Source organism: Streptomyces caeni, from assembly GCF_042678285.1.
Classification (GTDB): Bacteria; Actinomycetota; Actinomycetes; order Streptomycetales; family Streptomycetaceae; genus Streptomyces; species Streptomyces caeni.
In genome coordinates this window covers 1-42,310 of record NZ_JBHUDX010000114.1, presented here as the reverse complement: position 1 = coordinate 42,310, position 42,310 = coordinate 1, and the positions used below count along the sequence as shown (strand labels likewise).

Genomic DNA, 42,310 nt, shown 5'->3' with positions numbered 1-42,310 from the left:
AAGCCCCCGCGCGCAGGCGATCTACCAAACTCCTGATCCGAACTCCAGACAGGACCTAGTGCCAGTCGATCCGTACCGTGGTGGGATCGAACGGACGCCTTCCTGCCTTGCCAGGTAGGAGCGTGATCTTCATGAGCGTGTCGACCACAGCCCGCCGCCGGTCCAAGGGAAGAGCGTCCCACGCCCTCGCAACGAAGTCCGCACGCTGCACGGCACCCGCGATATCGGACCCCGGGATCAAGTCCTTGAGCACGAAGGCTCGCTGCGGGTGCGTCATCTGCGCCTCGACCTCATCCAGCCTCGCCCGGAGCCGCTCATTGCTGTCGAGGTACTGCTTTCTGGTCTTGCGGTCGTTGTCGTAGTCGTCCTGGTTCTCGTCGAGCTTCGCCCGGAGCGTGGTCGCCTTCCGCTGGAACTCCCTCAGCTCCGGCACGTCCTCGCTCAGCAGCAGATCCGCAGCGTCCGGCCGCGCGAGACGCTGGATCACCACGCCGTACGGCTTTCGCCGGTTGGTGTCAGGGATCAAGGACCGGTCCGTGCCGGCGATCAGGGTGTCTATCGGGTCGGCCTTGCGCTGGAGATGCTTCACGCCTCCGGAGCACTTGTAGACGCGCTCCGACGGGCGGTCCCTGTAGCCGCGCTGCGCGCTGGTGACCTTCGTGCCGTCCATGCACACTCCGCAGAGCGCGAGGCCGGACAGGAGCCACTTGCGGGCGGGTCCTGGGCTTGTCTTGCGATCCCCGTCCGTCAGGATGGTCACGGCCGATCGCCATACGACTTCGTCGACGACCGCGGGCCACTTGCCGGGATACGGAGCGCCGCGGTAGTGCCGGATTCCGGCGTACCGCTCGTTCAGAAGCATGCCGCGCACGGCGTTGTGCGACCACGCCTTGCCGTTCCGGTTGAGGATGCCTCGCTTGTTGAGGTCGGCGGCGATGCCGGAGAGCGTGGCGCCGGCGAGCAGCGCGTGAAAGCACGCTTCGACCTCGGACGCCTCCGCGGGCACCAGCTCCATGCCGTCCGCCGTGTATCCGAAGCACCGTGGCCCGGTTGGGGGCTCGCCCCGCTCGACGCGCTGCCGCATCTCACGCTGTTCTCGCTCGGACATCTGTTCCACCTCGAAGGTGTCGACCTCGCCCAGCAGCCCGGCCAGGAGGCGACCCGAGGCGGTTGTGAGGTCCAACTCCGGGCCCTTCACGCACAGGATCGACACCTCGTGCTTGCGGAGGAGTTCCAAGCCTTCGGCGCGCTCTCGCCGGTTCCTCCACAAGCGGCCCAGCATGTAGACGATGATGACGTCCACCTCGCCGCGCTGCACGGCGGCCATGAGGCGCTCGTAGTCGGGGCGGTGCTTGCCGTGCGTCGCTGACCGGTCGTTGTCCCGGAAGCGTCGGTCCCCGATGGGGATCCCGCGCTGTCTTGCGAGTTCCGCAGTGTCCTCGCCCTGGCGGATCACACCGTCTTCGTCGCCGTCGTCGGCCTTGCTGATGCGCTCGTATGTAGCGCCCTTGCTAAATAGGGGCATGGGTTGCAGTATAGGCAGGCGTGCGTGCAGCCCCGGTAGGGGTTGACCGTCCACTCGAACGGCATGCGGGAGGCGCCCGGCACCCGGTTCACGATCGAGCGGGCCCGCACCTCGTGGAAGGTGATCCCCCGGAACTCCGGGGTGTCGAAGGTGCGGGTGGTCACCGCGTCCGCGTCGAACAGCGCGGCGTTGCGGACCGTGGCGGGGTTCTCGGTCAGATGGTCCCAGCGCATGGGCGCCTCCTCGGTAGCACTGGGCCATAGAAGAGAACACACGTTCCCTTGATCGCGATAGAGAATTCGATCAGTAGTTCGAGCGTCAGGGTGTCACGGCCGCCCCCGTCGGCGCGTCCCGCACCCGGGTGCCGCGGACTGTGACATGACGGACGCATGCAGAAGCCGAAACCGCCGCAGACCCTGTCCGCCGGTGTGCGCCGCCTCACTCTGGAGGCCGCGGGTGTCACGCTGTCCTGTCTGCTCGCCGAGCCGCCCGACGCGGAACCGCGCGCCACCGTGCTGGCCGTGCACGGCGGCGGTATGACGGCGGGTTACTTCGACGGGCAGGCCCACCCCGATCTGTCCCTGCTCACGCTCGGCGCACGCCTCGGCTTCACGGTGCTCGCGGTGGACCGGCCCGGTTATGGTCTGTCCGCCCGGCAACTCCCCGACGGACAGACCCTCGCCGAACAGGCCGTGGTGCTGGAGGCGGCCATGGAGGGGTTCGCCGCGCGGTACGCCACCGGTGCCGGCTATGTCCTGCTGGCGCACTCCTACGGCGGCAAACTTGCCCTCATGGCCGCCGCACGCGGTGCCGGGCCGCTCGCGGTGGACGTGTCGGGCTGCGGTCACCGCTACGACGCCGGGCCGGACGACCTGCGCCGGATCCGCAGCGGTGCGCACTGGGGGCGCAACTGGGGGCCGCTGCGGCTGTATCCGCCGGAGACGTTTCGCGAGATCGGTGCCGTGGTGGCCCCCATGCCGGCCCGCGAGGCGAGCGGGATCCCCCACTGGACGGGGGTCTTCGAGGAACTGGCGCCCCGCGTTTCCGCCCCCGTGCGGCTGACCTTCGCCGAGCACGAGGCGTGGTGGCTGCACGGGGAGCGGGACATCGCCGAGATCACCTCGCTGCTCGCCTCGGCCCCCGTCGTCCGTGTCGAGCAGCAGCCGGGCGCGGGCCACAACATCAGCCTGGGATGGGCGGCCCGCGCGTACCACCTGCGCGCCCTCGCCTTCTTCGAGGAGTGCCTCACCGGCCCGCGGTCACCGGCCGGTGCCCGGACGGCTCACCGGCCCGACGCCGGGCCGGCGCCCGGGGTGGACGTCCTCGCCCCGCCGGGCTGAGCCCCCGAGGGCTCAGCCGGTCCCCGGCTGCGGGGGCCGCACGGCGGTCCGGTCCGGGCGGCGGATCTGCATGCCGGGGCGGCGACGGTGGACGGTCAGGTAGGACAGGCCGCCCTCGCCCGCGCTCAGGCTGCGGGAGGACCCGTGGGGCAGCCAGAACAGGGCCCCTTCCGCGAGGCGCTGCCGCCCCTGGGCGGTGTCGAGGACGCCGTCGCCGGCCACGACCAGCAGAAGAACGTCCAGGTCCGGCTCGGCGTGGCTGCCCACGCGCTGCCCGGGTGGCAGATGGATGAGGTTCGCGTCGAGCTGGCGTCCGTCCTCGGCCAGCTTCCACAGGGCTCCGGCCGGGTTGCCGGCCGGCTCGGTCGGGGCCCGGACGTCGCACAGGGGCAGCGGGACCGGGGCCGCGGGCACGTTGTCCTCGGGCGGTTCGCCCGGGCCGGTCCCGGCGGCCCGCACGGGGATCTCGGACGGTGTCACGGCTCTTTCCTTCCCGCTCTTCCCGCACCGGCGACCCCTATTATTACATGTAGTATTCGTAAAAAACCCCGCCCTGAGAGCACCCGCCCGAGGGGCCGAGGGGAGGAGCGGACCATGACGTATGTGATCGCGCAGCCATGTGCCGACGTGAAGGACCGGGCGTGCGTCGAGGAATGCCCTGTGGACTGCATCTACGAGGGGCAGCGGTCCTTGTACATCCATCCGGACGAATGCGTCGACTGCGGCGCGTGCGAGCCGGTCTGCCCCGTGGAGGCGATCTTCTACGAGGACGACGTGCCGGACGAGTGGACGGACTACACCAAGGCGAACGCGGAGTTCTTCGACGGCCTCGGATCGCCCGGCGGAGCGGCCGAGCTGGGCGTGGTCGAGCGCGACCACCCCCTGATCGCCGCCCTGCCGCGGCAGGGCGAGGGCTGACACTCCTGGCGGCCCCGCTTTTGTCCCGGGCCGGTTCGCGGACGCCCCTCATCGCGCCCGCCGCATCCGGGCGCGATGAAGGGCGCGTCGACGCGGTTGTGCGCTTGCCGCTTGCCGCTTGCCGCCGCGGAGCCCGGAACCCGGGCGGATCCGCCGCGCCCCCGGCTGCGGCGGCGTGCCGTGTGATCGCGCGCTTCGCGCCCGTCGTCCGCGTAGGGTGGCCGTGACGGAGGGGCGTGCGGCAGCGGGCTCCCGACGTCCCGGGAGGTGCCCACATGCCGGATGATCCGCGGCGGCCGGAGGACGTGGCCGGGCGGGTGGTCGCCGCGCTCAAAGAGGCCGGACGGCTGCCCGGCGGTGTGTCGCTGGAGGAACTGAGCGCCCAGATAAGTCAGTTGGCCCTTGGACAGCACCGTATGCGACGGCTGCTGGACGCGGTGGTGGCGATCAGCGCCGACATGGACAGCCGGGCCGTGCTGGAGCGCATCGTGGACGCGGCCACCGACCTCGTCGCCGCGCGCTACGGCGCCCTGGGCGTCCTCGGGGAGAGCGGGGTGTTCGTCGACCTGCTCACCGTGGGCGTGGACGACGGCGAGCGGCTGAAGGCCGACCTGGGTCTTCCTCAGAGCCACGGTCTGCTGGGCAGCCTGATCGCCCGGCGCAAGTCCCTGCGGGTCGACGAGATCACCGCCGACCCCCGCTCGGTCGGCTTCCCGCCCGGCCACCCGGTCATGCGGACGCTCCTGGGCGTTCCGCTGATGGTCCGCGGCACCGTGTACGGCAATCTCTACCTGGCGGACAAACACGACGGGACACCGTTCACCGACGACGACGAGGCCTTGCTGACCGCGCTGGCCAGCGCCGCGAGCGTCAGCATCGAGAACGCCCGCCTGTACGAGCGCGTCAAGCGTGCCGCCGAGCAGTTCCAGCGCCGCATGCTGCCCGTCCTGCCCGATCTGCGGCCCATCGAGGTGGCGAGCCACTACCAGCCGGCCTCCGAACTGCCCCGGCTCGGTGGGGACTGGTACGACGCCCTGGTGCTGCCGGACGGTGCCGTCTGCGTGGTGATCGGAGACGTCACCGGTCACGACGTCGAGGTCGCGCCCGTCATGGGCCAGATCCGCAACATGCTGCGGGCTCTGGCCTACGACCGGGGTGGGCCGTCCGGTCTGATCGTGTCGAAACTCGACCGCGCCCTGACGATGTTCGACGACCCCCCCACGGCCACCCTGGTGCTGGGCCGCATCGAGCGCAGGCAGGGGGAGTACACCTTCCGCTGGAGCAACGCCGGGCACCCCCCGCCGCTGCTGATCGGCGCCGAGGGCACCGGCACCTACCTCGCCCCCACCCCCCATGGGATCCCCGTGGGGGTCGATCCCTCAGTGCCCAGGTCCGACCACGAGCACCCGCTCCCGCCGGGCAGCACCCTGCTGCTGTTCACCGACGGGCTGGTGGAGCGCCGAGGACAGGACATCGACACGGGCCTGGCCGCCCTGGCCGGCGAGGCCGCCCGTCTGTCCACGGCACCCCCGAGCCGGCTGTGCGCGGAACTGGTCGCGCGGCACGGCCAGGTGTTCGACGACGATGTGGCCGTACTCGCCCTGCGGATCCCGGCCGGTCAGCAGGGGTGAGAGGCCGCGGCGCGCGCCGTCGTGCGCGCCGTGGACCCCCGATGTCCCAGTCCCTCCATGACCGCGGTCCCGGGTGTGATGGGATGGCGCACACCCCCATCACACGCACAAGGAAGAGGGAGGCCATGGCGCAGGTCGAGGCCACGACGGAGCGGGTCATCGCGGCGGAGGCGGACGACGTGTTCGACGCTCTCGCGGATTACGGCGGCACCCGCGCGAAGCTGCTGTCCGAGCACTTCAGCGAGTACGAGGTGCGTGAGGGCGGCGACGGCGAGGGCACCGTCGTGCACTGGAAGCTCCAGGCCACCAGTAAGCGCGTGCGTGACTGCCTCATGGAGGTCAGCGAGCCGACCGAGGGCGACCTCGTCGAGAAGGACCGCAACTCCTCCATGGTCACCACCTGGCGGGTCACCCCGGCCGGCGAGGGCAGTTGCCGCGTCGTCGTCACCACCGTCTGGAACGGCGCGGGCGGCATCGGCGGCTTCTTCGAGCGGACGTTCGCCCCCAGGGGCCTTGCCCGGATCTACGACGAGGTCCTCGCCAAGCTGGCCGCCGAGATGAAGAAGTAGCCCCCGGGAGCACGGACCTGAGGCACCGTCACGGCTCCTCCCGCGCTCCGGGGGCGCGGAGCCCCTGCCCCGAGCCCCGGAGCGCACCTCGTCAGTCGTCCGGCCGATTCTCAAGCTCACCGTTTCGAGTGGTTTTCACGTACGACGCGGTTGTACGCCGTAGGGCTCCGACCGGCGCATACCTCCGCGCGGACCGGCCGCCGAGCAACTCGTCGCGCTTGCTCCCAGTTGTCGCGCAATGCGAGAAATGGGCGGCGCAGGCGCGACGAGGGGAGCGGTACGTGGGCGGGACGACTGTGGTGGACGTGGACAGCGAGCGGGTCGTGCCGCCCGTGGTCCCGGACGCGCCTCAGCAGCCGGCCGGTACCGAGGAGCAGCCGGCGCTCACCCCCCGCCGGGTGCGTCTGGTCTTCGTGGGCCTCATGCTCGCGCTGCTGCTCGCCGCCCTCGAGCAGATGATCGTCGCTACCGCGCTCCCGAAGATCGTCGGTGAACTGCACGGCCTGGACCGGATGTCCTGGGCGATCACCGCCTATCTGCTGACCTCCACCGTGGGACTGCCGGTCTACGGCAAGTGCGGTGACCTCTTCGGCCGCAAGGGCGTCTTCCAGTTCGCCATCGCCGTCTTCGTCGTCGGCTCGGCGCTCGCCGGACGGGCGCAGACCATGGACCAGTTGATCGCCTTCCGGGCCGTCCAGGGCGTCGGCGCAGGCGGTCTTCTGATCGGCGTGCAGGCGATCATCGCGGACGTCGTGCCGCCCCGCGAACGCGGCCGGTACATGGGTGTGATCGGCGCCGTCTTCGGCCTCGCCTCCGTCGCCGGGCCGCTGCTCGGCGGCTACTTCACCGACCACCTCTCCTGGCGCTGGTGCTTCTACGTCAACGTGCCCTTCGGCCTGCTCACCCTGGCCGTCGTCGCCGTCGTGCTGAAACTGCCGAAGCCTTCCACGAAGGCCCGACTCGACGTGCTCGGCACCCTGCTGCTGGCCGCCGCGTCGACCTGTCTTGTCCTGCTGACCAGTTGGGGCGGCTCCGAGTACGCCTGGGGCTCGCGGGTCATCCTGGGGCTGGTTGCCGGCGCGGCCCTCGCGAGCGTCCTCTTCCTCGTCGTCGAGCGGTTCGCGCCCGAACCCCTCATCCCCCTGCGCCTGTTCCGGGATCCGGTCTTCACCGTCACCGCCCTGCTGGGCCTGGTCATCGGCGTCGCGCTGTTCGGCGCCGCCAGCTACCTCCCCACCTTCCTGCAGATGGTCGACGGGGCCAGCGCCACCGGGTCCGGGCTGCTGATGCTGCCGATGATGGCCGGGATCGTCGGGGCCTCGGTCGTCTCCGGGCAACTGGTCAGCCGCACCGGCCGCTACAAGGTGTTCCCGGTCCTCGGCAGCGCCCTGGCCGCCGTCGGAATGTGGCTGCTGTCCCGGCTCGACATGGACACACCGCGGTTGCAGTACAGCGTGTGGATGGCCGTCCTCGGCGTCGGCATCGGTCTGGCGATGCCCGTCCTCATCCTCGCCGTGCAGAACTCCGTGCGCCCCGCCGACCTGGGCACCGCGACCAGCGCCAACACCTACTTCCGGCAGATCGGCGGCAGCGTGGGCGCCGCCGTCTTCGGCACCCTGTTCGCGGGCCGGCTCTCCGACGCGCTGGAGCGGCGGCTTTCCCGGCGAGCGGGTGCCGCCCTGCCCGACCCCGAGTCCATCACCCCGCAGCTCGTCCACACGCTGCCCCCGCCGCTGCGCGGCGCGTACATCGAGGCGTACGCCGACGCCATGCCGCGCATCTTCCTCTGGCTCGTACCGGTGCTCGTCGCCGGCCTGCTCATCGCCTTCTTCCTCAAGGAGAAACCGCTGGTGTCCCACAACGCCCCCGTCGAGTCCCCGCTCACGGCCCAGATCCCGCAGGCGCGTTCGCCGTACCCCGCGGGAGTGCCCGTGTGCGGCACGGTCCAGCACCCCGACGGCACCGTCGTGCCCCGCGCCGCGCTCACCCTCATCGACGTCGCGGGGCAGCAGATCGGGCGGGGCGCGAGCGGCGAGGACGGCCGGTACGCCCTGTCCACCCCCGGATCCGGGGCGTACGTCCTGATCGCCGCGGCCGGCGGCCACCAGCCGCAGGCGGTCTCGGTGACCGTCGGGGAGCGCCCGGTGGAGCTGGACGTCGTGCTCGGCGGCGCCGGGCGGCTCGCGGGGAGCGTGCTGACGGCGGACGGCACGCCCGTGCGCGACGCCACCGTCACGCTCACCAACGTGCACGGAGAGGTGGTCGCGGCCACGCGCAGCGGGCGCGAGGGAGGCTATGTCATCACCGAACTGGTGGCCGGGGAGTACACGCTGGCCGCCAGCGCGCCCGCCTTCCGCCCGGCCGCGCTGCCCGTGACCGTGCAGGCCGCCCGCGAGACCCGGCAGGACGTCGAACTCGCGGGCGGCGCCGTGCTGCGCGGCACCGTGCGCGCCGGGGGCGGCCGGCCCGTCGAGGACGCGCGCGTGACGCTGCTGGACGCCGCGGGAAACGTCGTCGACACGCTCACCACGGGTCCCGACGGAACGTTCCGGTTCGTCGACCTGTCCTCCGGCGAGTACACCGTCATCGCGGCGGGGTACCCCCCGGTGGCCACGGTGTTGCAGGTGGCGGGCGGCGGACGGACGGAACGGGACCTGCAACTCGGCCATGAGGACTGACCGCGGGCGCGCGCCCCGGCCTCTCGGCCTGCGACGGCGCGGCGGGCGGAGCGTGCGGCCGGTGTCCGGCGTCCCCGGCGCAACGCGGTCGGCCGGCCTTCCGTCCGTCCCGGGTGCCCGGTGCGAGGGGCGGGTGCGGATCCCGCGAGGGCGTGCGGCGGGAGGCGGGGTCACCCGTTTCCGGGTGCCGCCGTCGTCCCCCTGACCTCCAGCGCGGGCGTGGTGAGTACCAGCTCCGCGGGGCGGTCCGGGTCGTCGATCCGGTCGAGCAGGCACTGCGCGGCGCGGCGGCCGACGTCGTGGCCGCCGTTGTCCACCGTCGTGAGCCACAGGTGCCGCAGGCGCGAGAGCGAGGTGTTGTCGTAGCCGACGAGGGAGAGGTCGCGCGGCACCCGCAGCCCGAGACCGCCGGCCGCCGACAGGGCGCCGACGCACGCGATGTCGTTGAACGCGAAGACGGCGGTGGGGCGTTCGCGGGCGCTGAGGAGGCGGACCGCGGCCCGGTGGCCGCCCTCCTCGGTCGGGCCGCCCTGTTCCACGGTCGCGGTGGACTCCAGCCCGTGCTCGCGCATCACCGACTCGAAGCCGCGCCGGCGCAGGTCACCGACGACGCCCTGTCCGGCGAGGTGGGCGATGCGGCGGTGGCCGAGGGCGATGAGGTGCTCGGTGGCGAGGCGGGCGCCGTGCTCGTCGTCGCCCGCGACGATGTCGACCGCGGGCAGCACCGGTTCCCGGGCTCCCGCGACGACGGTGGGGACGGAGGCGGCAGCGGTGCGCAGGGCCTCGGAGGGCGGCAGCGTGCCGACGGCGACCAGGCCGTCGACCCCGAGGTCCGTGAAGGTGCGGGTGAGGTCCTCGCCCAGGCGGCGGTTGAGGCGGCCGTCCGGCCACGGCGAGTACGCCGCCTTCCAGCCCGGCTCGGCAGGCGGCATGAGCTATGACGACCTCAAGGTCATCGAGGCCCACCACTTCCTGCGCTCCGTCGCGGAAGGCACCGCCCACGGGGCCACCCTCGACGACGCCGTGCGCAGTGCCACCACGCTGGACGCGATGAGCCGCTCCGCCGAGGGACGTACCCGGGTGGACCTGGCCTGAGCCGGGGACGCACGAGAAACCGGAGGCCGGAAGCCAAAGACGTCGTGCGAGGCGCGGTGGACATGCGCTGTGCGGCGTGACGCCGGCGTCCCGCGTCATCCGGCGCAGCCCGTCGCACGCCGCCCCCGGCGACCCCGGGCGTGGCCGCGACCTCCGCGGACGCCTGCCGCTCCGCGCGAGGCCGACGGCGTCGCCCACCGGACCGTCCGGGCCCGGCACGCCGTGTCCGATCGCCGCCGGTGCGCGGTCAGAGGTGGCGCCGGCGCCCGGAGACGTGCCGGTCGTACTTCTCCCGGGCGGTCCGGGCCGCCTCGCGGGAGGCGACCTCGGCGACGGGCACGTCCCACCAGGCCTCGGCGGGCGGGGCGGTGGGCGCCGGGTCGGTCTCTACATGGACGCAGGTCGGCCGGTCCGAGACGCGCGCCGCGGTGAGGGCGTCGCGCAGTTCCCGTACGGTCTTGGCGCGCATGACGTCCATCCCGAGGCTGGCGGCGTTGGCGGCCAGGTCCACCGGGAGGGGGGCACCGGTGAAGGAGCCGTCGGCGGCCCGGTAGCGGTAGGCGGTGCCGAAGCGCTCGCCGCCGGTCTCCTCGGACAGGCCGCCGATGGAGGCGTAGCCGTGGTTCTGGATGAGGACCAGGTTGACGGGCAGGCGCTCCTGGACCGCGGTGACGATCTCGGTGGGCATCATCAGATAGGTGCCGTCACCGACGAGTGACCACACCACGGTGCCGGGCGCGGCCTGCTGGACGCCGATGCCCGCCGGGATCTCGTAGCCCATGCAGGAGTAGCCGTACTCCAGGTGGTACTGGTGCGCAGAGCGGGCCCGCCACAGCTTGTGCAGGTCACCGGGGAGCGACCCGGCCGCGTTGATCACCACGTCGTCGTCGCCCACGACCGCGTCCAGGGCGCCGAGGACCTGGGTCTGGGTGGGCGCCGCGTTCTCGTCGTCCGCGCGGAAGGCGGCCTCGACGACCCGCTCCCAGCGCTCCTTGCCCGCGCGGTACTCCGCCTCGTACGCCTCGCCGACGCGGTGGCCCGACAGGCCCGCGGTGAGCGCCTCCAGCCCCGCCCGGGCGTCGGCCACCAGGGTGCGGGCGGCGAGCTTGTGGGCGTCGAAGGCGGCGATGTTGAGGTTGAGGAACCGCACGCCGGGGGTCTGGAACAGGGTGCCGGAGGCGGTGGTGAAGTCGCTGTAACGGGTGCCGACGCCGATGACCAGGTCCGCGGTGCGGGCGATCTCGTCGCAGACCGCGGTGCCGGTGTGGCCGATGCCGCCGAGGTCCGCCGGGTGGTCGTGGCGCAGCGAGCCCTTGCCCGCCTGGGTGGCGGCGACCGGGATGCCGGTGGCGTCGGCCAGGGCCCTGAGCGCATCCTCGGCCTCGCTGTGGTGGACACCGCCGCCCGCCACGATCAGTGGCCGTCCGGCGGCGCGGACCGCGCGCACCGCCTCCGCCACCTCCACCGGGTCGGGGGACGGCCGACGCACGTGCCAGACCCGCTGGGCGAAGAACTCCTGCGGCCAGTCGTACGCCTCCGCCTGCACGTCCTGCGGGAGGGCGAGGGTGACCGCGCCGGTCTCGGCCGGGTCGCTGAGGACCCGCATGGCGCTCAGCGCGGACGGGATCAGCATCTCCGGGCGCGTGATCCGGTCGAAGCGGCGGGAGACCGGGCGCAGCGTGTCGTTGACGGAGACATCGGCCTCGACCGGGTGCTCCAGTTGCTGCAGCAGCGGGTCCGCGGGGCGTGTCGCGAAGTAGTCGCCGGGCAGCAGAAGCACCGGCAGGCGGTTGATCGTCGCGAGCGCGGCCCCGGTGACGAGGTTGGTGGCGCCGGGGCCGATGGATGTGGTGACCGCCTGCGCGGACAGCCGGCCGCGCCGGCGCGCGTACCCGACGGCCGCGTGCACCATGGCCTGCTCGTTGCGGCCCTGGTGGAAAGGCATGGCGTCCTCGCCGGCCTCCAGCAGCGCCTGGCCGATACCCGCGACGTTGCCGTGGCCGAAGATGCCCCAGGTGCCGGCGATCAGCCGGTGGCGTACGCCGTCGCGCTCCGTGTACTGCACGGACAGGAAGCGCACCAGTGCCTGGGCGACGGTCAGGCGGTGAGTGGACTGGCTCATCGGGACCTCACTGGGACGGGGTGGTGGTGGGGGAGCCGGGGACGTGGGTCGAGGGCCGCGCGGGCCGGGCGGGCTGCGGTGGTGTGCCCGGCCGGGCCCGTGGGGTGTCCTCGTCACCAACGGCCTCCGGGGCGGCTCCCGCTCGCGCGCCCCGCCGTGGAGCGGCGCACCGCCGCGCGGTGCCCCGGCGCCCGCCGGAGCGGGAGCCGCGGAGCGCGACGTGCGGAGCCCGGCAGCGCATGCGTGCCGTCGCCGTGGCCGGTCGCCGACGGCGCCGGTGGCGGGCCGGCCCTTCGGCGGCGGTCCGGGCGTCCTGGGGCGGGAGCGCCCCGCCGGACGAGTCGGGTGTGACGTCCACGGCGTAGGCTCCCGGGGTGGACCTGGCGGAGGGAAGGCGGTGCGTGATGGTCATGGTGCCCTTCCGGGACGCGCTGTCACAGCAGGCCGACCGCGGTGTCCACCGCCGCCTCCACGCCGCCCTCGGCGGGATACAGCAGGGACCGGCCCACGACCATGCCCTGAACGGTGGGCAGGCGCAGCGCCTTGCGCCACCGCTCGTACGCGCCCTCCTGGTCCCTGCCGACCTCGCCGCCGAGGAGCACGGCGGGCAGCGTGGACGCCTCCAGCGCCTCGGCCATCTCGTCGGGGTCCTCGGTGACGGGCAGCTTGAGCCAGGTGTAGGCGGAGGTGCCGCCGAGGCCCGAGGCGATGGCGATCGACCGGGTGACGGCCTCGGCGCTCAGGTCGTTGCGCACCCGGCCCTCGACGCGGCGCGATATGAACGGTTCGACGAACAGCGGCAGCCGGCGCGCGGCCATGTCGTCGACGGCCCGTGCCGTGGCCTCCAGGGTCCGCAGGGAGCCCGGGTCGTCGTAGTCGATGCGCAGCAGCAGTTTCCCGGCGTCGAAGCGGAGCCGTTCGATGTCCTCGGCGCGCTGGCCGGTGAAGCGGTCGTCCATCTCGAAGGACGCGCCCGCGAGGCCGCCGCGGTTCATGGACCCCATGACAACCTTGTCGTCCAGGACGCCGAGCAGCAGCAGGTCCTCCAGGATGTCGGCGGTGGCCAGCACCCCGTCCACGCCGGGCCGGGACAGCGCTGTGCACAGCCGCTCCAGCAGATCGGCGCGGTTGGCCATGGCCAGGCGGCGGTCGCCGACCCCGAGGGCGCCCCGCGCGGGGTGGTCGGCGGCCACGATCATGAGGCGGCCGCTGTCGCCGATCAGCGGGCGGCGGATCCGGCGGGCGGCGGCCTCGGCGATGGCCTCCGGATGCCGGGCGCGCACCGTGACGAGGTCCGGGATGCTGATGCTCACAACAGGCTCCGTTCAGGGGGTGGCGGCAGTCGGCCGCGGGCGGGGAGGGCCCCGGCGCGGCGGTCAGCCGCGGGCGAGGAGGCCGGCGACCTCGGGCTCGGTCGGCATCGCGGAGGAGCAGGCGAGCCGGGAGGCGACGAGCGCGCCCGCCGCGTTGGCGTACCGCACGGTCTTCTCCAGGGGCCAGCCGGACAGCAGCCCGTGGCAGAGCGAGCCGCCGAAGGCGTCCCCGGCGCCGAGCCCGTTCACCACCTCCACGGGCACGGGCGGCACCTCGGCCGCCGTACCGTCGCGGTGCACGGCGAGCACCCCCTCGGGGCCCTGCTTGACGACCGCCAGTTCCACCCCCGCGTCGAGCAGCGCCCGGGCGCAGGCCCACGGTTCGCGCACCCCGGTGGCGATCTCGCACTCGTCGAGGTTGCCGACGGCCACAGTGGCGTGGCGCAGCGCCTCGGCGTAGTGCGGCCGCGCCGCCCCGGGGTCCGCCCAGAACATCGGGCGCCAGTCGAGGTCGAAGACGGTGACGCCGGCCCTGTCCCGCGCCTTGAGGGCGGCGAGCGTGGCCGAGCGGCTGGGCTCCTCGCTCAGGCCGGTGCCGGTGATCCAGAAGATGCGCGCGGCGCGGATGGCGAAGAAGTCCAGCTCGTCGGTGTGGATCTCGAGATCGGGCGCCTTGGGCCGGCGGTAGAAGTAGAGGGGGAAGTCGTCCGGCGGGAAGATCTCGCAGAAGGTGACCGGGGTCGGGTAGGCGTCCACCGGTGTGACGAACCGGTCGTCCACGCCGAACTCCCGCAGCGCCTGGTGCAGATAGGTGCCGAAGGGGTCGTTCCCGGTCCGGGTGATCACCGCGGTGCTCCGCCCGAGGCGCGCCGCAGCGACCGCGACGTTGGCCGCCGAGCCGCCGAGGAACTTCCCGAAGGATTCGACGCGCGCCAGCGGCACGCCCGTCTGCAGGGGGTATAGGTCGACTCCGATGCGTCCCATGGTGATCAGGTCGAAACGTCCGACGTGCTCAGGCATGCGCGTCGCTCCTCAGGCGGGGGGATGCGGGCGGCGGGCCGCCCGCACGTCGGGCATCCGGGCCCGGATGACTCACAGGTGTAGGCCGCGGGACGACCCCCTGTCAAGACTTTGTACTTACATTCGGACCTGCTTCTGAAATGATGTCTTAACAAAGTATTGACAGCCGGGTGCAGCAGGGGTTTGTATCCGGTCCCAGCGAAACCGCCGGTTCACCGGCACACGGCCAGGACTCCCATGTCCGGGGCCCACGCGGGCCTTTGGCCCACGCAGCCCCATCCCGTTCCCTTCCCCGGTCGCACAGTGAGGTGCAGGACAGATGGACCGCACGTTTCAGCCCCGCCGTTTCCGCGGAGTCGCCCCACTCGTCGCGATAGCCGCGGCGTCCGCGCTGCTCGTCGCCGGCTGCTCCAGCAGCTCGGGTGGAAAGAAGGCGGAGGAGAGCGGCTCCGGCGCCGACGCCGGCAAGGCCGGCACTCCCCGTATGACGGTCGCGCTGGTCACCCACCAGGCGCCCGGCGACACCTTCTGGGACATCGTCCGCAAGGGAGCGGAGGCCGCCGCGGCGAAGGACAACGTCAAGCTCGTCTACTCCAGCGACCCGAACGCGGGCAACCAGGCCAACTTCGTCCAGAACGCCGTCGACCAGAAGGTCGACGGCATCGCGATCACCCTCGCCAAGCCGGACGCCATGAAGGACGTGGTGGGCAAGGCGACGAAGGCGGGCATTCCGGTGGTCGGCCTGAACTCGGGCGTGAGCGACTGGAAGAAGCTGGGACTGATGGAGTTCTTCGGGCAGGACGAGAGCGTGGCGGGGGAGGCGTTCGGAAAGCGGCTCAACGAACTCGGCGCCAAGAACACCGTCTGCGTGATCCAGGAGCAGGGCAACATCGGACTCACCCAGCGCTGTGACGGCCTGAGGAAGACGTTCGGCGGCAAGACCCAGATCCTGTACGTCAACGGCACCGACATGCCGTCCGTGAAGTCGACGATCAGCGCCAAGCTCAAGCAGGACAGCTCCATCGACTACGTGGCCACGCTCGGCGCGCCGTACGCCCTGACCGCGGTGCAGTCGGTGTCCGACGCGGGCAGCAAGGCGAAGGTCGCCACCTTCGACCTCAACAAGGACCTGACCGCCGCCATCAAGAAGGGCGACATCCAGTTCGCCGTCGACCAGCAGCCCTATCTGCAGGGCTACCTCGCGATCGACTCCCTGTGGCTCTACAAGAACAACGGCAACTACAGCGGCGGCGGCGAGCAGCCGGTGCTGACCGGCCCGGCCTTCGTCGACAAGTCCAACGTCGACGCCATCGCGGCCTTCGCCGCGAAGGGCACCAGGTGATCCCCATGACCCAGCAGGCTGCGCCGGCGGTGACCTCACCGCCGGCCTCCGGCCCCCGGGAGCGTGACGGGCGGACCGTGCGGCGCTCGCTCCCGCTGCGGCTGCTGGCCCGGCCCGAGGTCGGCGTCTTCCTCGGGGCCGTCGCGGTGTTCGTCTTCTTCTTCGTCATGGCGCCGACGTTCCGCTCGGGCAGCGCGATGGCCACCGTCCTCTACCAGTCGTCCACCATCGGGATCATGGCGCTGCCCGTGGCCCTCCTGATGATCGGCGGCGAGTTCGACCTGTCGGCGGGTGTCGCCGTGATCACCTCGGCGCTCACCGCCAGCATGGTCAGCTACCAGCTCACCATGAACGTCTGGGTGGGTGTCGCCGTCGCGCTCGTGCTCTCGCTCGCCATCGGCGCCTTCAACGGCTGGATGATGGTGCGCACCGGTCTGCCCAGCTTCCTGGTCACCCTCGGCACCTTCCTGGGCCTGCAGGGCATCAACCTCGCGGTCACCAAGCTGATCACCCGCAACGTCGCCACCGACGACATCAGCGACATGGACGGCTTCGGCCAGGCCAAGGCGGTCTTCTCGTCGTCGTTCACCGTCGGCGGCGTGCAGTTCAAGGTCACGGTGCTGTGGTGGCTCGCCTTCGCGGCGCTGGCCACCTGGGTGCTGCTGCGCACCAGGTACGGCAACTGGGTCTTCGCCGTCGGCGGCAACAAGGACAGCGCGCGGGCCGTCGGCGTACCCGTGAACTTCACCAAGATCTCGCTGTTCATGCTGGTCGGCTTCGGCGCCTGGTTCGTCGGCATGCACCAGCTGTTCGCCTTCAACACCGTGCAGTCCGGCGAGGGCGTCGGCCAGGAGCTCATCTACATCGCGGCGGCCGTCATCGGCGGCTGCCTGCTGACCGGCGGCTACGGCTCCGCGATCGGCCCGGTCTTCGGCGCCTTCATGTTCGGCATGGTGAGCCAGGGCATCGTCTACGCCGGCTGGAACCCCGACTGGTTCAAGGCGTTCCTCGGCGTGATGCTCCTCGGCGCCACCCTCATCAATCTGTGGGTCCGCCAGTCGGCGACCCGGAGGTGATCACCCATGACCACCGCTGACCTCAGTGAGAACAACGGCGCCGCCGCCCCGTCCGACCCGGCCCCCGTCGTGGAACTGCGCGGCGCGGGCAAGTCCTACGGAAACATCCGCGCCCTGCACGGCGTCGATCTCGCCGTCCACCCGGGCCGGGTCACCTGCGTCCTGGGCGACAACGGCGCCGGCAAGTCCACCCTGATCAAGATCATCTCCGGGCTGCACCAGCACACCGAGGGCGAGGTGCTCGTCGACGGCGAGCCGGTGCGCTTCACCACCCCGCGCGAGGCACTCGACCGCGGCATCGCCACCGTTTACCAGGACCTGGCCACCGTCCCCCTCATGCCGGTGTGGCGCAACTTCTTCCTCGGCTCCGAGATGACCAAGGGGCCCTGGCCCGTCCGGCGCCTCGACATCGCCCGCATGAAGAAGACCGCGGACGAGGAACTGCGCAACATGGGCATCGTCCTCGACGACCTGGAACAGCCCATCGGCACCCTCTCCGGCGGCCAGCGCCAGTGCGTCGCCATCGCCCGCGCCGTCTACTTCGGGGCCCGCGTGCTCATCCTGGACGAGCCCACCGCCGCGCTCGGCGTCAAGCAGTCCGGCGTCGTCCTCAAGTACATCGCCGCCGCCCGCGACCGCGGCCTCGGCGTCATCTTCATCACCCACAACCCCCACCACGCCTACATGGTCGGCGACCACTTCAGCGTCCTGCGCCTGGGCACCCTCGAACTGTCCGCCGCCCGCGACCGGATCGGCCTGGACGAGCTGACCAACCACATGGCCGGCGGTGCCGAACTCGCCGCCCTCAAGCACGAACTGGCACAGGTCCGCGGCGTCGACGTCGAGGGGTTCCCCGAGGCGAAGGACCTCCAGGCACCCGTGCCGGCATCTCCCGAAGGGAACTCTTGACATGACCCCTGCCCTGGACCGCATCCGGGTCGGCTCGGCCCCGGACTCCTGGGGCGTCTGGTTCCCCGACGACCCGCAGCAGGTGCCCTGGGAACGCTTCCTGGACGAGGTCGCCGAGGCCGGCTACTCCTGGATCGAGCTCGGTCCGTACGGCTATCTGCCGACCGATCCGGCGCGGCTGACCGACGAGGTGGGCAAGCGGAAGCTGAAGGTGTCCGCCGGCACCGTCTTCACCTCGCTGCACCGCGGACCGGCCGTGTGGGAGTCCACCTGGGAGCATGTGAGCCAGGTCGCCGCGCTCACCCGGGCCATGGACGCCGGGCACCTGGTGGTCATTCCCTCCTTCTGGCGCGACGACAAGACCGCCGAGATCATCGAGCCGCCCGAGCTGACCGCGGAGCAGTGGACCCACCTCACCGAGGGCATGGAGCGGCTCGGCCACGAGGTCAGGGAGACCTACGGGCTCGACATCGTCGTCCATCCGCACGCCGACACCCACATCGACACCGAGGAGCACGTCGAACGCTTCCTCGACGCCACCGACTCCGGCCTGGTCGGCCTCTGCCTGGACACCGGGCACTACGCCTACTGCGGCGGCGACAGCGTCAAGCTCATCGAGACCTACGGCGAGCGCATCGGCTACCTCCACCTCAAACAGGTCGACCCGGAGATCCTCGCCGACGTCGTCCGGGGCGGGGTGCCCTTCGGGCCGGCCGTGCAGCGCGGTGTGATGTGCGAGCCCCCGGCCGGCGTTCCCGCCCTGGAGCCGGTCCTCGCCGCCGCCCAGGGCCTCGGCGTCGACCTGTTCGCCATCGTCGAGCAGGACATGTACCCCTGCCCGCCGGACAAGCCGCTGCCCATCGCCGTACGTACCCGGGCGTTCCTCCGCTCCTGCGGCGCCTGATCCCGGAAGGGACGACCACACAGCATGACTCAGCGTGGAACGCTCGGAGTCGCCGTCATCGGGACGGGGCGGATGGGCGCCGACCATGTGCGCCGCATCAGCCAGGTGACCGGCGGGGCACGGGTGGCCGCCGTCGTGGACGTCGACGCGGAACGGGCCAAGCGCGTCGCGGCCGGGGTCGAGGGCTGCACCGCCTACACCGAACCGGCCGCCGCGATGGCCGCCGACGACGTCGACGCCGTACTGATCGCCTCCCCGGGCCCCGCCCACGAGGCCGCCCTGCTCACGGCCTTCGAGCACGATCTGCCTGTGCTGTGCGAGAAGCCCCTCACCCCCGACGCGGCCTCGGCGCTCAGGGTCCTTCAGGCCGAGCAGAAACTGGGCCACCGGCGCGTCCAGGTCGGCTTCATGCGCCGCTACGACCCCGAGTACGTCGAGCTCAAGGCGCTGCTGGCCGGCGGTCGGCTGGGCCGGCCGCTCATGGTGCACAACCGCCACCGCAACGTGGCCAGCCCGCCCGGCTTCACCGACGCCATGCTCATCAACGACTCGGTCGTGCACGAGACGGACGTCACCCGCTGGCTGCTCGACCAGGAGATCACGGCGGTCACCGTGCTGCGTCCGGCGCCGTCGCCGAACGCCCCCGAGGGCCTGGCCGATCCGCAGTTCGTCGTCCTGGAGACCGAGGGCGGCGCACTCGCCGACGTCGAGATCTTCGTCAACTGCGGCTTCGGCTACCAGGTGCAGGCCGAGGTGGTCTGCGAGTGCGGCACCGCCCGCATCGGCGACGGGCACGTCATGGTCACCACCATGGCCGGCCGCTGGGGCGGAACCGTCGCCCAGGACTTCGTGGAGCGCTTCGAGGAGGCGTACGACCGCGAGGTGCAGGCATGGGTCGACGCCACTCGGCGCGGCGAGGTCACCGGGCCGAGCGCCTGGGACGGCTACGCCGCGGCGGCCGTCTGCGAGGCGGGCGTCCGCGCCCAGTCGGAGGGCCGCCGTACGCGGGTCGACCTGATCGAACGTCCCCCGTTCTACGCCTGACCCGCCTGACCCGCCTGATCCTGCTGATTCGTCGGAGCACCGCAGGGGTCATGGTGACATGCGTCACAGGGTCGCTCCGGGAACTCGGCCCCCGTCCCGTCCGACTCCTGAAGCGGTACGGCTCGATCCGACCGGCGCCGTACGAGGCGACCTGGAGACCCGGTATGGACGAGCCCCGACGAACCCCCTCCGGCGTGCCGGTGACGCTCCGGAGGCTGGTGCCGCCGCCCGCGCTGGCCGGCTTCCTGCTGCTGCTGGCGCTCGTCTTCGCGGTGTCGTACGCCGTCGGGGCCGGCGCCGGCCCCGTGGCGCCCGGGATGCACGCCCCCGGTACCGGCGCAGACGGCGGCGACCATGGCGGCGACATGGGAGACATGGGGGACATGGGGCACGGGCACGGGGGAGTCGGCTGATGGGCGGGGAGCCGGAGGCCGTCCTCGTGACCACCGACCTGACCGTCGGCGGGATGACCTGCGCGGCCTGTGTGACGCGCGTGGAGAAGAAGCTGGGCAGGCTGGACGGGGTCAGCGCCACCGTCAACCTGGCCACCGGGCTGGCCCGGGTGAGCCATCCCGCGAACCTGCGGCCCGAGGAACTGGTCGCGACGGTCGAGAAGGCCGGCTACACGGCCGCGCTTCCCGCGCCTCCCCGGACCCGGGAGCGGCGGGACACCGACGGCGAGGCCCGCGAGGACGCCCGGCGGGAGCGCGACCGGCTCCTGATCACGGCGCTGCTCGCGGTGCCCGTGCTCGTGCTGTCGATGGTGCCGTCCCTGCAGTTCCGCAACTGGCAGTGGCTGTGCTTCGTGCTGGCCGCGCCGGTCGCCGTCTGGGGAGCCTGGCCCTTCCACGTGCGGGCGGTCCGGGGACTGCGGCACTCGGCGGCGAGCATGGAGACACTGGTGTCGCTGGGCGTGGTCGCGTCCTTCTCCTGGTCGGCGTACGCGTTGTTCCTCGGCGGCGCGGGCGGGCCCGGGATGCGGATGCCGCTCAGTCTGCTCCCCTCCGCCTCGGACGGCGCCGCCCACGTGTATCTGGAGGCGGCCGTCAGCGTTCCACTGTTCGTGCTGACCGGCCGCTTCCTGGAGGGACGGGCCCGGCGCGGCACCGGGGCGGCGCTGCGGTCGCTGGCCCGGCTCGCCGCCAAGGAGGTGGCCGTCCGCGACGCCGGCGGGGAACGCCTCGTCCCGATCGAGCGGCTGGGCGTCGGCGAGGTCTTCGTCGTACGGCCCGGGGAGCGGGTGGCGACCGACGGCGAGGTGGTGGAGGGCAGCTCCGCCGTGGACCTGTCCCTGGTCACCGGGGAGAGCGAGCCGGTCGAGGTCGGACCGGGCTCGGCCGTGATCGGCGGCGCCGTCAACGCGGGCGGCCTGCTGCTCGTACGGGCAACGGCCGTCGGCGCCGACACACAGCTCGCCCGGATCACCCGGCTGGTGACCGACGCGCAGGCCGGGAAGGCGAAGGCACAGCGGCTCGCCGACTCGGTGGCCGGGGTGTTCGTCCCGGCGGTCCTGGCCCTGGCCGTCACCGCCCTCGGGTTCTGGCTGGGGGCCGGCGCCGACCCTCAGGCCGCCGTCACCGCGGCCGTGGCCGTCCTGGTCGTGGCCTGTCCGTGCGCGCTCGGGCTGGCGACGCCGACCGCGCTGCTGGCCGCCACCGGCCGCGGTGCCCAGCTCGGCGTCCTGGTGCGCGGCCCGCAGGCACTGGAGGGGCTGCAGCACATCGACACCGTCGTCCTCGACAAGACCGGCACGCTGACCTCGGGGCACATGACCGTCGCGCGGGTCACGCCCGTGCCCGGCGGGATCGGACGGGACGCCGCCCTGCGGCTGGCCGGGGCGGTCGAGCAGGGCTCGGAGCATCCGCTGGGCCGGGCGATCGCCGCCCATGCGCGGCGGGCCCGCCCCGAGCTGCCGCTGCCGGACGTCAGCGGGTTCGGCGCGGTGCCGGCCCGGGGCGTCCTCGGTCGCGTCGAAGGCCGCCTCGTCGAGGTCGCCGCGCCGGACGGTGAGCTGCCCACGGCGCTGTCGGATGCGCTGCCGGCGGCGGAGGCCGCCGCGCACACCACGGTCCTGGTGCGGGTGGACGGCGTGCCCGAGGCCCTGATCGAGGTCGGGGACGCCCTGCGGCCCGGCAGCTACCGTGCCGTGGACAGGCTGCGGCGCCTCGGTGTCCGGCCGGTGCTGGCCACCGGCGACCGGGAGGCACCCGCCAGGGCCGTCGCCGCGGCGCTCGGCATCGAGGAGGTGCACGCCCGCCGCACACCCGAGGACAAGGCCGCCCTCGTGCGCAAGCTGCGGGAGGACGGCCGCCGGGTCGCGGTCGTCGGCGACGGCGTGAACGACGCCGCGGCCCTGGCCGGGGCCGACCTCGGCATCGCCATGGGCAGCGGCACCGACGTGGCCATCGGCGCGGCCGACGTGACGCTGGTGCGCGGCGACATCGAGGCACTGGCGGACGCGGTGCTGCTCGCCCGGCGCGCGCTCGCCACGATCCGGACCAACCTGGTGTGGGCCTTCGGGTACAACGTCGTCACCGTGCCGCTCGCCCTGGTGGGGCTGCTCAGCCCGATGCTTGCCGCCGCCGCGATGTCGGTCAGCTCGCTGCTGGTGGTCGGCAACAGCCTGCGGCTGCGCACCTGGCAGCCGTCACCCGTCAGGAGGCGCACGCGATGACCGGACAGCACCCCTGGCGCCCGTCCCGCCGCCGGCTCACCGACGCCCTGCTCGCCGCCCTCGCGCCCGTCGCCGTGTGCAGCGTCGCCCTGGGCGGCCTGACCACCTGGGTCGGCGCCGGTGAGGCGGGCAGCCCGGCCCGGATCGACGTCACGGCCGGCCGGGTCTTCCTGCCCTACGGGGACAGCACGGAGACCGCCGCGTTCTTCACCGTCTCCAACTCCGGCGGCGCGGACGACAGGCTGGTCGCCGTCACCTCGACGGCCGTCGGCGGGGACATCGCGCTCAGCGGCCACCGCATGACCCCGAGCGGGGCGGCCTACAAGGACCGGGTGGCCTCGGCCACCGTCCCGGCCGGCGGCGAGCTGTCCATGGCTCCGCACGGCGTGGACGTGACGCTGCGGGCGGGATCCGGATGGCATGCCGGCGAGCTGGTGCCGTTCACGCTGCACTTCGAGCGCAGCGGCCGGATCAGGACGGTCGCCGTCGTGGTCCGCCCCGGCGAGCCCGGCTCGTGACGGCCGGCGTGTGACGGCCGACTCGTGACCGGGCCCCCGACGGGGTGGTGACCGCGGGCGCCCTGACGGCCGCCGTGGGCGAATCCCGGCCGTTTCCGGACCCCGCGCACGACGTCCGGCGGGCGGGTGCGAGGATGAGAGCGCCATGAAAGCCGGGTGGTGTGCTCGCACGATTCGGGCCGCGATGTTCGCGGCCGTCTGCGTGCTGCTCGCCGCTCTGGGCCACGTCCTGATGTCGGGCAGCCATGTGCCCTGGTGGACGCTGGCGGCCGGCCTCGGGATGACCGGCACCGTGGGCTGGGCCCTGGCCGGCCGTGAGCGCGGGCTACCGCTCGTCGTCTCCGTCGCGGTCGCCGCCCAGGCGGTGCTGCACTCGGCGTTCTCCCTCGGGCAGTCCGCGGACACGGCCACGGGCTCCATGCGCCACGACATGGGCGCGATGGACATGGGCTCCATGGACATGGGCTCCCTGGGGTCCCTGGTCCACCTCGGGCACAGCATGGGCGGCTCCTCGTCGTCCGGCATGCTCGCCGCCCACCTGCTCGCCGCGCTGCTGTCGGGCCTGTGGCTGGCGTACGGGGAGCGGGCCGTGTTCCGCATCCTCAGGGCGGTCGCCGGATGGCTGGCCGCACCCCTGCGCCTGCTGCTCGCGCTGCCCGTGCCCGCTCACCGCCCGCGCCCGCGGGTACGGTGTCGCCGCGCCGCGAGGGCGCCGCGCCTTCTGCTCCTCGTCCACTCGATCATCTCCCGGGGTCCTCCCGCGGGGGCCGCTGTCGCCTGACGACAGCCGGCGTCCCGAGGCGGCCCCCTGCGCCCCTCGGGCCCGGCCGTACGCCCACACCCGCGGGACACCCGCGCGTGTCCCGTGCGGCCGGCTCCCCACTCACCGGGGTCGCGGACCGCCGCGCACTCGCGCCTGCCGGTCCGCACCCGGATGATCCGAGAAGGACACCAGGTGATCACCCCTGCCCTGCTCGCCCCGCGCGAGAACACCGAGAACACCGACAACGCGGAGAAGACCGGCGCATCAGAGAGAGCGGCGGCCGACGACTCGATCACCGCCTGGGCGCTCGCCGCCCGCGGCGGGGACCGGGACGCCGTGGAGCACTTCGTCCGCGCCCTGCACCGCGACGTCCAGCGCTATGTGGCCCACCTGTGCGGTGACCCCCAGGCCGTCGACGATCTGGCGCAGGACACGTTCCTGCGCGCGCTCGGCAGCCTGCACCGCTTCGAGGGCCGCTCCTCGGCCCGTGCCTGGCTGCTGTCCATCGCCCGCCGCGCGGTCATCGACAGCCACCGGCACGCGGCTGCCCGGCCGCGGCTGTCCGACGTACCGGACTGGCAACTGGCCGTGGAGCGAGCCCAGCCCCACGGCCTGCCCGGCTTCGACGACGGCATCGCGCTGCTCGACCTGCTGGCCGCGCTGCCCGACGAACGGCGGGAGGCGTTCGTCCTCACCCAGATGCTGGGCCTGCCGTACGCGGAGGCGGCCGAGCTGAGCGACTGCCCGGTGGGCACGGTGCGCTCCCGGGTGGCCCGCGCCCGGGCAAGCCTCATGGATCTGCTTGCGGAGGCGGAGGAACCGGATCCGGCGGTCGCCCTGGCGGCCGCCTGACGGCGCGGGCGCCGGCGACCGCTCTCCCCACGGCCCTCTCGGCGCCCGCCCTCCAGCGGGCGCCGGCGCCTTGGCCGCCGCGGGGAGAACCGGGCCTCGCGCCGGCCGGTTGACGTCCTGTCAGGTCAACCGCGCCCGGTGCCCCGCGCACGGGAACCCTCGGCACCCTCGCCCCGACTACTGGTCCGGGTGACGGACGGTCACCCGCGGACCGAGTGAATCCTGGAGAGTTCCGATGCGTTCTCGTATGTGGAGCGGTACGACCGGCGTAGCCCTGTTGGGCGTGCTCGCGGCGGGCTGCGGAGGCGGAGGGACCGGCACCGGGGACGACGGTGCGGGGAAGACCGGCACGTCCGCATCCGGCGGATATCCCGTGACCGTCACCGACTGCATGGGCGCAAAGACCACGTTCACCGCCGCCCCGCGCAAGATCGTCACCAGCAACGCCTCCAGTCTGGAACTCCTGCTGCGGCTGGGCACGGGCGACAAGGTCATCGGCACCGGCTTCCCGCCCGGCAAGGGCACGCTGCCCGGCGCGCTGGACGCGCAGGCGCGGAAGGTGGAGGTGCTCAGCCGGAGCGTGATTCCCAAGGAAAAGCTCCTCGGCTCGGGCGCGGACCTGTACATCGACACCTTCGCGTCCATGGGCGGCATGGGGGGCGGCGGCATGGGAGACGCGCCGACCGAGGCCGAGTTCAAGGCGGCCGGGATCAAGCACATCCACCTGAAGTCCACCGCCTGCGCGCCGACGGGCAAGAGCCCGGTCACCGACCTGTCCGGCGTCGAGGCCGACATCACCTCCCTCGGCGCGGTCACCGGAACCGGGGCCACAGCGAGGGAACTCGTCGCCGGGATGGAGAAGCAGGTCGCCGCCGTCCGCGAGGCGGTCGGTGACACGCCGCAAGGCGAGCGGCCGACGTACTTCTTCTTCGACTACGACGCCGGCACCAAGCAGCCCACCGTCGTCTGCAACCGGCAGATCGCCAACGCGGTGATCAGCCTGGCCGGCGCGCGCAACGTCTTCGCCGACTGCGACGGCGACCGCAAGCAGGTCGGCTGGGAGGACGTGATCGCCCGGAACCCGGACTGGATCCAGCTGGGCGTGCGCAACCGGGGCAGCGAGGCGGCGAACAAGAAGGCGTTCGACGAGGCACAGAGGTGGCTGGAGACCAACGCGGCCACCAAGGGGCTGACGGCGGTGAAGAAGGGGCACCTGGTGCGCATCGGCTCGGAGCAGACCACCATCGCCGGGGTCGAGAACGCCGACACGGTCCGGAAGATCGCCGCGATCCTCTACCCCGGCAAGGTCGACTGATCGTGGTCCTGGCTCCGTTGCGGCGCGGCAGGGCGAAGAGGCACTCCGGGACGCGTGGCCTGCCCGCGGGGCCGTCGGCCCTGGTCCTGGGTGTGGCCCTGCTGGTCGCCCTCACGGCCGCGGTGTCCTGGGGATCCACGTCGATCCCGCCGGGCGACGTGTGGGGCGTGGTGGGGCGGCGGCTGTCCGGCGAGGCCCCACGGCCGGGCACCGACGACCTGATCGTGTGGCAACTGCGCGTCCCCCGCGCCCTGCTGGCGGCACTCGTCGGTGCGGGGCTCGGCGTCGTCGGCACGGCCGTACAGGCTCTCGTCCGCAACCCGCTGGCCGACCCGTACCTGCTGGGCATCTCCAGCGGCGCATCACTCGCCGCCGTCGCCGCGATCGTGCTCGGCCTCGGCGCGGGCGGGGCGCTGGGTCTGGGCCTTTCCGGGGCGGCGTTCGCGGGAGCGTTGGGCACGTTCACGCTGGTGTGGGCCGTGGCCCGGCGCGGCGGGGGATTCGCGCCGCTGCGGCTGGTACTGGCCGGCGTGGCGATCGGGCAGTTTCTGTCCGGCTTCACCAGCTACCTCGTGCTCCAGGCCGGGGACGAGCAGCAGACCCACAGCGTGCTGTTCTGGCTCATGGGAAGCCTGAGCGGGGCGAGTTGGCCGCTGCTGGCGGTGCCGGCGGCCACCGTTCCCCTCGCCCTGCTGTGGCTGCAGGCGCGCGCCCGGGCGATGAACGCCCTGCTGATGGGTGACGAGACGGCGGCCGGGCTCGGCATCGACGTGACCCGGCTGCGCCGCGAACTGTTCACCGTGACCAGTGTGCTCACCGGCGTCCTGGTCGCGGTATCGGGTGCGATCGCCTTCGTCGCCCTGATGGTGCCGCACGTCTGCCGCCTGGTCGTCGGCGGGGACCACCGCCGGCTGCTGCCCCTTTCCGCGCTGTCGGGGGCGGTACTGCTGGTCGTGGTCGACATCGTCTGCCGTACCGCCCTGGACACACAGGAGTTGCCGGTCGGCGTCGTCACCTCGCTCGTGGGGGCGCCGGCCCTGCTGTATCTGCTGGACCGGCGTCTGGAGAGCGGCCGTTGAGGATCGACATCGAGGACCTGCACGTCGACTACGCCGGCCGCACGGTCGTGGCCGGTGCCCATCTGGTGGCGGCCGAGGGCGAGATCACGGGCCTTGTCGGCCCCAACGGCAGCGGCAAGTCCACCCTCCTGCGCACCGTCTACCGCCACCTCAGGCCCAGCGCGGGGCGGGTGCTGCTGGACGGCGCCGATCTGCGCGCTCTGAGCCCCACCGAGTCGGCCCGGCACGTGGCGGCCCTGCCGCAGGAGCGGGGCGGCGACTTCGAGTTGACCGTACGGGAGGTCGTCGCCATGGGACGTACGCCCTACAAACGGGCGTTCGCGGGCGAGGACGACGCCGACCGGGACATCGTCGCCCGTGCCCTGGCCGACGTCGGCATGGACCGGCACTCCGGGCGGCGGTTCACGGCCCTGTCCGGGGGAGAACGCCAACGAGTCCTGCTGGCCCGCGCGTTCGCTCAGGACCCGGACGTCCTGGTGCTGGACGAGCCGACCAACCATCTCGACATCCGTCACCAGGTGGAGCTGCTCGCCCTGTTGCGCGCCAGGCGCCGTACGACGCTGGTGTCGCTGCACGACCTCAACGCCGCCGCATCGGTGTGCGACCGGCTGCACGTCCTGCACGCCGGGACCGTGGTGGCCTCCGGCCCGCCGCGCGAGGTCCTCACGCCCGCGCTGGTGGCCGAGGTGTTCGGCGTACGGGCGACGGTGGTCGACCACCCCTTGACCGGTGACCCGCTGATCGCCTTCGACCACCAGGGCCCGGCCGGCACGGGGACGGCGGGGGACACGTAGCCGCACACCGGCGGATGACGAAGGGCCGGGCGGGACCCCGAGGAAGGGGCCTGCCCGGCCTGTCCCGCACCACGGGACCGCCGGCGCCACGACTTTGACGTGCAGTCGGAGGCGTCCGGGAACTCACCCCCGGCGCCTGACGACTTGTGGGACGAGGCTGCCGACCGGCAGCCCGGCCGCGATGATGAGGGGCAGAAGGGTGACACACCACGGTCCCGGTTCGGAACCGCCCGGCCACATATCCGTCGGCGAGGACAGACCGCTGCTGGTGGCCGTCGCGGGCCTGCTGTCGTTCGTGGCGATGCTCGACATGAACATCGTGAACGTGGCCCTGGCGGACATCGCCGATGGTCTGCACGTGTCCGCCGCCACCGCCCAGTGGGCGGTGCTGGCCTATCAACTACCGGTCGTGGCCCTGCTGCTGCCCGTCGGCCGGTGGCTGGACGGCGTGGGGATGCGCTCCGCCGTACTGGTCCCGACCGCCGGCTTCGCCCTGAGCAGCGCGCTGGCCGCCGCAGCTCCCTGGGCGGCCTGGCTGATCGCCGCCCGCCTGGTGCAGGGAGCGTTCGGGGCGGTGCTGTTCGTGCTGATGCCGGTCCTCGCGATCCGCTCGGTGCGGCCGGAGCGGCGCGCCCGGGCCTTGAGCGTGCCCGCGACCCTGGGGCCACTGGGCGCGGTGACCGGACCGGCCGTTGGCGGCCTGCTGCTCGACCACTGGGGCTGGCACTCCGTGTTCCTCGTCAAGATCCCGTTCTGTGTGCTCGCCCTGATCGTGGCCTGGCGGGCGATGCCACGGGACGGCGGGCTGAAACGGCCCGACCGGCGGGCTGCGGCGGACGCCCTGCTCGTGTCCTCGGGCACGGCGGTCGTGCTGCTGGCGCTGACCCTGGCGTCCGACGGCACACCGTGGCTGGTGCTCGCGCTCGCCGCGGTCCCGCCGCTGTGGTGGTGGCTGCGCGGACCGGGCGGTCGCCCGGTGACCGAGACCATGCGGGTCCCGGGACTGCTCCGGGCACACGGGTCGGTGCTCGCCCTCGCGGCCGGATTCGCCGCCATGCGGTACGTGGTCGCCCTGTACCTGCAGCGCGACGGCGGGTTCAGCGCCACCACGACCGGTCTGACCCTCCTGGCCTTCCCGCTCGCCATGGGCCTGGCCGGTCCCCTCGGCGGGCGCCTCGCCGACCGGTACGGCGCCCGGCCGGTCGCGGCCACCGGCGCCGCGCTCACCACGGTCGGCCTGCTGCTGCTCGTCCCCTCGGCAGACGGCTGGTCACCGGCGGACGTGGTCTGGCGGCTGGCTCTGGCGGGCGTCGGCATGGGCCTGAACGGCGGCCCGACCCAGGCCCTGGTCATGACCACCGTCCCGCGTAACCGGACCGCGACCGTCGGGTCGACCGTCCAGCTCGCCCGCAGCCTCGGTTTCACCCTCGGCCCCGCCCTGGCCACCGTCGCCCTGGGACCGACCGGTTCCGGCGCCGGCGTCCACGCAGGGCTCGCCCTGGCCGCCTGCGCGGCCTGTCTCGCCGTACCTCTGCTCGCCCTGCCCGGACACCGGCCCGGCCCGGCGTCGGAGAAGACCACCGACACGGCGCCCGCCGTAAACCCCTGACGCAACGTCACCCCCACGCCGTCCGCGACGAGCGGGCCGCCGCCCCGGCTTCCGAGGACTCGTCGGCCCCTTCCCGTGGCCAAAACCCCACCAGCCCGCCTCCCGCACTCTGAGGAGCCGTTCCGCATGACCCTCCACGAACCCGTGCCCGCCCCCGATCCGGACACCCTGCCGGACCCGGTCCCGCTCATCGGCTGCCCGTACAAGAGCAACCCCTACCCCCTCTACGAACGGATGCGCGAGGACGGTCCGGTGCACCGCGTCCTCTTCCCGAGCGGGGTGACCGCCTGGCTCGTCACGGGCTACGACGCGGCGCACGCCGCCCTCAACGACGAGCGGCTCGGCAAGGACCACGACCGCGGCAACGACCGCTGGCGCGCCCGCGCCTCGATCATGCCCGAACCCCAGCACTCCCAGCTCCAGGTCCACCTGCTGCACCAGGACCCGCCGCGCCACACCCGTATGCGGCGGTTCGTGACCGACGCCTTCACTCCCCGCCGGGTCGAGAATCTGCGGCCCCGCTTCCAGGAACTGGCCGACAGCCTCGTCGACGCCCTGCCCGCGACCGGTCCCGCCGACCTCGTCGCCGACTTCGCCGCCCTCTTCCCCTTCCAGGTGCTCGCCGAGGTCATCGGCCTGCCCCCCGAACTGGCCGCGCGCTTCGACCGGGACTGGGGCAAGGTCGTCCAGCCGGTCGGTCCCAGCGACCCGGGACGGCCGCGGTACGAGACGCGGCTGCACGGACTGCAGAGCTACATAACCGAGGTCGTGGCCCACAAACGCGCACACTGGGACGACGACCTGCTCAGCCGTCTCGTCGCGGCCCGTGACCGCCGCGAACTGTCCCAGGAGGAGCTGGACTCGATGATCTTCCAGCTCCTCGTCGCGGGCCAGGAACCGGTCACCAACCAGATCACCACCGCGCTGATCGCCCTGTTCCGCCACCCCGACCAGCTCGCCCGGCTGTGCGCCGAGCCCGGTCTGCTGCCGCGCGCGGTGGAGGAACTCCTGCGGTACGACGGCGCCTTCGAGCTCACCACCTGGCGCTTCTTCGACCAGGACAGTGACCTGTACGGCACCGAGGTCCCGGCGGGCGACTCGGTGATCGTCTCCCTGTCCGCCGCCAACCGAGACCCGCGCCGCTTCCCCGGCCCGGACACCCTCGACCTCGACCGCAGCCCCAACCCCCACCTGGCCTTCGGGCACGGCATCCACTTCTGCCCCGGCGCCGCCCTCGCCCGCGCCGAACTCGACATCGCCCTCGGCACGCTGCTGGCGCGGCTGCCCGGCCTCCGCCTCGCCATCGGGGACGAGGACATCGAGTGGATCCCGGCAGTCCTCGGCCGCGGCGCCGGCCGCCTCCCCGTCGGCTACGACCGGCGCCTCTGACCGGAGTCACCCGGCCGGCCGCCACGCCTGGCCGCCCCGCCCCGGCAGCGCCCCGCCCCTCGAAGGGCCCCACCCCGAACCGGCTGTCCGTGAACCGGCTGTCCGTGAACCGGCTGTCCGTGAACCGGCCGCCCCCGAACCGGCCGCCCGCGCCCGGCCCATCGCCGCGGCGTCATCCCGTCATGCCCTCAAGTCCCCACACACCCCTGGTTCCCGGAGGAACGACATGCCCACGACGACCGCCCCGCACGGCCTCCCCACGAGTGCCGGCGTCTCGATCCTGAACCTGCTGCTGCCCCACCACCGCACCACCGGACCCGCCCCCGCCTCCGCCGAGGCGTTCCCCCACCAACTGCGCCGGATCGACGACTTCGTGCGCGAGGGCCGGCCCGTCGTCTTCGCCCTGCCCGGTTTCCCCTGCAAGTCACCCAACCCGGCCAAGGTCCTCGGCACCCTCCCCGACCAGGGCGAACGTCTCTCCCTCGGCTTCCTGAACAGCCTGTGCGAGGAGATCGCCGGGATATACGCGCCCGGCGCCCGCGTCATCGTCTGCTCCGACGGCCATGTCTTCGGCGACATCATCAACGTCCCCGACGCCGACATCGACGCCTACTCCGACGGCCTGCGAAGAATGATCGCCGAGGAGGACCTGGAGCACCTGTCCGTCTTCGACCTGCGCGACGTCCTCGGTGACATCCCGCACGACGCGAAGCGCGCCCACATCCATGACCGTCATGCGCCCGCCCTGGACGCGCTGCGGGAAGAAGTCCGCGCCGGCGGCCAGCCCCTCGACCTCTACCGCGGTATCACCCGTTTCCTCGTCGAGGACACCGCCGGGTTCACCGGGACCCGCTCCGCCCTGCAACGCGAGTGCAGGCAGCGCGCCTACGGCGTCATCCAGCGCAGCCGCGCCTGGGGCGACGTGGTGGCCGAACACCATCCCCACGCAGTCCGCCTGTCGATCCACCCCCAGCCCCTCGGCTCGCCCAAGTTCGGCATCCGCCTCCTTCACGCGCCCGACGCCTGGACCACTCCGTGGCACTCGGCGGCCCTGCGCCGAACCGACGGCACCTGGACCCTCATGCCCCGCCACCAGGCCGCACGCCTCGGCCGCCCGGTCGAGCGGTACGGCAGGCCGAGCCATTTCGAGCAGGACTGACCATCCCGCGGGCACGGTTGCCGGCCGTGCCCCGGGCCGGGTCCCGCCCGCATCCGCCTCCGGTCGTCGGCTGATCGGACCGGACCGGGCGGCGGGGGCCGCGGTTGCCGACGGCGACGGCCCGCGGGATCAGCCGCCGGACGGAAGCACGCCGAGCCGGACCGCCGAGGGCCGCCGCGGATCGTGGTGGATCTCCTGCTCCGCAGCCAGCAGACGGACGGCGCTCGCCGTCGGCTCGCCGCTGCCGGGGTTGCGGGCGAACCGGGGGTGGGCCCCGCTGGAGACCTGGAGCCGGATGCGGTGGCCGGCCCGGAACCGGCAGGCGGTCGGTGCGAGTTCGAGGACGAGCGCGAGCACTCCGTCCGTATCGACCTCACCGGCGGCACCGGAGCCGGGCCGCACCCGGATCAGCCCGTCGGTGATGTCCACCGACCGGCCGTCCGGGTGCACGTCGCAGAGCCGGGCGAAGAAATCGGTGTGCGCGAGCGTGGAGCGTACGTACAGCTCGGCCGAGACCTCACCGACGACGTCCAGGTCGGCCTCCAACGGGTCGGTGGTGAAGGTGAGTACGTCCGCGCGGGCCTCCAGCGCGCGGTTGTCCCGCGGTCCGCAGCCGGCGCCCGTCCATGCGCCACCGACGGCCGGGGTGGGGTCCGCCGGGTCGTAGCGGTAGCGGTCGGGGACGCTCGGCGGCGGAGGGGAAGGGTCGAGCCGGCCACCCGGATGCAGGTACCAGCGCCGGGAGAGCGCCCGTGGCGGCCAGGCGTCGAAGCCGCGCCACTCCTCGGCGCCGAGCACGAACAGGCGCACCGGATCCGGCTCAGCGGTGCCGTCGGCGGCCCCGCGGCCGGATCCGGGTACGGCCCTGCGCTCGGGCACGAACTCCCGGCCGGGGCGGACCCCGTGGCCGGTGACGGGCTCGGGCTCGGGCTCGGAAAAGACTCCGGCGAGCCAGTCCAGGGAGTCCGTCATGAAGGCCGGCCACCAGCGGCCGATCGCCGTGTGCGTCCACGGTCCGACGGTCAGCCGGGGCGCCGCGCCGCCGGCCCGCAGCAGCGCGTACTGCTGGAGCGTCTGCGGCAGGAAGGCGTCGTACCAGTTGCCCTGGAGCAGCACGGGAACGCCCGGGTGCCCTGCGAGCCCGGCGCTGTGGTCGGACGCGGACCAGTACGGATCGTCACCGGCCTCGTGCGCCAGCCAGGCGTCGAGGTGCGGGTGGTCGCGGCCCAGCGCCCGCGCGACGGCCGGGCCGAGCGGCAGCTCCCGGTAGGCGATCCGCCGCAGTCTCCGCTTCTCGTGCAGCTGGCGCAGGGTGTCCCGGACCGGTCCGCGCTTCGGGTGGCTGAGCATCGATGCCCAGCCGGCCATCGTGTCCAGGGCGAACGCGCCGCCCGGCCAGGTGACCCGTGCGTACTCGTGCGGTCCCATCTGGACCACCATGCCGCGCAGTCCGGGCGGCGGGTCGTCCAGCAGCGCCCACTGCACATAGCCCAGGTAGCTGGCCCCGATGGTGGCGAACTCGCCCGGATACCAGTCCTGTCCACTCATCCAGGAGGCGGTGTCCCGGCCGTCGGCGGCCTCCTGGACCCATGGCTCGAACGTCCCGCCCGAGCCGAAGGTTCCCCGGCAGCGCTGCACCAGCACCTGGTATCCGCGCTCGGCGTACAGCCGGCCGTAGAGCAGGCCGATGGGCAGGTCCCAGCCGTACGGGTTGCGCACCAGCAGGGTCGGCGGCCGGCCGCCGCCGGCCGGCGCGTAGTGGTCGGCGAGCAGGACGACGCCGTCACGCATCGGCACCCGTATGCCCCTGGTGACCCGGACGTCCCGGGTGACGGCCGGCGGCAGCCGCATCAGCCGGCCCGCCACGCTCGCGGCGAGTGCGCCACGTCTTCGCTCAGCCCGCACGGAACAGTCCCAGGGCGGCGAGCAGCCGGAGGTTCTCGGCGGCGCTCCACCACTCGGCGACCCGGCCCTCGTGGATCCGCAGGATGTCGATGCCCCGGTTGGCGACCGGTGTGCCGGGCGCGGCGGTGGCCTCGGGCAGCCCCCCGCGGTAGACGCCGGCGAACCGCCAGCCGCCGGTGACGTACGCCCCTTCGGCGACCGGGCCCACCTCGGTGGTGTAGGTCAGGTCCGCGATGCCCTGGACACCGCCGATCAGGGCGAGGGCGCCGTCGCGGTCGCCGATCAGGCTCGGGTCGATGCTGTCCGACAGTTTCGGCGAGTGGACGGTGATCCGCTCGGCGAGCAGTTCCTTGCCGACCAAGAGGTCGCCGTTCCACAGGGCGATCCACTTCTCCCAGATGCGGTGCGCCTCGGCCGGGGTGGGGTCGATGGTCATTTTGTCTCCTGGGTGCTCAGTGGGATCCGACCGGGCCCGGGCTGCGGTCGGGGTCGGGGGTGACGCCGGTGGTGGTGCGGTGGACAAGGGGCGCACCGTCGGCGGCGAGATGGTGACGGCGGTCGCGCAGGAGCTGGCGCAGGTAGCGGTAGACGTCCAGTTCGACGGTGAGCCGGGGCGTCGCGGAGTAGCGCCGGCGCACCTTCCGCTCGTCGGCGGCGATCTCGGCCAGCATCGCCTCCCGGCCGGGCAGCCGGGTACGTCCCTCGATCAGGTCGGCGGTCCATTCGGCCTGTGCCTCGGCGACGGGGGTGATGGCGCTCAGCGTCTTGGCGAAGCCGAGGAAGAACATCCTTTCGTGACCCGGCATCACGATCCGGCGGAAGAGCCGCATCGGGCCGACCATCACCGGGGTCGACTCCTGTGGCAGGAAAGGGAAGCTGAACTTGTAACCGGTGCACCAGACGATCGCGTCGAACTCCTCGACCGAGCCGTCGGTGAACCGCACCCGACTGCCGCCGTCGAAGCGCTCGATGCCCGGCCGCACCGCGATCCGGCCGGCCTTGACCGCCGGCAGGTAGCCCTCACAGGTGGCGGGGTGGGTGCGCAGTGCGAGGTGACCCGGGGCCGCCAGGCCGTACCGGCTGATCCTGCCCTGCGTCACCCAGAGCATCGCGGTCAGCAGGAGGCTCTGCACCAAGGGCGGCACGTACGTGGCGAGCGGCAGGTTGGCCTTGTCGGCGGGTCTGCCGAAGAGGTACTTCGGGGTGATCCAGAAGCCGCGCCGGGCACTGGAGACCACCCGGTCGGCCACGGCCGACAGTTCGGTGGCGATGTCGCAGGCGGTGTTGCCGAATCCGACGACCAGCACCCGCCGGCCGCGCAGCGGGTCGGGCCTCTTGTAGTCCTTGCTGTGCAGCTGGGTGCCGGTGAACTCGCCCCGGTACGCGGGCTCCGGCCACTTCGGGTCCCAGTGGAAGCCGTTGGCGACCAGGACGTGGGAGTAGCGGTGGGTCTGTCCGTCGTCCAGTGTGACCAGGTATCCGGTGCCGTCCTTGACCACCCCGGTCACCGAGGTCCGGAAGCGGATGTACCGGCGCAGGCCGAAGTGCTCGGTGTAGCGCTCCAGGTAGTCGAGCATCTGCGGATGCCCGGGGAACAGCGGATAGTCCTCGGGCATCGGGAACTTGGGGAACCCGCTCATGTCCCGGGAGCTGTTCAGCTCGATGGAGTCGTAGACGGCGGAGGTGCCGCTGTCGTTGCAGAACCGCCACTGGCCCCCGATGTCGGAGCCCTTCTCGTACACGTCGAACGGGATACCCCGTTCGCTGAGGACCTGCGCGGCCGCGAGCCCGCAGACCCCGGCCCCGATGACGCACACCCGTACGGACATCCGATCGCTCCCTCGCGAACTCCACTGGCCCGGAAAGTGTTCGCAAGCTGGCTAAAGACGCCCTTGTGTTCGGTCGGCCGGGGCCACTTGCGCCGGTCGGCTGCGCCCGGGCTCCACCCACCCGGACGCCGCTCTCCGCCTTCCGGGACGACAGGCGCGCCCCCGCGTGTACCGCACGACCTTCGGCGCCGGCCCGTGAGACCGTGCGGCCCGGGCGGGTCGTGGCGGAGACCGCGGCCAATGAGACACTGCCCACTCGCGCCGGCCACCAGGCGCAGCGCGAAGTGCCGGCACAGGGTAGGGATGCCGCTGAGAGCCGACGGGACCGATGCCGACGACTGGACGTCACCGAGCCGTCCAGGCTCCCTGAGCCAGAGAGGACAGAATCGCCCATGAAGATCCTCATCAGCGCCGACATGGAGGGCGCCACCGGTGTCACCTGGCCCGCGGACGTGCTGCCGGGCACGCCGCAGTGGGAGCGGTGCCGGGCGATGTTCACCTCCGACGTGAACGCCGCCGTGCTGGGCTTCTTCGACGGCGGCGCCGACGAGGTGCTGGTCAACGAGGCGCACTGGACCATGCGCAATCTGCTCCTCGAACGGCTGGACGAGCGGGCGCAGATGCTCACGGGCCGTCACAAGTCCCTCTCCATGGTGGAGGGCGTGCAGCGCGGCGACGTGGACGGCATCGCCTTCGTCGGCTACCACGCGGGCGCCGGCATGGAGGGGGTGCTGGCGCACACCTACCTCGCCAACTCCATCACCGCTGTGTGGCTGAACGACGTGCGCGCCAGCGAGGGGCTGCTGAACGCGCACGTGGTCGCCGAGTACGGTGTGCCGGTGATCCTGGTCACCGGCGACGACGTCGCCTGCGAGGACGCGCTCGGGTACGCGCCCGAGGCGTTGAAGGTCGCCGTCAAGGACCATGTCTCGCGGTATGCGGCCGTGTGCCGCACCCCGGCCAGGACCGCCGCCGACATCCGCGCGGCGGCCAAGGAGGCGGCTTTTCTGGCGGTACGTCACAGGCCGGTGGCCGGCGGGCCGTTCACCGTGGCACTGGAGTTCGACGCGGAGCACCTGGCGATGGCCGCCACCGTGGTGCCGGGTGCGGAGCGCGTCGGGGAACGCAAGGTGGCGTACACGAGCGGGACCATGTACGAGGCGATCCGTACCTTCAAGGCGGTCACCACGATCGTCTCGGCCGCGGTGGAGGAGCAGTATGGCTGACCGGCAGGCACTCGACGAGGTCGTGCGGTTCACATCCGACCTCATCCGCATCGACACCACCAACCGCGGCGGCGGCGACTGCCGGGAGCGGCCCGCCGCCGAGTACGCGGCCGAGCGGCTGGCCGAGGCCGGCCTGCGGCCCACCCTGCTGGAACGCACCGAGGGCCGGACGAACGTCGTCGCCCGCATCGAGGGCACCGATCCCTCCGCCGGCGCGCTGCTCGTGCACGGGCACCTCGACGTGGTGCCCGCCGAGGCCGCCGACTGGAGCGTGCACCCGTTCTCCGGCGAGGTCCGGGACGGCGTCGTCTGGGGCCGGGGCGCGGTCGACATGAAGAACATGGACGCGATGGTCCTCGCGGTCGTGCGGGACTGGGCGCGCACGGGCGTGCGGCCGCGACGCGATCTCGTCATCGCGTTCACCGCCGACGAGGAGGCCAGCGCGGAGGACGGCTCCGGCTTCCTCGCGGACCGGCACGCGGACCTGTTCGAGGGGTGCACCGAAGGCATCAGCGAGTCCGGGGCGTTCACCTTCCACGACGGCAGCGGCCGGCAGATCTACCCGATCGCGGCGGGCGAGCGCGGCACCGGCTGGCTCAAGCTCACCGCGCGCGGCCGGGCGGGCCACGGCTCGAAGGTCAACCCCCGCAACGCGGTCACCAGGCTTGCCGCCGCCGTCGCCCGCATCGGCGCCCATGAGTGGCCGCTCAGACTCACCCCGACCGTGCGCGCCGCGCTCACCGAACTCGCCGCGCTGTACGGTCTCAAGCCCGACCTCGACGACGTGGACGGGCTCATCGAGAAGCTCGGCCCGGCTGCCGCGCTGGTCGAGCCGACCGTCCGGTGCAGCACCAACCCGACCATGCTGAAAGCCGGGTACAAGGTCAACGTCATCCCCGGCGAGGCCGTCGCGCATGTCGACGGACGCTATCTGCCCGGCACCGAGGGTGAGTTCCGCGCGACCCTCGACGAACTCACCGGGCCGGACGTGGAGTGGGAGTTCCACCATCGTGAGGTCGCCCTTCAGGCGCCGGTGGACTCGCCGACCTTCGCCCTGATGGCGGACGCCGTAAGGGAGTTCGCACCCGAAGGGCACGTGGTGCCGTTCTGCATGTCGGGCGGCACCGACGCCAAGCAGTTCTCGCGCCTCGGCATCACCGGATACGGGTTCGCGCCGCTGAAGCTGCCGGAGGGATTCGACTACGGGGCGCTGTTCCACGGCGTCGACGAACGCGTTCCGGTCGAGGCGCTGCACTTCGGCGTCCGCGTCCTCGACCGCTTTCTGCGCACGGCCTGATGGGGGGAGCGAAGGAGATGGCACGGACACTGGCGTACGGGGCATGGCCCTCGCCCATCGGGGCGGAGCTGGCCGCCGCGCACGACGGACAGCCCGAATCGGTGGGCTTCGTGGGCGACGAGGTGTGGTGGACCGAGCCGCGCCCCACCGAGGGCGGCCGCCGCACGCTCGTACGGCGCACGGCCGACGGCGGCCAGGAGCCGGTGCTGCCCGCGCCGTGGAACGTGCGCAGCCGGGTCATCGAGTACGGCGGCCGGCCCTGGGCCGGGGTGATGCGCCCCGAAGGGCCGCTGGTGGTGTTCGTGAACTTCGCGAACCAGCGGCTGTACGCGTACGAGCCGGCGCTTCCCGGCGCCGAGCCGCGCCCGCTCACCCCCCTGTCACCGGTGGGCGGCGGACTGCGCTGGGTCGACCCGCAGGTGCGTGCGGAGCGCGGCGAGGTCTGGTGCGTCCTGGAGGAGTTCACCGGGGACGGGCCCTCGGACGTGCGGCGGGTGGCGGCCGCCGTACCGCTCGACGGCTCGGCGGCCCAGGACCGGGACGCGGTGCGCGAACTCACCGAGGAGCGGCACCGTTTCGTCACCGGCCCGCGGCTGTCGCCGGACGGGCGGCGCGCCTGCTGGCTCGCCTGGGACCATCCCCGCATGCCGTGGGACGGCACCGAGCTGATGCTCGCGGAGGTGGCAGGCGACGGCAGGCTCCGCGAGCCCCGCGCCGTCGCGGGCGGCCCCGAGGAGTCGATCGCCCAGGCGGAGTGGGCGCCCGACGGCTCCCTGCTGTACGTCGGCGACCGCACCGGCTGGTGGAACCTCTACCGGGACGGCGTGCAACTGTGTCCCCGTGAGGAGGAGTTCGGCGGCCCGCTGTGGAAGATCGGACTGCAGTGGTTCGCCCCCCTGGAGAACGGGCTGATCGCCGTCGTGCACGGCAAGGGCGCCGGGCTCCTCGGGATCCTCGACCCGGACAGCGGCGAGGTCGTCGACACGGCCGGGCCCTGGACCGAGTTCGCCGCCACGCTCGCCGTGCACGGCAGCCGGATCATCGGCGTCGGCGCCAGTCCGCGCAGCGCGTACGAGGTCGTGGAGCTGGACTCCAGCACCGGCCGCGCCCGGGTGATCGGTGCCGCGCACGACGATCCCGTGGACCCCGCCTACTATCCCGAGCCCCAGATCCGCACCTTCACCGGCCCCGGGGGCCGCGAGGTCCACGCGCGCATCTACCCCCCGCACCACCCCGGCCACATCGCGCCGGACGACGAGCTGCCGCCGTACGTCGTGTGGGCGCACGGCGGGCCCACCGGCCGCGCCGCGTTCGTCCTCGACCTGGAGATCGCCTACTTCACCTCGCGCGGCATCGGCGTCGCCGAGGTCGACTACGGCGGCTCGACCGGATACGGGCGCGAGTACCGGGGCCGGCTGCGCGAACAGTGGGGCGTCGTCGACGTGGAGGACTGCGCGGCCGTCGCCCTCGCCCTGGCCGAGGAGGGCACCGCGGACCGTGACCGGCTCGCGGTGCGCGGCGGCAGCGCGGGCGGCTGGACGACGGCCGTGTCGCTCACCTCGACCGACGTGTACGCCTGCGGCACGATCATCTACCCGGTCCTGGACCTGAAGAGCTTCGGCTCGGGGGAGACCCACGACTTCGAGTCGCGCTATCTGGACACCCTGGTCGGGCCGTACTCCGAGGTGCCCGGACGGTACGCCGAGCGATCGCCCCTCGACCACGCCGACCGGATCACCGCCCCGTTCCTGCTGCTGCAGGGGCTCGACGACCCGATCTGCCCGCCCGCGCAGTGCGAGCGGTTCCTGGCCCGGCTCCAGGGGCGGCGGATCCCGCACGCCTACATCGCCTTCGAGGGCGAGGGGCACGGCTTCAGGCGGGCCGAGACCATGGTGCGGGCCCTGGAGGCCGAACTGTCCTTGTACGCGCAGGTCTTCGGGCTGAACCCGACCGGCATCCCCACCCTGGAGCTCGCCAAGTGAGACCCCTCGTACGGCCGCCACGCCTCGCCCCCGGCGCCCGCGTCGCCGTCGTCGCGCCCAGCGGGCCCGTGCGCGAGGAGCGGCTCGCCGCCGGGCTCGACGTCCTGCGCGGCTGGGACCTGGAGCCCGTGGTGGCGCCCCATGCGCTGGACCGGCACCCCGGTTTCCCCTACCTCGCGGGCACCGACGCCGACCGTGCCGCCGACTTCCAGGCCGCGTGGTGCGCCCCGGACGTGGCCGCGGTGCTGTGCGCCCGCGGCGGGTACGGGGCGCAGCGCATGGTGGACCTGCTCGACTGGGAGGCGCTGCGGGCCGCCGGGCCCAAGGTGCTGGTCGGTTTCAGCGACATCACCGCGCTGCACGAGGCGGTCGCCGCCCGCCTGGGCCTGGTCACCCTGTACGGGCCGATGGTGTCGGCCCTCGACTTCCTCAAGAGCACGCGGGCGCAGCAGCACCTGAGGGCGACGCTGCTCGAACCGGAGTCCGTGCGGACCATCGCGTCCACGGGCGCCGCACTGGTTCCGGGCCGGGCCCGCGGCGTCACCCTCGGCGGCTGCTTGAGCATGCTCACGACCGGCCTGGGCACACCCGACGCGCGGACCGGCGCCCGGGGCGGGCTGCTGGTGATCGAGGACGTCGGAGAGGACGTCTACCGGATCGACCGGGCCCTCACCCAGCTCCTGCGCTCCGGCCTGCTGGACGGGATCGCCGGGATCGTCCTCGGGTCGTGGGAGCGGTGCGGCCCCTACGAGCGGCTGCGGGAGCTGTTCACCGACCGGCTCGGCGGACTGGGGGTGCCGGTCGTGGAGGAGTTCGGCTTCGGCCACGGCGAGGGCGCACTGACGATCCCGCTCGGTGTCGGCGCGGAACTGGACGCGGACGCCGGAACGTTGACGCTGGACGGGACGGCGCTCACGTAGCCCGGTGACGATCGCCGGGACGAGGCAGCGGCGGGGCGCCGGCCGGGGCGCTCCTCGCGAGGCGGCGAGAGGACCCCGCGTGTCGTACGGTGGCCGCGTGACCGAGACCCATGGGTATCTCGCCGAAGGCCCTCGTGTGGGCATACGCCCCTTCGGCTATGACGACGGACCCGAGTTCACGGCCGGGGCGCGGGAGAGCAAGGACCTGCACCATCCATGGCTGTTTCCCCCGGCCGACGCGGACGCGTACGCCGTATACGCGGGCCGGCTCATCGAGGACCCGGCCAAGGCCGGGTTCCTGGTGTGCGAGAGGGACAGTGGGGGCATCGCCGGATTCATCAACATCAACAACATCGTCCGTGGCGGCTTCCTGTGCGGTGCCCTCGGGTACGGCGCCTTCGCGCACGCCGCCGGGCGCGGCCTGATGACGGAGGCCCTGGGCCTCGTGGTGCGGTACGCGTTCGGGCCCATGGGGCTGCACCGGCTGGAGATCAATGTGCAGCCCGGCAACGTCGCCTCCATCGCCCTCGCCCGGCGCTGCGGCTTCCGCCTTGAGGGCTTCTCACCGGACATGATCTACATCGACGGCGCCTGGCGGGACCACGAGCGCTGGGCCATCACCGCCGAGATGGTCTCCGCTCAGGGCCCGGCGCCCGCCCGGGGACGCTGAACGCCGAGAGCGAGGTGTCCGAGGCGTACGGGCCGCTGGAAGCACCGCCCCGGGCCCTCAGGTGCTCGGCCGGCGGTCGACGTACTCGTACACCGAACCGTCCGGATGCACGGCGATCAGATTGCGGCCGGCCGGGGTCTCCACCGGCCCCGCCAGGACGCGGGCACCGGAGTCGGTGAGCACCTGGTGCGCCTCGTCGACGTCCGTCACCGCGATCGTCGCCGCGATGCTGCGCAGGATCTCCAGCTCGGACTCGGGCCCGCTCATCAGCAGGAAGCAGCCGACCGCGGCGACCGAGACGCCGCCGCGCTCGAAGCGCAGGGCGGGGCCGCCCGCCAGTTTTTCGTAGAACGGGACCGAAGCCTCCAGGTCGTCGACGCAGATCCGTAGCGTGGCTCCCAGAATGTCCATGCGCACGAGCCTAGTTGGGGCCGCCCGCGAAGGTGATCGTTTCGCGCGGATCCCGGGTCCGGCGGCCGGTTCGAGGGCGCGCCGCCCGTGAGGCGGCACGCGGCGTTACGGGCGCCGGGGTCTGGGTACCCGGCGGCAATGAAGCGCTTGGATCATCTGGAGCACCTGGACAAGGAGCCGGTCGACGCGGTGGGGGCACCGCCCGCGCGAGTGAAGCCGAGCGTGGGGGAGGCTCGCGGGGCCGTGCGCGAGGAACTGCGCGAGCAGACGTCCAGGCAGCGGAGCACGGCCGCGCCGTACGCCGCGTCCGGCGCCGTCGGCCTGTACGCGGGCGCCGCACTGGCGCTCGCCCTCGGCCTGGCCCTGGCGCTGGGCCTGCCCGGCTGGGCCGCCGCGCTGATCACGGCGGCGGTGCTGGGCGCGGCCGCCTAC

The 42,310-nt window shown here is 73.0% G+C and carries 35 protein-coding genes and 4 pseudogenes; 28 read left to right on the top strand and 11 right to left on the bottom strand.

Annotated features, from left to right (window positions below; genetic code table 11):
• Positions 1–55: 55 nt before the first annotated feature.
• Both ACFSL4_RS34230 and ACFSL4_RS34225 read right to left on the bottom strand, forming a co-directional pair.
• Positions 56–1,525 (bottom strand): recombinase family protein, encoded by a 1,470-nt coding sequence (locus ACFSL4_RS34230; protein WP_381091598.1) that lies wholly within the window; start codon positions 1,523–1,525, stop codon positions 56–58.
• Positions 1,526–1,530: 5 nt separating this feature from the next.
• Positions 1,531–1,758: pseudogene (locus tag ACFSL4_RS34225) on the bottom strand (Rv2578c family radical SAM protein); the annotation flags it as partial.
• 156 nt (positions 1,759–1,914) lie between these two features.
• Between ACFSL4_RS34225 and ACFSL4_RS34220 the strand changes: the two are divergent.
• Complete coding sequence (locus ACFSL4_RS34220) at positions 1,915–2,865, top strand: alpha/beta hydrolase (protein ID WP_381091596.1); 951 nt, start codon at positions 1,915–1,917, stop codon at positions 2,863–2,865.
• Between the two features lie 12 nt (positions 2,866–2,877).
• On the opposite strand, the gene ACFSL4_RS34215 is transcribed toward ACFSL4_RS34220, so the two are convergent.
• Positions 2,878–3,345, bottom strand: a complete 468-nt coding sequence (locus tag ACFSL4_RS34215; protein ID WP_381091594.1) for a cupin domain-containing protein — start codon at positions 3,343–3,345, stop codon at positions 2,878–2,880.
• Positions 3,346–3,459: 114 nt separating this feature from the next.
• Here ACFSL4_RS34215 and fdxA point away from each other — a divergent pair, with 114 nt between their 5' ends.
• The 4 genes from fdxA (at position 3,460) to ACFSL4_RS34195 (ending at position 8,661) form a co-directional block, all read left to right on the top strand.
• A complete protein-coding gene (gene fdxA / locus ACFSL4_RS34210; protein ID WP_381091592.1) occupies positions 3,460–3,783 on the top strand; it encodes a ferredoxin in 324 nt (107 codons plus the stop codon).
• A 275-nt stretch (positions 3,784–4,058) separates the two neighbouring features.
• Positions 4,059–5,414, top strand: a complete 1,356-nt coding sequence (locus ACFSL4_RS34205; RefSeq protein ID WP_381091590.1) for a PP2C family protein-serine/threonine phosphatase — start codon at positions 4,059–4,061, stop codon at positions 5,412–5,414.
• A 125-nt stretch (positions 5,415–5,539) separates the two neighbouring features.
• Positions 5,540–5,983 carry an SRPBCC family protein gene (locus ACFSL4_RS34200; protein ID WP_381091588.1) on the top strand — a complete coding sequence of 148 codons (444 nt, stop codon included), beginning with the start codon at positions 5,540–5,542 and terminating at the stop codon, positions 5,981–5,983.
• Between the two features lie 281 nt (positions 5,984–6,264).
• Positions 6,265–8,661: an MFS transporter gene (locus ACFSL4_RS34195; RefSeq protein ID WP_381091586.1), complete on the top strand. Its 2,397-nt coding sequence runs from the start codon at positions 6,265–6,267 to the stop codon at positions 8,659–8,661.
• 170 nt (positions 8,662–8,831) lie between these two features.
• Here the strand turns inward: ACFSL4_RS34195 and ACFSL4_RS34190 are convergent.
• Positions 8,832–9,545: pseudogene (locus tag ACFSL4_RS34190) on the bottom strand (LacI family DNA-binding transcriptional regulator); the annotation flags it as partial.
• Between the two features lies 1 nt (position 9,546).
• Between ACFSL4_RS34190 and ACFSL4_RS34185 the strand changes: the two are divergent.
• A pseudogene (locus ACFSL4_RS34185) lies at positions 9,547–9,756 on the top strand (Gfo/Idh/MocA family protein); the annotation flags it as partial.
• Between the two features lie 247 nt (positions 9,757–10,003).
• Here the strand turns inward: ACFSL4_RS34185 and iolD are convergent.
• From iolD to iolC, 3 genes are all read right to left on the bottom strand, one after another.
• On the bottom strand, positions 10,004–11,878 hold the full coding sequence (gene iolD, locus ACFSL4_RS34180) for a 3D-(3,5/4)-trihydroxycyclohexane-1,2-dione acylhydrolase (decyclizing) (protein ID WP_381091584.1): 1,875 nt from the start codon (positions 11,876–11,878) through the stop codon (positions 10,004–10,006).
• A 434-nt stretch (positions 11,879–12,312) separates the two neighbouring features.
• Complete coding sequence (locus tag ACFSL4_RS34175; protein ID WP_381091582.1) at positions 12,313–13,191, bottom strand: Cgl0159 family (beta/alpha)8-fold protein; 879 nt, start codon at positions 13,189–13,191, stop codon at positions 12,313–12,315.
• A gap of 63 nt (positions 13,192–13,254) precedes the next feature.
• Positions 13,255–14,211, bottom strand: a complete 957-nt coding sequence (gene iolC, locus ACFSL4_RS34170) for a 5-dehydro-2-deoxygluconokinase (protein ID WP_381091580.1) — start codon at positions 14,209–14,211, stop codon at positions 13,255–13,257.
• A gap of 319 nt (positions 14,212–14,530) precedes the next feature.
• On the opposite strand from iolC, the gene ACFSL4_RS34165 reads away from it, so the two are divergent.
• The 16 genes from ACFSL4_RS34165 to ACFSL4_RS34090 all read left to right on the top strand — a co-directional run bounded on the left by ACFSL4_RS34165 (position 14,531) and on the right by ACFSL4_RS34090 (position 31,638).
• Positions 14,531–15,553 carry a sugar ABC transporter substrate-binding protein gene (locus tag ACFSL4_RS34165; protein ID WP_381091578.1) on the top strand — a complete coding sequence of 341 codons (1,023 nt, stop codon included), beginning with the start codon at positions 14,531–14,533 and terminating at the stop codon, positions 15,551–15,553.
• Entirely contained in the window at positions 15,553–16,629 is a 1,077-nt protein-coding gene (locus ACFSL4_RS34160; RefSeq protein WP_381091602.1) for an ABC transporter permease, read from the top strand. Before ACFSL4_RS34165 ends, ACFSL4_RS34160 begins: the two co-directional genes overlap by 1 nt.
• Before the next feature lie 6 nt (positions 16,630–16,635).
• Positions 16,636–17,538 carry an ATP-binding cassette domain-containing protein gene (locus ACFSL4_RS34155; RefSeq protein ID WP_381091576.1) on the top strand — a complete coding sequence of 301 codons (903 nt, stop codon included), beginning with the start codon at positions 16,636–16,638 and terminating at the stop codon, positions 17,536–17,538.
• Position 17,539: 1 nt separating this feature from the next.
• Positions 17,540–18,442 carry a sugar phosphate isomerase/epimerase family protein gene (locus ACFSL4_RS34150; RefSeq protein ID WP_381091574.1) on the top strand — a complete coding sequence of 301 codons (903 nt, stop codon included), beginning with the start codon at positions 17,540–17,542 and terminating at the stop codon, positions 18,440–18,442.
• 24 nt (positions 18,443–18,466) lie between these two features.
• Positions 18,467–19,486 (top strand): Gfo/Idh/MocA family protein, encoded by a 1,020-nt coding sequence (locus tag ACFSL4_RS34145; RefSeq protein WP_381091572.1) that lies wholly within the window; start codon positions 18,467–18,469, stop codon positions 19,484–19,486.
• A gap of 164 nt (positions 19,487–19,650) precedes the next feature.
• Positions 19,651–19,899: a hypothetical protein gene (locus tag ACFSL4_RS34140; RefSeq protein WP_381091570.1), complete on the top strand. Its 249-nt coding sequence runs from the start codon at positions 19,651–19,653 to the stop codon at positions 19,897–19,899.
• Positions 19,899–22,160, top strand: a complete 2,262-nt coding sequence (locus tag ACFSL4_RS34135; RefSeq protein WP_381091568.1) for a heavy metal translocating P-type ATPase — start codon at positions 19,899–19,901, stop codon at positions 22,158–22,160. Before ACFSL4_RS34140 ends, ACFSL4_RS34135 begins: the two co-directional genes overlap by 1 nt.
• A complete protein-coding gene (locus ACFSL4_RS34130) occupies positions 22,157–22,678 on the top strand; it encodes a copper chaperone PCu(A)C (RefSeq protein WP_381091566.1) in 522 nt (173 codons plus the stop codon). The genes ACFSL4_RS34135 and ACFSL4_RS34130 overlap by 4 nt, the downstream gene beginning before the upstream one ends.
• A 145-nt stretch (positions 22,679–22,823) precedes the next feature.
• Entirely contained in the window at positions 22,824–23,459 is a 636-nt protein-coding gene (locus ACFSL4_RS34125) for a hypothetical protein (protein WP_381091565.1), read from the top strand.
• 174 nt (positions 23,460–23,633) lie between these two features.
• Positions 23,634–24,293 carry a sigma-70 family RNA polymerase sigma factor gene (locus ACFSL4_RS34120; RefSeq protein WP_381091563.1) on the top strand — a complete coding sequence of 220 codons (660 nt, stop codon included), beginning with the start codon at positions 23,634–23,636 and terminating at the stop codon, positions 24,291–24,293.
• Positions 24,294–24,528: 235 nt separating this feature from the next.
• Positions 24,529–25,608, top strand: a complete 1,080-nt coding sequence (locus ACFSL4_RS34115; RefSeq protein ID WP_381091561.1) for an ABC transporter substrate-binding protein — start codon at positions 24,529–24,531, stop codon at positions 25,606–25,608.
• Between the two features lie 8 nt (positions 25,609–25,616).
• Positions 25,617–26,687: a FecCD family ABC transporter permease gene (locus tag ACFSL4_RS34110; RefSeq protein WP_381091600.1), complete on the top strand. Its 1,071-nt coding sequence runs from the start codon at positions 25,617–25,619 to the stop codon at positions 26,685–26,687.
• Positions 26,684–27,481 (top strand): ABC transporter ATP-binding protein, encoded by a 798-nt coding sequence (locus tag ACFSL4_RS34105; protein WP_381091559.1) that lies wholly within the window; start codon positions 26,684–26,686, stop codon positions 27,479–27,481. Before ACFSL4_RS34110 ends, ACFSL4_RS34105 begins: the two co-directional genes overlap by 4 nt.
• 199 nt (positions 27,482–27,680) lie before the next feature.
• Positions 27,681–29,090, top strand: coding sequence for an MFS transporter (locus ACFSL4_RS34100; RefSeq protein ID WP_381091557.1), 1,410 nt, complete (start codon positions 27,681–27,683; stop codon positions 29,088–29,090).
• 126 nt (positions 29,091–29,216) lie between these two features.
• A complete protein-coding gene (locus ACFSL4_RS34095; protein ID WP_381091555.1) occupies positions 29,217–30,479 on the top strand; it encodes a cytochrome P450 family protein in 1,263 nt (420 codons plus the stop codon).
• A gap of 226 nt (positions 30,480–30,705) precedes the next feature.
• Positions 30,706–31,638, top strand: coding sequence for an L-tyrosine/L-tryptophan isonitrile synthase family protein (locus ACFSL4_RS34090; RefSeq protein ID WP_381091553.1), 933 nt, complete (start codon positions 30,706–30,708; stop codon positions 31,636–31,638).
• A gap of 129 nt (positions 31,639–31,767) precedes the next feature.
• Here the strand turns inward: ACFSL4_RS34090 and ACFSL4_RS34085 are convergent, their stop codons facing one another.
• The 3 genes from ACFSL4_RS34085 to ACFSL4_RS34075 are packed head-to-tail and all read right to left on the bottom strand — an operon-like array spanning position 31,768 to position 35,372.
• Positions 31,768–33,543, bottom strand: coding sequence for a CocE/NonD family hydrolase (locus ACFSL4_RS34085; RefSeq protein WP_381091551.1), 1,776 nt, complete (start codon positions 33,541–33,543; stop codon positions 31,768–31,770).
• Positions 33,533–33,979: an ester cyclase gene (locus tag ACFSL4_RS34080; RefSeq protein ID WP_381091549.1), complete on the bottom strand. Its 447-nt coding sequence runs from the start codon at positions 33,977–33,979 to the stop codon at positions 33,533–33,535. The genes ACFSL4_RS34085 and ACFSL4_RS34080 overlap by 11 nt, the downstream gene beginning before the upstream one ends.
• A 16-nt stretch (positions 33,980–33,995) precedes the next feature.
• Positions 33,996–35,372: a flavin-containing monooxygenase gene (locus tag ACFSL4_RS34075; protein ID WP_381091547.1), complete on the bottom strand. Its 1,377-nt coding sequence runs from the start codon at positions 35,370–35,372 to the stop codon at positions 33,996–33,998.
• Between the two features lie 392 nt (positions 35,373–35,764).
• On the opposite strand from ACFSL4_RS34075, the gene ACFSL4_RS34070 reads away from it, so the two are divergent.
• The 5 genes from ACFSL4_RS34070 to ACFSL4_RS34050 all read left to right on the top strand — a co-directional run bounded on the left by ACFSL4_RS34070 (position 35,765) and on the right by ACFSL4_RS34050 (position 41,467).
• Complete coding sequence (locus ACFSL4_RS34070) at positions 35,765–36,598, top strand: M55 family metallopeptidase (protein WP_381091545.1); 834 nt, start codon at positions 35,765–35,767, stop codon at positions 36,596–36,598.
• Positions 36,591–37,895, top strand: coding sequence for a M20/M25/M40 family metallo-hydrolase (locus ACFSL4_RS34065; protein ID WP_381091543.1), 1,305 nt, complete (start codon positions 36,591–36,593; stop codon positions 37,893–37,895). The genes ACFSL4_RS34070 and ACFSL4_RS34065 overlap by 8 nt, the downstream gene beginning before the upstream one ends.
• A gap of 17 nt (positions 37,896–37,912) precedes the next feature.
• Positions 37,913–39,877, top strand: coding sequence for a prolyl oligopeptidase family serine peptidase (locus tag ACFSL4_RS34060; RefSeq protein ID WP_381091542.1), 1,965 nt, complete (start codon positions 37,913–37,915; stop codon positions 39,875–39,877).
• Entirely contained in the window at positions 39,874–40,797 is a 924-nt protein-coding gene (locus tag ACFSL4_RS34055; protein ID WP_381091540.1) for a S66 peptidase family protein, read from the top strand. The genes ACFSL4_RS34060 and ACFSL4_RS34055 overlap by 4 nt, the downstream gene beginning before the upstream one ends.
• Positions 40,798–40,894: 97 nt before the next feature.
• Positions 40,895–41,467, top strand: a complete 573-nt coding sequence (locus ACFSL4_RS34050; RefSeq protein ID WP_381091538.1) for a GNAT family N-acetyltransferase — start codon at positions 40,895–40,897, stop codon at positions 41,465–41,467.
• Between the two features lie 57 nt (positions 41,468–41,524).
• Here ACFSL4_RS34050 and ACFSL4_RS34045 read toward each other — a convergent pair whose 3' ends face one another.
• Positions 41,525–41,878: a VOC family protein gene (locus ACFSL4_RS34045; protein WP_381091536.1), complete on the bottom strand. Its 354-nt coding sequence runs from the start codon at positions 41,876–41,878 to the stop codon at positions 41,525–41,527.
• A 138-nt stretch (positions 41,879–42,016) separates the two neighbouring features.
• On the opposite strand from ACFSL4_RS34045, the pseudogene ACFSL4_RS34040 reads away from it, so the two are divergent.
• Positions 42,017–42,310: pseudogene (locus tag ACFSL4_RS34040) on the top strand (hypothetical protein); the annotation flags it as partial.

Bases quoted from the DNA above. Each gene is read 5' to 3' on its own strand.
- ACFSL4_RS34230 (WP_381091598.1), bottom strand. From the start codon at position 1,525: ATGCCCCTATTTAGCAAGGGCGCTACATACGAGCGCATCAGCAAGGCC.
- ACFSL4_RS34220 (WP_381091596.1), top strand. From the start codon at position 1,915: ATGCAGAAGCCGAAACCGCCGCAGACCCTGTCCGCCGGTGTGCGCCGC.
- fdxA (WP_381091592.1), top strand. From the start codon at position 3,460: ATGACGTATGTGATCGCGCAGCCATGTGCCGACGTGAAGGACCGGGCG.
- ACFSL4_RS34205 (WP_381091590.1), top strand. From the start codon at position 4,059: ATGCCGGATGATCCGCGGCGGCCGGAGGACGTGGCCGGGCGGGTGGTC.
- ACFSL4_RS34200 (WP_381091588.1), top strand. From the start codon at position 5,540: ATGGCGCAGGTCGAGGCCACGACGGAGCGGGTCATCGCGGCGGAGGCG.
- iolD (WP_381091584.1), bottom strand. From the start codon at position 11,878: ATGAGCCAGTCCACTCACCGCCTGACCGTCGCCCAGGCACTGGTGCGC.
- iolC (WP_381091580.1), bottom strand. From the start codon at position 14,211: ATGCCTGAGCACGTCGGACGTTTCGACCTGATCACCATGGGACGCATC.
- ACFSL4_RS34165 (WP_381091578.1), top strand. From the start codon at position 14,531: ATGGACCGCACGTTTCAGCCCCGCCGTTTCCGCGGAGTCGCCCCACTC.
- ACFSL4_RS34155 (WP_381091576.1), top strand. From the start codon at position 16,636: ATGACCACCGCTGACCTCAGTGAGAACAACGGCGCCGCCGCCCCGTCC.
- ACFSL4_RS34150 (WP_381091574.1), top strand. From the start codon at position 17,540: ATGACCCCTGCCCTGGACCGCATCCGGGTCGGCTCGGCCCCGGACTCC.
- ACFSL4_RS34145 (WP_381091572.1), top strand. From the start codon at position 18,467: ATGACTCAGCGTGGAACGCTCGGAGTCGCCGTCATCGGGACGGGGCGG.
- ACFSL4_RS34140 (WP_381091570.1), top strand. From the start codon at position 19,651: ATGGACGAGCCCCGACGAACCCCCTCCGGCGTGCCGGTGACGCTCCGG.
- ACFSL4_RS34135 (WP_381091568.1), top strand. From the start codon at position 19,899: ATGGGCGGGGAGCCGGAGGCCGTCCTCGTGACCACCGACCTGACCGTC.
- ACFSL4_RS34130 (WP_381091566.1), top strand. From the start codon at position 22,157: ATGACCGGACAGCACCCCTGGCGCCCGTCCCGCCGCCGGCTCACCGAC.
- ACFSL4_RS34125 (WP_381091565.1), top strand. From the start codon at position 22,824: ATGAAAGCCGGGTGGTGTGCTCGCACGATTCGGGCCGCGATGTTCGCG.
- ACFSL4_RS34115 (WP_381091561.1), top strand. From the start codon at position 24,529: ATGCGTTCTCGTATGTGGAGCGGTACGACCGGCGTAGCCCTGTTGGGC.
- ACFSL4_RS34095 (WP_381091555.1), top strand. From the start codon at position 29,217: ATGACCCTCCACGAACCCGTGCCCGCCCCCGATCCGGACACCCTGCCG.
- ACFSL4_RS34090 (WP_381091553.1), top strand. From the start codon at position 30,706: ATGCCCACGACGACCGCCCCGCACGGCCTCCCCACGAGTGCCGGCGTC.
- ACFSL4_RS34080 (WP_381091549.1), bottom strand. From the start codon at position 33,979: ATGACCATCGACCCCACCCCGGCCGAGGCGCACCGCATCTGGGAGAAG.
- ACFSL4_RS34075 (WP_381091547.1), bottom strand. From the start codon at position 35,372: ATGTCCGTACGGGTGTGCGTCATCGGGGCCGGGGTCTGCGGGCTCGCG.
- ACFSL4_RS34070 (WP_381091545.1), top strand. From the start codon at position 35,765: ATGAAGATCCTCATCAGCGCCGACATGGAGGGCGCCACCGGTGTCACC.
- ACFSL4_RS34065 (WP_381091543.1), top strand. From the start codon at position 36,591: ATGGCTGACCGGCAGGCACTCGACGAGGTCGTGCGGTTCACATCCGAC.
- ACFSL4_RS34060 (WP_381091542.1), top strand. From the start codon at position 37,913: ATGGCACGGACACTGGCGTACGGGGCATGGCCCTCGCCCATCGGGGCG.
- ACFSL4_RS34045 (WP_381091536.1), bottom strand. From the start codon at position 41,878: ATGGACATTCTGGGAGCCACGCTACGGATCTGCGTCGACGACCTGGAG.